At 69.6% G+C, this 57158-nt stretch carries 51 protein-coding genes and 3 tRNA genes (1 of these 54 running past the window's edge); 21 read left to right on the top strand and 33 right to left on the bottom strand.

All coding sequences use genetic code 11. The features are described from left to right. Positions 1-43: 43 nt before the first annotated feature. The gene (locus tag NS283_RS04785) at positions 44-2569 is read right to left on the bottom strand and encodes an ATP-dependent Clp protease ATP-binding subunit (protein WP_058595744.1); all 2526 of its coding nucleotides are present in this window, start codon (positions 2567-2569) and stop codon (positions 44-46) included. A 189-nt stretch (positions 2570-2758) separates the two neighbouring features. Between NS283_RS04785 and NS283_RS04790 the strand changes: the two genes are divergently transcribed. Genes NS283_RS04790 through NS283_RS04800 form a run of 3 tightly spaced genes read left to right on the top strand, consistent with a single transcriptional unit; the run spans position 2759 to position 4226 of the window. Beyond that, positions 2759-3385, top strand: a complete 627-nt coding sequence (locus tag NS283_RS04790; RefSeq protein ID WP_058595745.1) for a hypothetical protein — start codon at positions 2759-2761, stop codon at positions 3383-3385. Continuing rightward, positions 3385-3999 carry a hypothetical protein gene (locus NS283_RS04795; RefSeq protein WP_058595746.1) on the top strand — a complete coding sequence of 205 codons (615 nt, stop codon included), beginning with the start codon at positions 3385-3387 and terminating at the stop codon, positions 3997-3999. The genes NS283_RS04790 and NS283_RS04795 overlap by 1 nt, the downstream gene beginning before the upstream one ends. Next, a complete protein-coding gene (locus NS283_RS04800) occupies positions 3996-4226 on the top strand; it encodes a helix-turn-helix domain-containing protein (protein WP_058595747.1) in 231 nt (76 codons plus the stop codon). Before NS283_RS04795 ends, NS283_RS04800 begins: the two co-directional genes overlap by 4 nt. An 89-nt stretch (positions 4227-4315) precedes the next feature. On the opposite strand, the gene NS283_RS04805 is transcribed toward NS283_RS04800, so the two are convergent. The 3 genes from NS283_RS04805 to NS283_RS04815 form a co-directional block, all read right to left on the bottom strand. Beyond that, entirely contained in the window at positions 4316-5044 is a 729-nt protein-coding gene (locus NS283_RS04805; protein WP_058595748.1) for a hypothetical protein, read from the bottom strand. Positions 5045-5123: 79 nt separating this feature from the next. Continuing rightward, on the bottom strand, positions 5124-6590 hold the full coding sequence (gene cls, locus NS283_RS04810; protein ID WP_193751355.1) for a cardiolipin synthase: 1467 nt from the start codon (positions 6588-6590) through the stop codon (positions 5124-5126). A gap of 81 nt (positions 6591-6671) precedes the next feature. After that, positions 6672-6863, bottom strand: a complete 192-nt coding sequence (locus tag NS283_RS04815) for a hypothetical protein (RefSeq protein ID WP_058595749.1) — start codon at positions 6861-6863, stop codon at positions 6672-6674. Between the two features lie 133 nt (positions 6864-6996). Here NS283_RS04815 and NS283_RS04820 point away from each other — a divergent pair, with 133 nt between their 5' ends. Next, positions 6997-8112, top strand: coding sequence for a DUF4192 family protein (locus NS283_RS04820; RefSeq protein WP_241492189.1), 1116 nt, complete (start codon positions 6997-6999; stop codon positions 8110-8112). A gap of 13 nt (positions 8113-8125) precedes the next feature. Here the strand turns inward: NS283_RS04820 and lysS are convergent, their stop codons facing one another. From lysS to tilS, 13 genes are all read right to left on the bottom strand, one after another. Further along, the gene (gene lysS / locus NS283_RS04825) at positions 8126-9646 is read right to left on the bottom strand and encodes a lysine--tRNA ligase (protein ID WP_058595751.1); all 1521 of its coding nucleotides are present in this window, start codon (positions 9644-9646) and stop codon (positions 8126-8128) included. An 81-nt stretch (positions 9647-9727) separates the two neighbouring features. Beyond that, positions 9728-10582 carry a pantoate--beta-alanine ligase gene (gene panC, locus NS283_RS04830; protein ID WP_058595752.1) on the bottom strand — a complete coding sequence of 285 codons (855 nt, stop codon included), beginning with the start codon at positions 10580-10582 and terminating at the stop codon, positions 9728-9730. After that, positions 10579-11307 (bottom strand): DUF2520 domain-containing protein, encoded by a 729-nt coding sequence (locus tag NS283_RS04835; protein WP_058595753.1) that lies wholly within the window; start codon positions 11305-11307, stop codon positions 10579-10581. Before NS283_RS04835 ends, panC begins: the two co-directional genes overlap by 4 nt. After that, positions 11304-12836 carry a PH domain-containing protein gene (locus NS283_RS04840; protein WP_058595754.1) on the bottom strand — a complete coding sequence of 511 codons (1533 nt, stop codon included), beginning with the start codon at positions 12834-12836 and terminating at the stop codon, positions 11304-11306. The genes NS283_RS04835 and NS283_RS04840 overlap by 4 nt, the downstream gene beginning before the upstream one ends. Before the next feature lie 56 nt (positions 12837-12892). Next, positions 12893-13393 carry a PH domain-containing protein gene (locus NS283_RS04845; protein WP_058595796.1) on the bottom strand — a complete coding sequence of 167 codons (501 nt, stop codon included), beginning with the start codon at positions 13391-13393 and terminating at the stop codon, positions 12893-12895. Positions 13394-13535: 142 nt separating this feature from the next. Beyond that, positions 13536-14021 carry a DUF3180 family protein gene (locus tag NS283_RS04850; protein WP_058595755.1) on the bottom strand — a complete coding sequence of 162 codons (486 nt, stop codon included), beginning with the start codon at positions 14019-14021 and terminating at the stop codon, positions 13536-13538. Continuing rightward, positions 14018-14545, bottom strand: a complete 528-nt coding sequence (gene folK, locus NS283_RS04855; RefSeq protein WP_058595756.1) for a 2-amino-4-hydroxy-6-hydroxymethyldihydropteridine diphosphokinase — start codon at positions 14543-14545, stop codon at positions 14018-14020. Before folK ends, NS283_RS04850 begins: the two co-directional genes overlap by 4 nt. Beyond that, complete coding sequence (gene folB, locus NS283_RS04860; protein WP_058595757.1) at positions 14542-14910, bottom strand: dihydroneopterin aldolase; 369 nt, start codon at positions 14908-14910, stop codon at positions 14542-14544. The genes folK and folB overlap by 4 nt, the downstream gene beginning before the upstream one ends. Next, positions 14910-15701, bottom strand: coding sequence for a dihydropteroate synthase (gene folP / locus NS283_RS04865; RefSeq protein ID WP_058595758.1), 792 nt, complete (start codon positions 15699-15701; stop codon positions 14910-14912). Before folP ends, folB begins: the two co-directional genes overlap by 1 nt. After that, positions 15698-16285 carry a GTP cyclohydrolase I gene (gene folE / locus NS283_RS04870; RefSeq protein WP_058595759.1) on the bottom strand — a complete coding sequence of 196 codons (588 nt, stop codon included), beginning with the start codon at positions 16283-16285 and terminating at the stop codon, positions 15698-15700. The genes folP and folE overlap by 4 nt, the downstream gene beginning before the upstream one ends. A 6-nt stretch (positions 16286-16291) precedes the next feature. Further along, positions 16292-18295, bottom strand: coding sequence for an ATP-dependent zinc metalloprotease FtsH (gene ftsH, locus NS283_RS04875; RefSeq protein ID WP_058595760.1), 2004 nt, complete (start codon positions 18293-18295; stop codon positions 16292-16294). A 111-nt stretch (positions 18296-18406) separates the two neighbouring features. Further along, positions 18407-18958, bottom strand: coding sequence for a hypoxanthine phosphoribosyltransferase (hpt, locus tag NS283_RS04880; RefSeq protein WP_058595761.1), 552 nt, complete (start codon positions 18956-18958; stop codon positions 18407-18409). Between the two features lie 23 nt (positions 18959-18981). After that, on the bottom strand, positions 18982-19980 hold the full coding sequence (gene tilS / locus NS283_RS04885; protein WP_058595762.1) for a tRNA lysidine(34) synthetase TilS: 999 nt from the start codon (positions 19978-19980) through the stop codon (positions 18982-18984). Positions 19981-20069: 89 nt separating this feature from the next. Between tilS and NS283_RS04890 the strand changes: the two genes are divergently transcribed. Next, positions 20070-20603 (top strand): inorganic diphosphatase, encoded by a 534-nt coding sequence (locus tag NS283_RS04890; protein WP_058595763.1) that lies wholly within the window; start codon positions 20070-20072, stop codon positions 20601-20603. Positions 20604-20670: 67 nt separating this feature from the next. Here NS283_RS04890 and NS283_RS04895 read toward each other — a convergent pair whose 3' ends face one another. Then, on the bottom strand, positions 20671-22113 hold the full coding sequence (locus NS283_RS04895; protein WP_058595764.1) for a peptidoglycan DD-metalloendopeptidase family protein: 1443 nt from the start codon (positions 22111-22113) through the stop codon (positions 20671-20673). Positions 22114-22327: 214 nt separating this feature from the next. Between NS283_RS04895 and NS283_RS04900 the strand changes: the two genes are divergently transcribed. The 5 genes from NS283_RS04900 to NS283_RS04920 all read left to right on the top strand — a co-directional run bounded on the left by NS283_RS04900 (position 22328) and on the right by NS283_RS04920 (position 25672). Then, positions 22328-22400, top strand: a tRNA-Glu gene (locus NS283_RS04900). A gap of 26 nt (positions 22401-22426) precedes the next feature. Further along, positions 22427-22500, top strand: a tRNA-Asp gene (locus NS283_RS04905). A gap of 64 nt (positions 22501-22564) precedes the next feature. Beyond that, a tRNA-Phe gene (locus NS283_RS04910) sits at positions 22565-22637 on the top strand. A 245-nt stretch (positions 22638-22882) separates the two neighbouring features. After that, positions 22883-23467 (top strand): hypothetical protein, encoded by a 585-nt coding sequence (locus tag NS283_RS04915; protein ID WP_058595765.1) that lies wholly within the window; start codon positions 22883-22885, stop codon positions 23465-23467. A gap of 144 nt (positions 23468-23611) precedes the next feature. Next, the gene (locus NS283_RS04920; RefSeq protein ID WP_241492190.1) at positions 23612-25672 is read left to right on the top strand and encodes an MDR family MFS transporter; all 2061 of its coding nucleotides are present in this window, start codon (positions 23612-23614) and stop codon (positions 25670-25672) included. Positions 25673-25740: 68 nt separating this feature from the next. Here the strand turns inward: NS283_RS04920 and NS283_RS04925 are convergent, their stop codons facing one another. From NS283_RS04925 to NS283_RS04935, 3 genes are all read right to left on the bottom strand, one after another. Beyond that, positions 25741-27327: an AMP-binding protein gene (locus NS283_RS04925; RefSeq protein WP_058595766.1), complete on the bottom strand. Its 1587-nt coding sequence runs from the start codon at positions 27325-27327 to the stop codon at positions 25741-25743. An 86-nt stretch (positions 27328-27413) separates the two neighbouring features. Continuing rightward, positions 27414-28613: a chromate efflux transporter gene (gene chrA / locus NS283_RS04930; protein ID WP_058595767.1), complete on the bottom strand. Its 1200-nt coding sequence runs from the start codon at positions 28611-28613 to the stop codon at positions 27414-27416. Positions 28614-28668: 55 nt separating this feature from the next. Then, on the bottom strand, positions 28669-29625 hold the full coding sequence (locus NS283_RS04935; RefSeq protein WP_058595768.1) for a Gfo/Idh/MocA family protein: 957 nt from the start codon (positions 29623-29625) through the stop codon (positions 28669-28671). Positions 29626-29740: 115 nt separating this feature from the next. Here NS283_RS04935 and NS283_RS04940 point away from each other — a divergent pair, with 115 nt between their 5' ends. The 4 genes from NS283_RS04940 to NS283_RS04955 all read left to right on the top strand — a co-directional run bounded on the left by NS283_RS04940 (position 29741) and on the right by NS283_RS04955 (position 33735). Continuing rightward, the gene (locus tag NS283_RS04940) at positions 29741-30889 is read left to right on the top strand and encodes a polysaccharide deacetylase family protein (protein WP_058595769.1); all 1149 of its coding nucleotides are present in this window, start codon (positions 29741-29743) and stop codon (positions 30887-30889) included. 145 nt (positions 30890-31034) lie between these two features. Further along, positions 31035-32165, top strand: a complete 1131-nt coding sequence (locus NS283_RS04945; protein WP_058595770.1) for a glycosyltransferase — start codon at positions 31035-31037, stop codon at positions 32163-32165. A 45-nt stretch (positions 32166-32210) separates the two neighbouring features. After that, positions 32211-32468 (top strand): glutaredoxin family protein, encoded by a 258-nt coding sequence (locus NS283_RS04950; RefSeq protein WP_058595771.1) that lies wholly within the window; start codon positions 32211-32213, stop codon positions 32466-32468. 4 nt (positions 32469-32472) lie between these two features. Continuing rightward, a complete protein-coding gene (locus tag NS283_RS04955) occupies positions 32473-33735 on the top strand; it encodes a kynureninase (RefSeq protein WP_058595772.1) in 1263 nt (420 codons plus the stop codon). Between the two features lie 201 nt (positions 33736-33936). On the opposite strand, the gene NS283_RS04960 is transcribed toward NS283_RS04955, so the two are convergent. Beyond that, complete coding sequence (locus tag NS283_RS04960) at positions 33937-35085, bottom strand: ROK family transcriptional regulator (RefSeq protein WP_153003280.1); 1149 nt, start codon at positions 35083-35085, stop codon at positions 33937-33939. Positions 35086-35194: 109 nt separating this feature from the next. Between NS283_RS04960 and NS283_RS04965 the strand changes: the two genes are divergently transcribed. Both NS283_RS04965 and NS283_RS04970 read left to right on the top strand, forming a co-directional pair. Then, positions 35195-37660 (top strand): glycoside hydrolase family 2 protein, encoded by a 2466-nt coding sequence (locus NS283_RS04965; RefSeq protein ID WP_081317262.1) that lies wholly within the window; start codon positions 35195-35197, stop codon positions 37658-37660. Positions 37661-37675: 15 nt separating this feature from the next. Beyond that, on the top strand, positions 37676-38542 hold the full coding sequence (locus NS283_RS04970; protein ID WP_058595775.1) for a LacI family DNA-binding transcriptional regulator: 867 nt from the start codon (positions 37676-37678) through the stop codon (positions 38540-38542). 78 nt (positions 38543-38620) lie between these two features. Here NS283_RS04970 and NS283_RS04975 read toward each other — a convergent pair whose 3' ends face one another. The 3 genes from NS283_RS04975 to NS283_RS04985 are packed head-to-tail and all read right to left on the bottom strand — an operon-like array spanning position 38621 to position 41702. Then, positions 38621-39892 carry an ABC transporter substrate-binding protein gene (locus NS283_RS04975; protein WP_058595776.1) on the bottom strand — a complete coding sequence of 424 codons (1272 nt, stop codon included), beginning with the start codon at positions 39890-39892 and terminating at the stop codon, positions 38621-38623. A gap of 50 nt (positions 39893-39942) precedes the next feature. Then, entirely contained in the window at positions 39943-40764 is an 822-nt protein-coding gene (locus NS283_RS04980) for a carbohydrate ABC transporter permease (protein ID WP_058595777.1), read from the bottom strand. Then, complete coding sequence (locus NS283_RS04985; protein WP_058595778.1) at positions 40761-41702, bottom strand: carbohydrate ABC transporter permease; 942 nt, start codon at positions 41700-41702, stop codon at positions 40761-40763. The genes NS283_RS04980 and NS283_RS04985 overlap by 4 nt, the downstream gene beginning before the upstream one ends. A gap of 116 nt (positions 41703-41818) precedes the next feature. On the opposite strand from NS283_RS04985, the gene NS283_RS04990 reads away from it, so the two are divergent. The 4 genes from NS283_RS04990 (at position 41819) to NS283_RS05005 (ending at position 45932) form a co-directional block, all read left to right on the top strand. Then, positions 41819-42685 (top strand): nucleoside hydrolase, encoded by an 867-nt coding sequence (locus NS283_RS04990; protein WP_058595779.1) that lies wholly within the window; start codon positions 41819-41821, stop codon positions 42683-42685. A gap of 64 nt (positions 42686-42749) precedes the next feature. Next, the gene (locus tag NS283_RS04995) at positions 42750-44501 is read left to right on the top strand and encodes a cation:proton antiporter (protein WP_081317263.1); all 1752 of its coding nucleotides are present in this window, start codon (positions 42750-42752) and stop codon (positions 44499-44501) included. 92 nt (positions 44502-44593) lie between these two features. Then, complete coding sequence (locus NS283_RS05000; RefSeq protein WP_058595780.1) at positions 44594-45346, top strand: SDR family NAD(P)-dependent oxidoreductase; 753 nt, start codon at positions 44594-44596, stop codon at positions 45344-45346. A gap of 109 nt (positions 45347-45455) precedes the next feature. Further along, positions 45456-45932 (top strand): hypothetical protein, encoded by a 477-nt coding sequence (locus NS283_RS05005; protein ID WP_058595781.1) that lies wholly within the window; start codon positions 45456-45458, stop codon positions 45930-45932. A gap of 42 nt (positions 45933-45974) precedes the next feature. On the opposite strand, the gene NS283_RS05010 is transcribed toward NS283_RS05005, so the two are convergent. The 3 genes from NS283_RS05010 to NS283_RS05020 all read right to left on the bottom strand — a co-directional run bounded on the left by NS283_RS05010 (position 45975) and on the right by NS283_RS05020 (position 50857). Then, positions 45975-46382 carry a nuclear transport factor 2 family protein gene (locus NS283_RS05010; RefSeq protein ID WP_058595782.1) on the bottom strand — a complete coding sequence of 136 codons (408 nt, stop codon included), beginning with the start codon at positions 46380-46382 and terminating at the stop codon, positions 45975-45977. A gap of 52 nt (positions 46383-46434) precedes the next feature. Further along, positions 46435-48774: an ATP-binding cassette domain-containing protein gene (locus tag NS283_RS05015; protein WP_058595783.1), complete on the bottom strand. Its 2340-nt coding sequence runs from the start codon at positions 48772-48774 to the stop codon at positions 46435-46437. Between the two features lie 535 nt (positions 48775-49309). Then, a complete protein-coding gene (locus NS283_RS05020; protein ID WP_058595784.1) occupies positions 49310-50857 on the bottom strand; it encodes a DEAD/DEAH box helicase in 1548 nt (515 codons plus the stop codon). A gap of 242 nt (positions 50858-51099) precedes the next feature. Here NS283_RS05020 and NS283_RS19325 point away from each other — a divergent pair, with 242 nt between their 5' ends. Continuing rightward, complete coding sequence (locus NS283_RS19325) at positions 51100-51225, top strand: hypothetical protein (protein WP_275044487.1); 126 nt, start codon at positions 51100-51102, stop codon at positions 51223-51225. A 12-nt stretch (positions 51226-51237) separates the two neighbouring features. Here NS283_RS19325 and NS283_RS05025 read toward each other — a convergent pair whose 3' ends face one another. The 5 genes in view from NS283_RS05025 to NS283_RS05045 are tightly spaced (at most 59 nt apart) and all read right to left on the bottom strand, a layout consistent with a single transcriptional unit that may run on beyond the window. Then, positions 51238-51810: a DNA-3-methyladenine glycosylase I gene (locus tag NS283_RS05025; RefSeq protein ID WP_058595785.1), complete on the bottom strand. Its 573-nt coding sequence runs from the start codon at positions 51808-51810 to the stop codon at positions 51238-51240. Positions 51811-51869: 59 nt separating this feature from the next. After that, positions 51870-52580 (bottom strand): Type 1 glutamine amidotransferase-like domain-containing protein, encoded by a 711-nt coding sequence (locus tag NS283_RS05030; protein WP_058595799.1) that lies wholly within the window; start codon positions 52578-52580, stop codon positions 51870-51872. Next, positions 52577-55342 carry a glycoside hydrolase family 2 protein gene (locus NS283_RS05035; protein ID WP_058595786.1) on the bottom strand — a complete coding sequence of 922 codons (2766 nt, stop codon included), beginning with the start codon at positions 55340-55342 and terminating at the stop codon, positions 52577-52579. Before NS283_RS05035 ends, NS283_RS05030 begins: the two co-directional genes overlap by 4 nt. 4 nt (positions 55343-55346) lie before the next feature. After that, on the bottom strand, positions 55347-56213 hold the full coding sequence (locus NS283_RS05040; RefSeq protein ID WP_058595787.1) for a carbohydrate ABC transporter permease: 867 nt from the start codon (positions 56211-56213) through the stop codon (positions 55347-55349). Then, on the bottom strand, positions 56210-57158 hold the 3' portion of the coding sequence (locus tag NS283_RS05045; protein WP_058595788.1) for a carbohydrate ABC transporter permease. It continues 41 nt past the right edge of the window; only the last 949 of its 990 coding nucleotides appear in the window; the start codon falls outside the window, past its right edge; its stop codon occupies positions 56210-56212. Before NS283_RS05045 ends, NS283_RS05040 begins: the two co-directional genes overlap by 4 nt.

The raw sequence follows: 57158 nt of genomic DNA on the forward strand, positions 1-57158 counted from the left end.
AGGGACCCGGATGCCATGGCATCCGGGTCCCTTCTGTTACGCGTCAGTTGCCCGCGAGCGTGTCGGGGGTGGCGGCGATCTCGCCGGCCGTTCCGACCCCGATCGCGACCTTCTCACCACGAGGGGCGGTGTCGAAGGTGAACTGGCCGTTCTCAACGCCGACCTTCACGTGGTCGCCCGACTCGAGCTCGCCGTGCAGGATCTTCTCGCTGAGACGGTCCTCGACCTCGCGCTGCATGGCGCGGCGGAGGGGACGAGCACCGAGGGTCGGGTCGAAGCCGATCTCGATGAGCTTGTCCTTCGCGTCGTCCGACAGCTCGACGGTCATGTCACGGTCGAGCAGGCGGTCGGCGAGACGCTTCACGAACAGACCGACGATCTGACGGAGCTCTTCCTTGTTCAGCTGCGGGAAGACGATGACGTCGTCGACACGGTTGAGGAACTCGGGCTTGAAGTGGCGCTTGAGCTCTTCGTCGACCTTGCCCTTCATCCGCTCGTAGGACGTCTGCGCGCTGCCTTCGACCTGGAAACCGACCGGACCACCGGCGATCGCCGACGAACCGAGGTTGGTCGTCATGATGATCACGGTGTTCTTGAAGTCGATGACGCGGCCCTGACCGTCGGTCAGGCGACCCTCTTCGAGGATCTGCAGGAGCGAGTTGAAGATGTCGGGGTGGGCCTTCTCGATCTCGTCGAAGAGCACGACCGAGAACGGCTTGCGGCGCACCTTCTCGGTGAGCTGGCCGCCCTCTTCGAAGCCGACGAACCCGGGAGGGGCACCGAACAGACGCGAGACGGTGTGCTTCTCGCCGAACTCCGACATGTCGAGCGAGATCAGCGCGCCCTCGTCGTCGAAGAGGAACTCGGCGAGAGCCTTGGCGAGCTCGGTCTTTCCGACGCCGGTGGGGCCGGCGAAGATGAACGAACCGCTCGGTCGCTTCGGGTCCTTCAGACCCGCACGCTGGCGCCGGATCGTGCGAGACAGGGCCGCGATCGCCTCTTCCTGGCCGATGACCCGCTGGTGCAGGGCCTTCTCCATGAACATGAGGCGGCTGGACTCCTCCTCGGTGAGCTTGAACACCGGGATGCCGGTCGCCTGGGCGAGTACCTCGGCGATCAGGCCCTCGTCGACCACCGCGTGGGAGGCGACGTCGCCCGAGCGCCACTGCTTCTCGAGACGCAGACGCTCGGCCAGGAGCGACTTCTCCTCGTCGCGGAGCGACGCGGCCTTCTCGAAGTCCTGCTCCTCGGAGGCCTGCTCCTTCTGCTCCCGGACCTTCGCGATCTTCTCGTCGAACTCGCGCAGCTCAGGCGGCGACGACAGGATCGACAGACGCAGGCGGGCGCCCGCCTCGTCGATCAGGTCGATGGCCTTGTCGGGCAGGAACCGGTCGCTGATGTAGCGGTCGGCGAGGTTCGCCGCGGCGACGATCGCGCCGTCGGTGATCTGCACCTTGTGGTGCGCCTCGTAGCGGTCGCGCAGCCCCTTCAGGATGTTGATCGCGTGGGGCAGGCTCGGCTCGGCGACCTGGATCGGCTGGAAGCGGCGCTCGAGAGCGGCGTCCTTCTCGAAGTGCTTGCGGTACTCGTCGAGCGTGGTGGCACCGATGGTCTGGAGCTCACCGCGGGCGAGGAGGGGCTTGAGGATGGATGCCGCGTCGATCGCGCCCTCGGCAGCACCCGCACCCACGAGGGTGTGGATCTCGTCGATGAAGACGATGATGTCGCCGCGCGTGCGGATCTCCTTGGTGACCTTCTTCAGGCGCTCTTCGAAGTCACCGCGGTAACGGGAACCGGCGATGAGCGAACCGAGGTCGAGCGAGTAGACCTGCTTGTCCTTGAGCGTCTCGGGAACGTCGCCCTTGACGATCGCCTGGGCCAGGCCCTCGACGACGGCCGTCTTTCCGACACCGGGCTCACCGATGAGGACGGGGTTGTTCTTGGAGCGACGCGAGAGGATCTGCATGACCCGCTCGATCTCTTTCTCGCGACCGATGACGGGGTCGAGCTTGTTGTCGCGCGCCGCCTGCGTGAGGTTGCGACCGAACTGGTCGAGCACGGCCGAGCCGCCCTGCGCACCCGAGGACTGCTGCTCGCCGGCGCCGGTGGCGACACCCGCGGGCTCCTTGCCCTGGTAGCCCGAGAGCAGCTGGATGACCTGCTGGCGGACCTTGTTCAGGTCGGCGCCGAGCTTGACGAGCACCTGGGCCGCGACGCCCTCGCCCTCGCGGATGAGGCCGAGGAGGATGTGCTCGGTGCCGATGTAGTTGTGGCCGAGCTGCAGCGCTTCGCGCAGCGACAGCTCGAGCACCTTCTTCGCGCGCGGCGTGAAGGGGATGTGGCCGGTCGGCTGCTGCTGACCCTGGCCGATGATGTCCTGCACCTGCTCGCGGACGGCGTCGAGCGAGATGCCGAGCGACTCGAGCGCCTTCGCGGCGACACCCTCGCCCTCGTGGATCAGACCGAGCAGGATGTGCTCGGTGCCGATGTAGTTGTGGTTGAGCATCTTCGCCTCTTCTTGGGCGAGGACGACCACACGACGGGCACGGTCGGTGAATCTCTCGAACATCTCAGTCCCTCCAGAAATGGGCTGACAGGCACGCCTCCGCGCGCCGTACATCGAGAGTAACCAGCGGCCGGATGCCAGAGCTCCGTGTTCGCCGTGGGCATACCGGAAGCGGGGCGGGGCTTGCGGAACATATCGATAGTCATTAACTTATCGATAACCGATAACAACGATCATCGATAAGGAGTTGTCATGGCCTCCCCCCGTCCGACCTCCCGGGTCCTCTCTCGCGGCGACACCGTCTCGTTCTGGTTCTTCGTCGTGGCCGGCATCGGCATCGCGATCTGGGCCGTCGTCCGCAGCATCGTGAACATCGCGGCCGCGGCCTCGAATCAGAACGTGCGGGTCGCCGCCCCGTTCCTCGACACGGTCGCGCAAGCCCCGATCGGCCCGAACGGCACTCCGGTCCCGGTGGAGCTCACCGGCGCCGTTATCACCGCCCCCGCTCTGCCACCCGCCTCCCTCGCCGCGCTGTTCATCGCGGAAGGCCTCTTCGCCGCGGTCGTGGTCACCGTGGTGACCCTGTTGCTCCTTCTCACGTCGAGCATCCTGCGCGGTCGCATCTTCAGCCGCCGCAACACGGGCCTCGTCTCAGCGGCCGGGGTCGTGACGCTCGTAGGGGTCGCCGGCGTCCCGTTCTTCCAGAACATGGTCGCGAACGGCGCGATCGCGTGGCTCTCGGAGCGCACCTTCGATCGCGGCGCGATCCAGCTCATCGACGTGCCGTCCCTCTTCGGGATCGCGTTCGTCGCCGGCCTCGCCGGGACGGTCTTCGCCGTGGGCGACCGCCTGCAGCGCGACACGGAAGGACTCGTGTGATGGCCAGCCCGTCCTGGGTGTCGGCACGCATGGAACGCGGCACCGTCATCCTGTTCGTCACTGCGGGGCTCGTGATGGGCTTCGCGCTCGCCCTTCCCGCGATCCGCGCAGCGATCGACATCGCCGGAGGCAGCGGCGCGATCAGCCTCCTGACCGACGCCGCGGTGCCCCGAACCCCGGGCGCGGACGGCGCGACGATCATCTCCGCGACGTATGACTCAGCGCGCGTCGTCGCCGAGGGGTTGAGCGGACAGACACGCACCCTTCTCGTCCTCGGCGCGGCGTTCAGCGCGCTGACGACCCTGCTGACGGTCAGCGCCGTCGTCCTCTTCTTCCTCCTGCTGATGTGGCGCCGACCGTTCCACCGCGCACTCATCACGGCCACGCAGGTCGCCGGCGCCGCGCTGCTGATCGGCGGCATCCTCTCCGCGGGCCTCGGTGGCCTCGGCCGCATGATGGCCGCGGACGAGCTCAACCCGGCGGCGGGCGGGGTCTTCGTGATCGGCTTCTCGTTCGACCCGGCCTGGATGCTGGTCGGATTGGGCGTGCTCGCCCTGTCTGTCGTCTTCACCTACGGCACCCGCCTGCAGCGCGACACGGAGGGCCTCGTATGACCCCCGCAGCCGACGACGAACCGACCGGCGTCCACTGCCGGCTCGACGAACTCCTCGAGGCGCGGGGCATGACCCTCACCCGTCTGAGCGAGATCGTCGGGGTCTCGGTCGTGAATCTCTCGGTGCTCAAGAACGATCGCGCGCGGGCGATCCGCTACTCGACCCTCTCGGCCATCTGCCGCGCGCTGGACTGCGAGGTCGGCGACCTGCTCGTGATCGAGCGCTGAGCCGTCCGGTTGTCCCCCCCCTCGCGGGGGAAGCCGGGGCGAATGACATCGGCCCCCGCGATTCCTCGCGGGGGCCGAACGCGACGGTGTCAGCGCTTCCCGATGATCGGTACGGGGCCGTCGGCCGTCACGCCCCCACCCGACAGGACCAGGCTCGAGGTCTCCGGCCCGCCGATGCCGGTGACGTCGGCCAGGCTGAGTTGCGGAGCGATGTCGAGCGTGCAGACGAGGTCGGCCGGCGGCGTCGCGAAGCCGACCGCGATCGCGTCGCCCTGGGCCGTCACGGTCTCGACGGACGGCGGGCAGCTGGAGCTCCCGTACGTCATGATCGCCACGAGCGAGTCGTCGACCCACCCGGCGTTCGGCGTGAAGTCCTCAGCCTGGACGGGTGCCGCGAGTCCCGCGAGCGTCGTTTCTCCGGTCGCGGCACCGGACACCGCGATCTCGAGATCCTTCGTGGGATCCACCCCTCCCGGCAGGGAGACCAGGGTCGGCCGCGGAACCATGTCGCGGGTGCAGGCTGTGCCATCCGACTCGGTGAGCGACACCGTGAGCACCCCGTCGGCGATCGTGGGTGCCTCGGTGCTCCGGGGGACGCACGACGAGCTCCCCCACGTGACGAGGGCGAGCGAGCGACCCCCGTTGAGCCATGCGGCTCCGATCTCGGACGACTCGGCCGGGGCCGTGGCATCCGGAGTCGAGGTGGATGAACCCGAGGATGACGGCACGGACGCGGCGCCGGTGGCGCATCCGGTCGCGGCACCCACGACGATCAGACCGGCTCCGAAGAGCCCGAGGAGCGAAAGACGACGAGACATGAGACCTCCGGGGGCGAGTTGTCGTCGCTCCATCGTGGCCGAGAATCCTGGATGCCAGCGGCGAAAGCCGCGGCCCGGTCTACTGCAGCGCCGAGGTGAGGCGAGCCAGGTTGTCGAGGATCGTCGACCGCAACGGCTGCAGACGCCACTCTTCGAGCGTCAGCTCGCGGCTGAGACCGCGATAGACATCTTCGACCCCGCGCATGTCACGGACGAACTCCTGCCCGCGAACGAGCATCGAGACCTCGAGGTTCAGACCGAATGAGCGCATGTCCATGTTGCTCGAGCCGATGACCGCGACCTCGTCGTCGATCGTCACGCTCTTGCTGTGCAGGATGAACGGTTTGCGATACATCCAGATGACGACGCCCGCGCGCAGAAGCGCCTCGTAGTAACTGCGCTGCGCGTGGTAGACCATCGCCTGGTCTCCCTCTTCCGAGACGAACAGCTCGACGTGCACACCGCGCTGGCACGCGGTGGTGATCGCGAGGAGAAGGGCCTCGTCGGGAACGAAGTACGGACTGACGATGATGATGCGCTCGCGTGCGGCGAAGAGCAGTCCGAGGAAGAGCTTGAGATTGTTCTGGAAATCGAAGCCCGGGCCGGACGGCACGATCTGGCAATCGAGCTCGCCGGGGCCGGTGGTGACGCTGAACAGGTCGATCTCGTCGCGCAGAGTCTCGTCGGTCTCGCTGTACCAGTCCGAGAGGAACACGGCGTTGATGCTGGCGACGACCGGCCCCTCCACGCGCACCATGAGGTCGACCCAGTGCAGGCCGCGCCGGATGTTCTTGCGGAGGTTGTACGACGAGTCGGTGACGTTTTGCGATCCCATGTAGGCGACGTCGCCGTCGATGACGAGGAGCTTCCGGTGGTTGCGCAGATCGGGTCGCTGCCAGCGTCCGCGGAGCGGCTGCACCGGCAGCATGAGGTGCCAGTGCGCCCCCATGGCATCGAGTCGTCGGAGGGTCTTCTTGTAAAAGGGTTTGCCGCGGTTGGCCCAGTGATCCAGCAGCACACGGACGACCACGCCGCGCTCCGCAGCCTCTTCGAGGGCGCGGAAGAAGTTGTCGGTCGACTCGTCGGACTGCAGGATGTAGAACTCGACGTGCACGTAGCGTCGCGCCTGGCGGATGGCGTCGGCCATCGCGTCGAGGCTCTGCTGGTAGTCGGAGATCAGGGTCGCGGCGTTGTCGCCCGCGATGGGCATGGCACCGAGGTTGCGATTCAACCGCACCAGCGCGCGGAACCAGTCGGGGGCGTTCGGGCGGAGGGTTCCGAACTCGAGCGACGCGCTGGTGTCGTGGATGTACTCGTTGATCGCCGCCTGCTTGCGCCGGCGCTTGCGGGGCAAGCGCGGGTTGCCGATGAGCAGGAAGAGCAACACGCCCACGAACGGAATGAAGTAGATCGCGAGGAGCCAGGCCATCGCCGCGGTGGGCCGACGGTTGCGCGGGACGACGATGATCGCGGCGACACGCACCACGAGGTCGATGACGAAGAAGGCGATGACGAGCCAGCTCGCTTCGAACGTGGCGTCGATCACGTGTCCTCCTGGGCGGGTTGTCCCCTCAGCGTAGTGACTACCCCCGACACCCGACGGGACCGACGTCGGCCTGCGGCGCCGCTAACGGGCCGCGCCGTCGCCAGCGACGGGAGGGAGACCGCGTTTCGCGCGCTCCTGCGCTTCGATGCGCGCGTACGCCTTCCGCTCCGTGCGATCCATGCGGATGGCCCCGCGCAGGATCAGGAAGAACGTCACCGACACGACGATGGTCGGCAGAATCGCCCACAACACCGGCAGCCAGGAATCGTCCATCCCTCAAGGATACCCGTGGCCCCGCCGCCCCCGGCCCGGCACTCCTTCTGCACATTCGACCATGTGCGGAATCCGTCCCCATTTCGCCGCCGGACGCCTTCTCGCGATCCACGGATCCACGACGCTCGTCGTCATGTCCACGGTCATCCGCGTTTCGTCACCCCTGTCCCTGCTCGCCATGGTCCCGCGCCTGCTTCACTGCAACCCACGGCGCAGCCTCGTGCTCATCCCCTTTGCGAAATCCCGATCGCTCGCTGCCCTGCGCGTCGACCTCCCCGCCGACGACAGCCCCGACCTCCCCCGCGTCGCATCCACGGTCATCGGGATGGCGTGCAAGGTTCCCCTCGCGGATGCCGTGACGGTGGTCGTCTACACCGATGACGCCGTGGTCGGCTCGGATCCGCTGCCGCACGGCGCTCTGCTCGACGCCGTTCGGGAGCGTGCGCACATCTGCGGACTGCGCATCGTCGACGCGCTGGTCGTGGGCGCGAACGGGTGGAGCAGCTACCTCGACCCCGCGATCGCCGGTGAGCACGGGCTCGACGAGATCAGCGCCGCGGGGCCCGAGCTTCCCGAGGCGTCGCCCGACCACGACCAGGCCGCCGGCGCAAGCCTGCCCACCGTCGACCTCGCAGAGAAAGAGCGCCTTGGTCGCGCGCTCGACGACGTCGACCGCCTGCTCGACATCCCGCGTCGACGGGACCGTCTGAGCGTGTCGCGCCGCCGAGCCGCAGAGGCGATCCTCGACGAACTGAGCGATCCGCCCGCGCTGTTCGAGAGCGTTCTCGACCCCCTCTCGGCCCCGGACGGCCGCCACCGGCTCGCGAGCCTGGCCTTCGCTCTCGAACGACCGATGCTGCGCGACGTCGCCCTCATGCAGTGGGCGGGCGACATCACCGCCGGCGATGCCGTCTTCCAGGCACAGACGCGCTTTCCCGACGGAGTGGGCTATCCGGAAGACCTCGCGCGCCCGATGTGGGGCGAGGGCGCGCAGCCCGATCTCGATCGACTCCTCCTCGCGCTCGAGCGGTGCCGTCAGGTTGCGGCGACGACGCCGCACTCGCGGCGTCCGGGGCCGCTCGCGGCCTGCGCCTGGCTCGCCTGGGCCACCGGGCGCGGAACGCACGCCGCATTCTACGCGCAGTCGGCGCTCGAGATCGATCCCGAACACGGGCTCGGAGCGATCGTGCTGACGCTCGCCGACAGCGGCCGGCTCCCGGAATGGCTGTTCGAGCGTGTCCCGCGTTGAGCGCGGGTGCGCGTCACTTGACGAGCGGGAAGAGGATCGTCTCGCGGATGCCGAGCCCGGTGATTGCCATGAGGAGGCGGTCGATCCCCATTCCCATGCCGCCCGTCGGGGGCATTCCGTGCTCGAGAGCGCGCAGGAACTCCTCGTCGATCGACATCGCCTCGACGTCGCCGCGCGCGGCGAGCGTCGCCTGCTCGACGAAGCGCTCGCGCTGGATGACGGGGTCGACGAGCTCGGAGTATCCGGTCGCCAGCTCGAAGCCGCGAACGTACAGATCCCACTTCTCGACGACACCGGGGATCGACCGGTGCTCGCGGACGAGGGGGCTGGTGTCGACGGGGAAGTCCATGACGAACGTCGGGCGGGTCAGACCGCTCTTCACGAAGTGCTCCCAGAGCTCTTCGACCCACTTGCCGTGCGTCTCGTGCGCGGGGGCCTCGACACCGGCCTCGGCGCCGAAAGCGCGGAGTTCATCGAGCGGGGTCTGCGGAGTGATCGAGCGGCCGGACGCCTCCGACAGCGAGTCGTACATCGAGATCCGGTCCCACTCGCCGCCGAGGTCGTACTCGGTGCCGTCAGCCCACGTCACCGTCGTCGAACCGGCGACCGCGATCGCGGCGTTCTGGATGAGCGTCTGCGTGAGGTCGGCGATCCCGTTGTAGTCGGTGTAGGCCTGGTAGGCCTCGAGCATCGCGAACTCGGGGCTGTGCGTGGAGTCGGCGCCCTCGTTGCGGAAGTTGCGGTTGATCTCGTACACGCGGTCGATGCCGCCCACCACGGCGCGCTTGAGGAAGAGTTCCGGCGCGATGCGCAGGTACAGCTCGGCGTCGAACGCGTTCGAGTGCGTGACGAAGGGACGCGCGCTCGCCCCACCGTGCTGGATCTGCAGCATCGGGGTCTCGACCTCGACGAAATCACGCTCGGTGAACGTGCGGCGCAGGCTGGCGTTGACCTTGGCTCGGGCGAGGACGGTCTCTCGCGCACGGTCGCGCACGATGAGATCGAGGAAGCGGCTGCGCACGCGGCTCTCTTCGCTGAGCTCGCTGTGCAGGTTCGGCAGCGGCAGGACGGCCTTCGCGGCGATCCGCCACTCGGCGACCATGATCGACAGCTCGCCCCGACGGCTCGAGATGACCTCTCCCGAAACGAAGACGTGGTCGCCGAGGTCGACCAGTTCCTTCCATGCCTGCAGCGATTCCTCGCCGACCGCGGCGAGCGACACCATCGCCTGAATGCGACTGCCGTCCCCGGCCTGCAGGGAGGCGAAACAGAGCTTGCCGGTGTTGCGGCTGAACACCACGCGGCCCGCGACGCCGGCGGTGACGCCGGTCTCCGCCCCCGCCTCGAGGTCACCGTAGCGCTCGCGCAGTGCCGGAATCGTGTCCGTCACGGGAACGACCACCGGGTACGGCCCGCCCGCGGCGTCGGTGCGCTCGGCGAGCAGCCGTTCGCGCTTACCGAGGCGGACGGCCTTCTGCTCGAAGACGTCGTCTTCGGTGGGTTCGGCAGCGTCGTTCGCGGGCGCGTCGGTCATCGTGAAAGCTCCTCGGGGTCTCCCCCAGTGTATTCGCCGGGCGCGGGACCCCCGTGGCCGAGCGACCCCGACGAGCGTCGTTCAGCGCAGCGAGATCTCGGCGTTGTCGATGAAGCGGTGACCGCCCACGGTGGCGGCGATCAACGCCAGCGCCCGGCCACGGTGCCCCTCCTCGACAGGGAGGAACGTCGCCGGGTCGACGACGGTGAGGTACTCCAGGGCGATGCGCTGCTCGCCCATCAGCGACGACTGCGCCGCCGCGATGCACGCGTCCACGCCCAGGTCGGCGTTGGACGCTGCCGCTTCGAGCGCGCGAGGAAGCTTGGCCGCCGCGCGACGATCGGCATCGTCGAGGAGGGCGACACGGCTCGAGATCGGCAGGCCGTCCTCGGCACGGACGGTGGGGACGACGACCGTCTCGATCGAGAAGTCGAGGTCGCGGATCATCCGTCGGACAAGGAACACCCGCTGCAGATCACGCTCCCCGTAGACCGCCACGTCCGGGCGCACGAGGTGGAAGAGCTTCGCCTCGACCGTGAGCACCCCGTCGAAATAGAACGGTCGGGATCGCCCCTCGTACCGGAACCCGAGGTCGCCGGCGGCGACGCGCATGGTGGCCGTTCCCGCGGGCAGGAACTCGGCCGCCGTCGGCGCGAAGACGAGATCGACGCCCAGGTCGGCGAGCAGATCGGCATCCGCCTCCGGCGAGCGCGGATAGGCGGCCGTCTCCTCGGCGGTTCGGAACCGCAGCGGGTTGACGAAGGTCGACACGACCACCACGTCCGCGTGCCGACGAGCCTCTCGGATCAGGTCGACATGCCCCTCGTGCAGAGCGCCGAGCGTCGAGACGAGAGCGACGCGCGCGGCACGTCCCGAGGGGTCGGCGCTGCGCACATCCGACAGGCGGGCGCGCAGATCGTCGAGGGTGCGGATCATCCGTCGATCGTAGCGTCCGGGCCCAGCCCATCCGCGCCGGGTCGAGTGCCCTCGGCGAGCGCCTGGTCGACGCTCGAGCGCACCAGGGCCGAGAGATATCCGCCGGTGTTCTCCACCCCGACGCTCGACAGCAGCGCCGCGGACTGCTGCACGATCGAACGCGAGAACTCGGTCGCCGTTGCGATCGCCTCGGCGTACGTCGGGCGATCCGCTTCGGCGACGACGACAGGCTCACATCCGAGCTCGACGGCGAGGGCCTGCGCGATCGGCAGCACGGGGGCCGGAGCCGTCACGGCCGCGTACGCCTGGGCGAGCTGGTGCAGGTCGTGCGATGAAGCCCCCGTGAAGGTGATCGCGGGATGGATCGCGAGCGGGATGGCCCCGCATTTCACCGCCGGCCCGAGGACTCCGGTGCCGTACGCCGGGTCGGTGTGCAGCACGAGCTGCCCGGGTTGCCACGCACCGAGGTCGGCGAGGCCCGCGACGAGACCCTCGAGCTGGTCGTGGGGCACTGCCAACACGACGAGCTCGCTACGCCGCGCGACCTCCTCCGGTGCCAGCAGAGGCAATCCCGGCAGGATCGCCTCGACGCGGTCGTCATCGGAACCCGACGTGATCCCCGTGAGGGCGTGCCCCGCCCCGGCCAGGGCCGCGCCGATCACCGGACCGACGCGTCCCGCTCCGATGATCCCGACACCCAGTCGCCCATCGCGCATATCGCTCATCCTGCCCACCTGTGAGTCCTGTCCTCCGCCGCGGCGGCCATTGTCGCGCGGGCGGTGTCCTCCATCAACGTCACTGCGGCGTCGCGGTCGAGCACGCCCACCGAGGTCTGCACCGTCCCGGCGATCACGTGCGCCGCCAACCGCGCGGTGCGTGTCGCCCGCGCAAGGGGTCCCTGGTGCAGTCCGATCGACTGCAGTCGGGCCAGCGGGAACACCGACAGCGATCGCCAGATCCACCCGCGCCGAAGGATCAAGGCGTCAGACGTCAACAGCGCGCCATTCCGTCGCCACGACAGCGGGCGGAGGAGGCGGGCACGACGCGGGGTCGTGACGTAGGGGTCGTCCTCGGCGGGACCCAGCATGCCGTCCTGGACGACCCGAGACCAGCCGTCGACGGGAAGGGCGGGCGCAAGGATCCGCAGCACACGCTCGACGTCGTCCCTCGTGCCCACCGGCAGGACGGCGGCGAGCTGGTCCATCGACGAATCGGTGGAGGAACGACCCGACAGGCGGTTGATCGAGACCGACCACCATCCGAACGGCCGCCACAGCAGCGGTTGGCGCACCTCGATCGCGTGCACGCGTCCGGGCGGCACGACCTCGCTGATCGTCGTGAAGAGCCCGAATGTCACCCGCACGCCGTCCGCGGTGGGTGCGATCGAGTACCGCAGCCCACGCGCGATGGACCGCACGTAGTACGCCCCGTAGGCGAGGAAGGTGGGGACGACCGTGAACAGCAGCCACACCGTCGAGATCGAGGCCGCGACGATGATCGCCGCGACGAGGCCGAGCAGCCAGAACATCGACCCGCTCAGCACCCGAGAGGCCACGAGCCGCCCGAGGGGGATCCGCACGATGCTCTCGGGCTCGGCATCCGAGAAGTCCTCCCCCTCGACGAGTCCATGGATGCCGGAACCCACGGCCGCAGCCGTCGCACGCGCAAACGAACCCCCGGCGACGGCGTTCGGCCTGGCATCCGGCCCGACATCCGACCCGGCCTCCGCGAGGCGACGCCCCGAGGCGAGCCGCAGGATGTCGCTGCGCAGGGCATCGGCGTCCTTCGCCGACAGGTACTCGAGCTTGACGTTGGCATCCAGACCGGCACCCACGACTTCGAGCTTGGCCAGCCCGAGGAGCCGCGCGACCATCGGGCGGGTGAGGTTCACCCCCTGTACCCGGTCGAGGGGTGCGCGTCGGTGGGTACGGAAGAGGACGCCCGAGCGCACCTCCACGTCATCGGCGATGCGCAACGTGTGGAACCGCCATGACAGGCGGAAAGCACCCAGGAGGATCAGCAGCACCACCACCGCGACGCCCGCGGCGATGAGGAGGAGGTTGTTCGCGAAGAGGAAGTCCACGGGGTCCGGCGGCATCACCCCGGGCGGAAGGTCGGTGAACATCGGAAGGAAGATCTCGAACAGACGCTCCCGCAGATTGGCGACGAGGACGCCGATCATCACGAGCAGGAAGAGCCCTCCGCGCAGGAGCGGGGTCAGCGGGTGCAGGCGATGCCATTCCCCGTCGCTCATCGGCGACCGGGTCGCGATCCGACCTGCGCGAGGAGCCGGTGGCGGCGCGGGATCCGTCACAGGCCGGTCCGACGGGTCTCGGCGACGGCGATGAGAGTGTCACGCAACTGCTCCGCGGCGGACTGGGTGAGCCCGGGAATCGTGACGCCGGTCGACGCCGCCGCCGTGACGAGCTTGAGCTGCGCGATGCCGAAGCCCCGGTCGAGGGGGCCGTGAGTGATGTCGACGAGCTGCATCCGGCCGTACGGCACCGCCACGACGCGCTGCCAGAGGATGCCCCGGCGGAAGACGAGGTCATCGCGCCGCAGTTGATAGCCGAACGATCGCGCCTGCCGCGGGGTGATGATGAGGCCGACGACCGTGATGACCGACAGAATCCCCGCGGGGATCCACGGCCAGGGCACGTGCAGGAAGAACTGCAGGGCGAACGCGGCAGCGAGGACGACCACCAGGAACGCGCCCTGCGAGATGAGCTGCACCCGCACGTACGCGCGAGCCAACTGATGCCACGTGCCGTCACCGAGCGGCAGACGCCCAGCACCGCGGGGCTCGAGGATGCGTGGAAACGTCCCCTCGTCGAGAACGCGAGACGCGCTCACCCCGTCCGCATCGCGAGCGACGGCAGCCGGTCCGGCCCCGACCCCCTCGGGGCGCGCGACCGCTTCCCGCTCGACCGCTTCCCGCTCAGCCGCTTCCCCCTCAGCGGGGAGCGGCGTCCGCTCCGGGAAGTCCGGGCTGTTCGTCATCGTCGTCCTTCCGGATGGTGCAGAGCTGCTCGGCCACGAGACCCGCGACGACGAGGACGACTCCGCACACGACCGTCGCGATGATCGATCCCATCGAGCCTACCGACGGAGTCACCGGGCGGGTGAGAAGGAAGGACAACAGACCCCCGCCGAAGCCCGTCGCCGCAGCACCCACGAGAGACGAGGCCTTCGCCAGCATGGCGACGCGCAGCGCGCGGAAGGGGTCGATCCGTCGTGTGACGCGACCCCGGGTCGCGCGGGCGATCGGCACCGCGAGGGCGACGATCACCGCCCCCAGCAGGATGAGGATCGTGGGCAGGCTCGCGGCCGGCGAGAACGTGGGACGCCCCATCGCGGCGAGAGCGGTGTCGAGGATGAACCCGCACACCGCGCCGATCACAGCCGCGATGACGAGGATTCCCGCGCCCGTGCGCTTCATCGCTCCCCTCCCCGCAGGCCGTCGAGCAGGTCCTGAACGCGACCGCGCCCCGGGAGATCGGCATCCGGATCCACGTCCACCCACGGCGCGAGAACGAACTCGCGCTCGTGGGCACGCGGGTGCGGCACAGTGAGGTCGTCATCGTCGATGCGTTCGTCGGAGTAGGCGATGAGATCGAGGTCGAGGGTCCGGTCTCCCCAGCGCTCGCGCCGGACGCGTCCGTGCTCGGCCTCGATGCGATGGAGTTCGCGGAGCAGAGGGCGGGGCGCGAGCCGGGTGGTCACGAGGGCGACCGCGTTGAGATACCGGGGCGCGTCCTCGTCCTCGCCGTGCAGCGTGACCGCCACCGTCTCGAGCGGTGCCGACACGCGCACAGCGGTCGTGAGCGGCAGGGCGCGAAGCGCCGCGATGGCCGCGTGCAGGGTCTCGGCGCGGTCACCGAGATTCGCGCCGAGGGCGACGACCGCGTCCACGGGGGCGTCTCTCGGGGCGTCGCCGATGCCGTGCGCCAAGCGCACGCTCATGTCCGACCACGCCGGATCGTCACGGCGACATCACCGAACGGCACGGTGATGGGGGCGGCCGGCTTGTGCACCGTGACCGTCACCTCCTCCACGCGCGGGTCGACGAGGACGTCGTCGGCGATGCGCTGCGCGAGCGTCTCGAGTAGGTCGGCGGGCTCGCCCTCGACGATCTCGACGATGCGTTCCGCGAGCTCCCCGTAGTGCACGGTGTCGCGCACGTCATCGGTCACCGCCGCGATATGCAGGGGCAGACGCAGACGCACGTCGACGACGAACTCCTGCCCGTCGCGTTTCTCGTCGGCATATACCCCGTGATAACCGAAGGCGCGCACCCCCGTGAGGGTGATCTCGTCGACGGCATCCATCAGGCCTCCCAGGTGCGGGCGACGGCGAGCGCGTCGCGAGTGGTCGGAACATCGTGCACGCGCACGGCCCACGCCCCGGAGCGCGCGGCGAGCGCGCTCGTGACAGCCGTGGCGAGGTCGCGGCGGGCGAGGTCGGCGTCGTCGCCGAGGACCTCGGCGAGGAACCGCTTGCGGCTCGTCCCGATCAGCACGCGCGACCCGAGCGCGGCGATCGCGGGGATCGCGCGCAGCACGTCCCAGTTCTGGATGCCACGTTTGCCGAAGCCGATGCCCGGGTCGACGACGATGCGATCCGGCGCGATTCCCGCGGCGCGGGCCGCCGCCACACGTTCGGCCAGCTCGTCGGCGACCTCCCGTCCGACGTCGACGTAGTCGGCCCGGGCGTACATGTCGGTGGAGGGACCACGCCAGTGACCGAGCGCGATCTCGGCGTCGGTCTCGGCGACGGCGTCGAGCATGTCGGGGTCGGCGAGGCCACCCGACACGTCGTTCACGATCCGCGCGCCGGCAGCGACCGCGGCCCGAGCGGTCGACGCGTTCATCGTGTCGATGCTCACGACGGCACCCTCGGATGCCAGTGCCTCGACGACCGGCAGCACGCGCTGCTGCTCGACGCGCGGGGCGACCCGCTCTGCGCCGGGCCGCGTCGACTCGCCGCCGATGTCGAGGAGGTCCGCCCCCTGCGCGCGCAGGGAACGCGCGTGCGCGATCGCCGCGTCGGGATCGAGATAACGGCCGCCGTCGCTGAACGAGTCGGGGGTGACGTTCACGATCGCCATGATGAGGGTCACGCGCGCGCTCCGATCAGGGCGACGAGCTCGGCGCGGGCGACGGGGTCCGTGTACACGCCGCGCGCGGCGATCGTGACGGTCGAGGCATCCAGCTGCCGCCCGCCGCGCATCGTCACGCACTCGTGGACGGCATCCAGCACGACGAGCACTCCTCGCGCATCGAGGGCGGATGCCACGGTGTCGGCCACCTGCTCGCCGAGGCGTTCCTGCACCTGCGGACGCGACGACAGGATGTCGATGACCCGGGGCAGAGCCCCCAGCCCCACGACTTCTTCACCCGGCAGGTAGGCGACGTGCGCGCGCCCGCGGAACGGCAGGAGGTGGTGCTCGCACATCGAGCGAAACGAGATGTCCCGCAGCATCACGGCACCGGACGGGAGGGTGTCCGGCGCCGGCCCGCGGGTCACCGAGATGGTGTGCGCGAGGGGGGCACCGGCATCCTGATCCACTCCGCCGAAGAACTCGCTCCACGACTCGGCGACGCGGGTCGGCGTCTGCCGGAGCCCGGGGCGGTCGGGGTCTTCTCCGATCGCCTCGAGCAGCTCGCGTACGAGCGCGGCGACGCGCTCCCGGTCGACGGCCACGGCGCCTTAGGCCGTGGCCGGTCGCGTCTGTCCGCTCGGGCGGCGCTGCGCCTGCGTCGCGGTCTGCGACTCCGACTCCACCGAGGCGGCGACCCCGGCGGGGGCGGGCCGACGGGGGACGTCGACGGGGGGCAGGGTCGAGACCGGGCGGTCGCCGGACGACAGCCACTGGGGACGCGGCGGGAGGCGCTTGACGTCCTTGAAGATCTCGGCGAGCTCGAGGTGGTCGAGCGTCTCTTTCTCGAGCAGTTCGAGGGCGAGGCGGTCGAGCACGTCGCGGTTGTCGTTGATCACCTGGTAGGCCTCGTTGTGCGCCTGCTCGATCAGCGCGCGCACCTGGGCGTCGACGCGCTCGGCGATGCGCTCCGAGAAGTCGCGGCCGTGACCCATGTCGCGGCCCATGAAGACCTCGCCCGACGACGAGCCGAGCTTGACCGGGCCGACCTCGTTGGTCATGCCGTATTCGGTGACCATCTTGCGGGCGATGCTGGTCGCCTTCTCGATGTCGTTCGAGGCACCGGTGGTGGGGTCGTGGAACACGATCTCTTCCGCGACACGACCGCCCATGGCGTAGGTCAGCTGGTCCTGCAGCTCGTTGCGGGTCACCGAGTACTTGTCGTCGAGCGGCAGCACCATCGTGTACCCGAGCGCCTTGCCGCGCGGCAGGATCGTGACCTTCGTGACGGGGTCGGTGTGGTTCATCGCCGCGGCCGCGAGCGCGTGTCCGCCCTCGTGGTAGGCCGTGATGAGCTTCTCTTTGTCCTTCATCACGCGGGTGCGGCGCTGCGGACCCGCGATGACGCGGTCGATCGCCTCGTCGAGGGCGCGGTTGTCGATGAGCTGCGCGTTCGAGCGGGCCGTCAGAAGAGCCGCCTCGTTGAGGACGTTCGCGAGATCGGCGCCGGTGAAGCCGGGCGTCTTGCGGGCGACGACCTCGAGGTCGACCGAGTCGGACAGGGGCTTGCCGCGTCCGTGCACCTCGAGGATGCGCTGGCGTCCCTTGAGGTCGGGGGCGTCGACGCCGATCTGGCGGTCGAAACGGCCCGGACGCAGCAGGGCCGGGTCGAGGATGTCGGGGCGGTTGGTCGCCGCGATCACGATCACGTTGACCTTGGGGTCGAAGCCGTCCATCTCGACGAGCATCTGGTTCAGCGTCTGCTCGCGCTCGTCGTGGCCGCCGCCCATGCCGGCGCCGCGGTGGCGACCGACGGCGTCGATCTCGTCGATGAAGATGATGGCCGGCGAGCTCTCTTTGGCCTGGTTGAACAGGTCGCGCACGCGGCTCGCGCCGACACCGACGAACATCTCGACGAAGTCGGAACCCGAGATCGAGTAGAACGGCACGCCGGCCTCGCCGGCGACGGCGCGGGCCAGGAGGGTCTTACCGGTTCCGGGAGGGCCGTACAGCAGCACGCCCTTCGGGATGCGGGCGCCGACCTCTTCGAACTTCTTCGGGTCCTTGAGGAATTCCTTGATCTCGTCGAGCTCTTCGATCGCCTCGTCGGAACCCGCGACGTCCTGGAACGTGACGGTCGGCGTCTCCTTCGTCACGAGCTTCGCGCGCGACTTCCCGAACTGCATGACCTTGCTGCCGCCGCCCTGGGCGCTGGAGAGCAGCCACCAGAAGAGCAGGCCGAGCAGCACGAGGGGGATCATCAGGCCGAGGATGCTGTCGAACCAGCTCGGCTTGGGGACGATGTCGTTGAAGCCGTCGGCCGGTGCGGCGCTGTCGATCGCGCTCGCCACCTCGTTCGCGCGGGCCTGGCTGTAGTAGAACTGCACGTCGTTCGCACCCTCGAACGGCTGCGACAGCGTGAGGTCGACGCGCTGGTCGGGGTCGTTGGTCACCACCTGGGTGACCGTCCCGCCCTTGAGCAGGTCGAGACCCTCTTTGGTGGAGATCTGTCGAGCGCCGCTCAGGTTCGAGATGAGCGAGAAACCGATGACCAGAAGCAGGCCGACCAGCAGAACGTAGATGATCGGGTTGCGCGTGATCTTCTTGAAATCCATGGTGGGCGAGCCCAGCCCTTTCGTGATCCGCTCCAGATAAAAGCGGTGGGATCAGGGTAACGCTCAGCGCCTATGCCGAGTCTGTGCGTTCGTCGTGGGCGTATCCGGCCGTCAGGAGTACACGTGCGGCGCGAGCACCGCCACGTCGCGCAGGTTGCGGTACTTCTCGGCGTAGTCGAGCCCGTATCCGATGACGAAGTCGTTGGGGATGTCGAAGCCCACGTACCGGCAGTCGACCTCGACCTTCATGGCATCCGGCTTGCGAAGGAGGGCGAGCACCTCGACCGACTCTGCCCCGCGCGAGGCGAAGTTCTCGAGCAGCCAGCTCAGGGTGAGGCCGGAGTCGATGATGTCCTCGACGATCAGCACGTGCTTGCCGGTGATGTCGGTGTCGAGGTCTTTGCGGATCTGCACGACACCGCTCGAGCGCGTGCTCGCGCCGTACGACGACACCGCCATCCAGTCCATCGTGATGTGCATGGGCAGGTGCCGCGCGAAGTCGGCCATGACCATGACGGCCCCCTTGAGCACGCCTACGAGCACGACGTCTTTGCCGGAATAGTCGGCGACGACCTGCTGCGCCAGTTCGGCGAGCTTCTCGTGGATCTGCTCCTCGGTGAGGAGGACTTCGCTGATGTCGTCGGAGATGTCGGCCGCGCGCATTCGGAAAGTCTACGTCGGTCGATTCAGGATGCCGCCCGCGCGACGACCTCGATCCGCCCGCCGACGCGGCGCGCGACGCATCCCGGCAGATCGATCGGGCCCTGCCCCCGCCAGTCGGTGGCGAGGCGCGCGACCTCGAGGGTCTGGGTGCGGGTGAGCGACACCCCGAACTCGCTCTCGACCACGTACCGCACGATCCGGTTGCGCAGCGCCGCGGGATTCGCCGCCAACGCCGCCACCGACACCGATATCCCGGCCTCGGCGTGCTCGACGATGTCTTCGATCGTCTCGTCGATCATGTCCTGGAAGGCCGCCGCGTCCTCGCGCAGCTGCTCCGCGGTACGGGCGAGGGCCTCGGCGACGCCGGGACCGAGTTCGGCCTCGAGCACCGGTAGCACGCGCTCGCGCACCCGCACCCGCGTGTACGCGGGATCGGTGTTGTGCGGATCGGTCCACGGGTCGAGCCCCTCGGCGGCGCAGGCCGCCACGGTCGTCGCCCGCCGCACGGCGAGCAGGGGACGCAGCCACAGGGGGCCGGTGGCATCCTGTCGCTCGGGAGCCATGCCCGCCAGGCTCGTGGCCCCGGCTCCGCGCGCGAGGCCGAGGAGCACCGACTCGGCCTGGTCGTCGAGGGTGTGGCCGAGGAGCACCGCGCGCGCGCCCGCCTCCGCCGCCGCGCGCGAGAGACCGGCGTAGCGCGCGGTCCGCGCGTCCGCCTCGGGACCGTCGGCCGACCCGACCTCGACCGCGACGACTCGGGCCTCGAGCCCGAGAGCGCGCGCCTTCTGCGCGGCGGCCGCCGCGACGGCATCCGATCCGTCCTGCAGTCCGTGGTCGATGACGACCGCCTGGGCCCGGATGCCGGCGCGCGGCGCCTCGAAGGCGGTCGCGGCCGCGAGAGCCAGTGAGTCCGGTCCGCCCGAGAGAGCGACGACGACGGACCCGTCGATCCGGGCGAGGGCGGCGCGCACGGCGCGGCGCACCTCGGCGACGGAGGGGTCGAGTCCGGGGCGGTGATCCATGCCTCCACGCTAGCGGCGCCCCGACTCCGGCCCGGGGCGGCTCCCGACTAGGCTGGGCGCGGAAATCCACAGATCTAAGGAGCACGAGTATGGGCGCTTACGACGCCGTCATCGAGATTCCCCGCGGCAGCCGCGTGAAGTACGAAGTCGACCACGGCACCGGCCGCGTCTACCTCGACCGCATCCTCTACACGGTGTTCGGCTACCCGGCCAACTACGGCTTCTTCGAGAACACGCTCGGCGAAGACGGCGACCCGCTCGACGTGCTCGTGCTGCTCGACCGCGAGCTGCACCCCGGCATCCTCGCGAAGGTGCGCCCCGTCGGCGTGCTGAAGATGAGCGACGAGGCCGGCGGCGACGACAAGGTCGTGGCCGTGCTCGCGAAGGACCCGCGCTGGGACCACATCCAGGATGTCGCCGACATCGACGAGTGGACGAAGAAGGAGATCACGCACTTCTTCGAGCACTACAAGGACCTGGAGCCCAACAAGTGGGTCAAGGTCGACGAGTGGGCGGATGCCGCCGAGGCCGAGCGCCTGGTGAGCGAGGCGTTCACGCGTTTCGACGAGCACGACGCGCAGACCAAGACGCAGGGTTCGGGCGAGGCCCCCAACACGCTCTGATCCGTCACGGATACGCGAGAACCCCCGGTCGCAGGACCGGGGGTTCTTTCGTATCCGACGAAGAGTGTCAGACGTCGATTCCGCGCCAGCGCAGCCAGGGCGCCGGGTCGGTCGTGCCGCCCCACGGCGGGTAGACCTCGAAGTGGAGGTGGCAGCCGAACGAGTTGCCGGTCTGGCCCGCGGCCGCGATCTGCTGACCCGACGAGACCCACTGGCCGTACGAGACGTAGATACCGCCGTCGACGATGTGGGCGTAGCCCGTGCCGGAACCGTCGGGGTGCTCGATGCGGATGTAGTTGCCGTAACCGCCGTTGTAGCCGGCGTACGTCACGCGACCGTCGAAGGCCGCGTAGATCGGCGACCAGCATCCTGCGCCGAAGTCGAGACCGAGGTGCCACGAGCTCGCGCAGTAGCTGCCGTTGCACTGGCTCGAGCGCGGGCCGTAGCCCGAGGTCGTGCCGGCCCACGACGGGCGAGACCAGCCGCCCGGGCCGCCGCCGCCACCACTGTTGCCGCCGCCTCCGCCACCGCCGCCGCCGCTGTCTCCGCCGCCGCCGCCGTTGTTGTTGTTGGCGTTGTCGCGCGCTTCCTGCTCGCGACGCTCGCGCTCGGCGCGGTCGCGCGCTTCGGCCTCTTCACGGGCCTTGCGCTCACGCTCTTCGCGAGCCTTGCGCTCCGCCTCGACACCGGCCTGGTAGTCGGCGACGGTCTTCGCGGTCGTGTCCTGGAGGGCGGCCAGCTGCGCCTCGAGCGTCGCCTGGTTGGCCTGCTGCGCGGCGAGGGCGTCCTGCGCGGCCGCGGCGGCCTGCTGAGCAGCCACCATCTTCTCTTCGGCGATCTTCTGCAGACGGTCGCGCTCGGCACGCGCGTCGTTCGCCTGGTTGCTCAGGTTCTTCGCGTTGTCGCGAGCCGTGACTGCGGCGGCGTAGACCGCGCGGTTGCGGTCGACGAGCTTGTCCATCGTGCCGAGCTTGGCGAGCAGATCGTCCGCCGTCGCGGCCGAGCCCGAGAAGAACAGGTCGAGGGAGGTGTCGTCGCCGCCGGCGCGGTAGAGCTGCGCGGCGACCTTGCCGGCCTTGGTCGCGGCATCCGTGGCCTTCTGCGCTTCGGCGTCGGCCTGCGACTGGATCTGCTGGGCGCGGTAGTCGGCGTCGAAGTACGCCTGCTGCGCGGTGTAGTACTCGTCGGAACGGGCGACGACCTCGGCCTGCGTGCGCGCGACCTCGGACTGCAGCTGCTGGATGAGGCCCTGGATCCGCGTGATCTCGGCGGCCTTCGCGGCCTCGTTCGCGCGGGCCGCTTCGACGTCGTCCCACGAGGGATAATCGGCGGCGTAGGCGGGCGATCCGAACGACGGCACGGTCGCGCCGAAGGCCCCGACCGCGACGGCTCCGAGGGCACCGAGCTTCAGCGCGCTCCGTCGGTCGAGAGACGGCCACAGGCGGCGCCTCTCATTCGCAGAGGGCGCGCAACCGCAGTCGTCTTGATCTTCGGGGCGCTCGAGCGTCACGGGAATACCTTCTCTCACCGGTTCGCAACTCGGAACACAGTAGCAACACGAGTCACAGGAGCAACAGAGCGAGTTCCCGCCGTTGCGCCTCATCATGCGCCCCGGAACCCCCTCCGGCACGGACGCCACGCCCTCGATTGGCAATCTCGCGAATCATGAAGTAGGCTCGGTCGTCGGCAAGCGAGAGCGAAACCGCAAGGTTTCTCCCTCATCCGGCCCCATCGTTTAGCGGCCTAGGACGCCGCCCTTTCACGGCGGTAGCACGGGTTCGAATCCCGTTGGGGTCACTCACCGGTTACAACTAAAAATGCATGGCCCTGTAGCGCAGTTGGTTAGCGTGCCGCCCTGTCACGGCGGAGGTCGCGGGTTCAAGTCCCGTCAGGGTCGCTCTGAGCGACGGGCCCTTTTCGGAGGGCCTTTCGTTTCGGTCGCGGCATCCATGGTGTCGCGAGGCTCTGTAGCTCAGTTGGTAGAGCGCACGACTGAAAATCGTGAGGTCACGGGATCGACGCCCGTCGGAGCCACTGGGACCCTCGTGTGGCTTCTACGCACGGGGGTTCTTCTGTTTCCGGATGCCGAAAGCCTGGCATCCGTGTCCCGTAAGGCCGCGATAGGCGCTCATCTGGCGCAATGTTGCGGCCGGGTTCGATTCAGGCTGAGCGAGCGTCGCCGGCCTTCCACCCGCTCTCTGCACCGAGAGAGCGTGCCTGTCAGCACAGTTGGCGGGTCAGAGTCCCCGGGGAACGACGCCATCCGCGATGATGAGCCGGTGACACATCCCGCCGCGGTGACGCTCGGACCGATCCCCGAGGTCGGTTCATTCCAACGACGCCGCGTGCGATTGACCGCGGTCGCCATCGCCGCCATGGCCACGGTCAGCTCGGCGCTGGTCGTGTGGTCGGCGGCAACCCATGGCGTCGCCGTCACCTTCGGCGGCGACACTCCCGTACGACTGCCGATCGGCGCCCTTGCGGCCGCCGTGATCCTGAGCCCGATCGTCTGGTCGGCCATCTTTCGCTCCTCCCGCTTCGGGATGACCCTCACGGAGGACGCTCTGGTCGTCGAGTCGTGGTCGCGCCGACTCACCTTCGATCGCTCGGCCATCTCTGCCGCCGAGCCCCTCCCCGGTGTCATGCGGCTGCGAGACGGGTACTTCTCCGGGCGCGGGAGCAATGACCAGGCCTTTGTGGTGTGGCTCTGGCCGAAGAATCCGGAACAGACCGAGATTCCGCTCGGCGTGACGACCGGCTCCTGGCGGGCGACGTCGATCGCGGCGCAGCGCATCAACGCCTGGCTCGGCGTCGAAATCGACTTCGACGAGGCGAGAGCCGACGCACTGCTCGACGAGGAGTGACAGCCGACCCCAGCTGTCAGTCGACGTCGGGTGGGCTTCCCCACGCGTCGAGACGCGCTACACTTTGTTGACTTTTAGCAAACACCTGGCGCCCGACCGAGCCTCCCCGAGCCGTCCGCCAGGCCTTCTCTCGAAGAGGCCCCGATGTCAGACATCACTCGCACCCGGCGTGCGCATACCGCGTCGACCGACACGGTCATGACCCACCGCATGATCATGTTCGTGATCTTCGGCCTCATGGCCGGCATGTTCCTGTCCGCCCTCGACCAGACGGTCGTCGGAACCTCGATCCGCACGATCGGCGACGACCTGCAGGGTCTGAGCCTGCAGGCGTGGGTCACCACGGCCTACCTGATCGTGTCGACCATCTCGACGCCCATCTACGGCAAGCTCTCCGACATCTTCGGGCGCCGGCCGCTGTTCCTCATCGCGATCCTCATCTTCATCATCGGGTCGGTGCTCGCGAGCTTCTCGACCTCGATGATCGAGCTGGCCGCGTTCCGCGCGATCCAGGGCCTCGGCGCCGGTGGCCTCATGTCGATGCCGCTCGCGATCATGGGCGACATCCTCGCTCCGCGCGAGCGCGCGAAGTACCAGGGGTACTTCCTCGCCGTCTTCGGCATCTCGAGCGTCATCGGCCCCCTCGTCGGCGGTGTGTTCGCGGGCGCGAGCGAGATCCTCTTCATCACCGGGTGGCGCTGGGTGTTCCTCATCAACGTGCCGATCGGCATCGTCGCTCTCGCGATCGTGTGGCGCTTCCTCCACATCCCGAAGCAGCCGCGCCACTCCGTGCGCATCGACTGGTGGGGCGCCACGACGGTCATCGTCGCTCTCGTTCCCCTCCTTCTCGTCGCCGAGCAGGGTCGCGAGTGGGGCTGGGGCTCGCCGATCGCCCTCGCCTGCTACATCGTCGGGGCCCTCGGCATCCTGGCCTTCGTCATCGCCGAGACCTACATGAAGGACGACGCACTCATCCCGCTGAAGCTCTTCCGCTCGTCGACGTTCTCGATGGCGACGGTCATCGGCGTGCTCGTCGGCTTCGGCATGTTCGGCGCGATGCTGACCCTGCCGCTGTACCTGCAGCTCGTGCTCGGCTCGACGCCGACGCAGAGCGGTTTCGAGATGCTGCCGATGATCCTCGGCCTCATGATCGCGTCGATCGTCAGCGGCCAGCTCATCGCCCGCACCGGCCGCTACCGCATGTTCCCGATCCTCGGCACCCTGCTGATGTCGGTCGGCTTCTTCCTGCTGACGTTCCTCAAGTACGACACCCCGTACTGGCAGGTCGCGCTGTCGATGCTCGTCATCGGCCTTGGTCTCGGCCAGCTGATGCAGACGCTGACGATCGCGAGCCAGAACTCCGTGGGTCTGCGCGACATGGGCGTGGCGACCAGCGGGTCGACGTTCTTCCGCCAGATCGGCGGCACGCTCGGCACTGCCGTGCTGCTGTCGCTGCTGTTCACGCTCATGCCGTCGAACATCATCGGCTCGTTCAGCGACCGCACGACCCTGACCGACGCGCTCGACGCGGCGTTCGATCCCACGGTCTCGTCGGCCCCGGCCAACGCGCAGATCATGAACGCGATCTACACCCCGATCGTCACGAAGACCTCGGATGCCGTCACGCAGCAGGTCCAGCAGGGCGTGCAGCAGGCGACGGATGCCGCGACCCAGGCGGTCGCGCAGCAGGTCGCCGCGGGGCAGATCCCGGCGGCAGCACAGGCGCAGGCGACCCAGGCCGCCGTGTCGCAAGCCATCGCCGCCGCGACGACGAAGATCCAGGAGCAGGTGCCCGTCGCGCGGGTGGCCGCCGACGGGACGGTGTCGCTCGACTTCTCGGATGCCGGGCAGCGCGCCGCCTTCGTCGACACCGTCGCCACGACCCTTGAGGACCAGTTTTCGGCGGGCGACGAGAACACCTCGATCGGCGACTCCACCCTCGATGACACGTCGTTCCTCGTCGGGGCGGACGCGCGTCTCACCAAGCCGTTCCTGGTCGGGTTCAACTCCTCGGCCGTGACGGTCTACTGGGTGGCGATGTCGGTCGTGCTGCTCGCCTTCGTCCTGTCGCTGTTCTTCCGCACGCCGCCGCTGCGCTCGAAGTCGGCGCTGCAGGAGGCCGCGGACGAGCGTCGCGGCCAGGAGGACGAGGAGAAGCGCGCGGAAGAGTCCGCCGCGCAGACCGGTGCGCTGATCGCGCCGTAAGCGCACCGCACGAGCCGAAGGGCGGGGTCGTCGATACGACGCCCCCGCCCTTCCGTGTTCTTGCGCCATTACGCGCGCTCGCGCGCCCGGAGGTCCTTCCGCAGGATCTTGCCTGACGCCGACTTCGGGATCGCCTCGATGAACTCCACGCGGCGCACCTTCTTGTGCGGGGCGACCTCGGCGGCCACGAACGCCATCACCTCGTCGGCCGTCAGCCCCGAGTCGGGCGCGGCGACGACGAAGGCCTTGGGGATCTCCTGCTTGTCGTCGTCGTCCACGCCGATGACGGCGGCATCCATGATCCTCGGATGCGACAGCAGCAGAGCCTCGAGCTCGGCCGGGGCGATCTGATAGCCCTTGTACTTGATCAGCTCCTTCAGCCGATCGACGATCGAGAAGTACCCGCTGACGTGGTGCACGCCGATGTCGCCGGTGTGGAGGAAGCCGTCGGCATCCAGGGTCTCCGCCGTCGCGTCGGGGCGGTTCAGGTAACCGAGCATGACGTTCGGGCCGCGGACCCAGATCTCACCCGGCGCGGTGAGACCGTCGTCGCCGTGCGCCTCGATCTCGGCACCCGTCTCGGGGTCGATCAGTTTCGCATCGGTGTTCGGGATGAGCACCCCCACCGAGCTCGCGGGCATGTCGACGCGGTCCTCGGGGACGGCGTGCGACACGGGGCTGAGCTCGCTCATGCCGTATCCCTGCAGGATGCGGGCGCTCATGCGGCGGGCGGCGGCCTCGGCGGTCTCGCCGTCGAGAGGGGCAGCCCCCGAGAAGACGGTGCGGACGGACGAGGTGTCGAAGTCGTCGACCACCGGGTGCTTGGCGAGGGCGACCGCGATCGGCGGGGCGATGAAGAGGAACGTGCAGCGATACTCCTGGATGTTCCGGAGGAACTCGACTAGATCGAACCGCGGCATCGTCACGAGGCTCGCCCGCTGACGCAGCGCCAGATTGAGCAGCACCGTCATGCCGTAGATGTGGAAGAACGGCAGGACCGCGAGCACGCGGTCGTCTCGCTGCAGCTCGATGACGACCCGACACTGGTGGACGTTCGCGACGAGGTTGCGGTGCGTCAGCATGACGCCCTTCGGGTTCCCCGTCGTGCCCGACGAGTACGGCAGCACCGCCACGTGCGTCGAGGGGTCGAAGGCGACGTCGGGCGGGGTGCGCCCCTCCGCGAGCATGCTTCGCAGGTCGGGGTGTCCCTCGGCTCCGTCGAGCACGATCACCCGGTCGTCGGGGATACCTGCCGCCCGCGCGGCCTCGGCCGCCGGCCCGAGCAGCGGCGACACCGTCACGAGCCAGGTGGCCGCGGCATCCTGGATCTGGTTCTCGATCTCGTGCGCCGTGTAGAGGGAGTTGATCGTCGTGACGATCGCGCCCAGCCGCAGGATGCCGTGGAACACCGTCGCGAACGCCGGGACGTTCGGGCAGAGCAGGGCCACCACGGTCTCGGTGTCGACACCGCGGGCGGCCAGCGCTCCCGCGAAGGCGTCGACCTGGGCGCGGAGCGAGCGGTACGTGGTCTCGGCTCCCGTCGCCGGGTCGATCAGGGCGACCCGATCGAGATCGGCCTCGACGAGCGAACCGAACAGGTCGTCGTAGATGCTCTCGTCGGGGATGTCGACGGGCGGGTACGGGCTCTGGAACACGGGCTTCTCCTTCGAAACCGGGCGGCGTGCGCCCATCCTGGCACCGACGAGACGCGGTGTCACGGATGCCGATACCGAGAATCGCCCTAGGACGTGAGCAGGCGGATGGCCACCCCGCCCGCGGCGCCGATGATCACCACCGCCCACGCGGGCACGCGGAATCGCGTGAGCAGCACGAATCCGAGCAGTGCCAGCAGGAACGACGCGGGCCCGGTCACCGCGGTCGTGAAAACCGGCGTGTAGAGAGCCGCGCCCAGGATGCCGACGACCGCGGCGTTCGCCCCGCGCATCGCCGAGCGGACGAGCGGCCTCTCACGCACGGCGTCCCAGAACGGCAGCACTCCCACCAGCACGAGGAAGCCGGGAAGGAAGATGGCCGCCAGCGCGATCGCGGCACCCGCGATCCCGCCGGGGCCGACGGTGCTCACCGCACCGAGGAACGCGGCGAAGGTGAAGAGGGGGCCGGGCACGGCCTGCGCAGCCCCGTAACCGGCGAGGAACGTCTCGGGCGAGACCCACCCCGTCTGCACGACCTCCGCCTGCAGCAGCGGGAGCACGACGTGACCGCCGCCGAAGACGAGGGCACCGGAGCGGAAGAAGGCGTCGGCGAGAGCGAGAGCGCCCGAGCCGCTGACGGCGGCGAGCGCGGGGAGGCCGATCAGTCCCACGCCCGCGAGCACGAGGCATCCGATCGCGATCCCCCGGGGCACCCCGAACGGGGGCAGCGGTGCGGATGCGGCCTCGGCCACACCCCGCAGCAGCACCAGACCGGCGGCCACGCCGACGGCGAGTGCCCCCAACTGACCGACCGCTCCCGGGGCGAGCAGGGCGAGCGCCGCCGCCGCGACGGCGATACCCGCGCGGGTCGCATCGGGGGTGAGGGTTCGCGCCATCCCCCACACGGCCTGCGCGACGATCGCGACGGCGATGATCGTGAGCCCCTCGAGCACTCCGGCGCCGACGGTGCCGCCGAAGAGCGCGGCCCCGCCGGCGAACGCGACGAGGAGCACCGCTGAGGGGAGGGTGAACGCGACGAAGGCAGCGAACGCGCCGAGGAACCCCGCGCGCTGCAGCCCCATCGCGAAGCCGACCTGACTCGACGCCGGCCCCGGGAGGAACTGGCACAGCGCGACGAGATCGGCGTAGGCGCGATCGTCCATCCATCTGCGGCGGACGACGAGATCGTCACGGAAGTACCCGAGATGCGCGACGGGGCCGCCGAACGAGGTCAGGCCCAGGCGGAGGAACGCCCGGAAAACCTCCCACGGGCTCCCGGTTCTGTTCATCGGTCCGTCCTATCGACCCCGGGAGAACAGCAGGTGAACCGTCAGCAGGTGAATATCAGCGGAGCGGCTCGGCGAGCAGCGCGTCGACGAGCCGCAGCGTGGCGGTCGTCCGCTCCTGGTCCGCGCGGATGTCGGCGCCGCCGATCGCGTCGCGGAAGCGTTCGACCTCGCCGACCATGACGTTCTCGTGAGCCTCGACGCGGACGACCTCGACGTCTCCCCCGCGCGGCGTCACCTCGAGGACCCGCGGGGCGTCGATCGCGTCGATCCGCAGCGAGGCGCCCTCGCCCTGGATCTCGCTCGACAGGGCGGTGTCGGTGATCTTCGACCACGCGATGTCGGCGACGAATCCGTCGTAGGCGGCCAGGGCGCTCCCGAGCCCGTCGGTCCCCGAGGCGATGCCGATCCGGACGCCCTGCACCGCCCGCGGAACGCCGAAGAGCTGGACGAGCGCGTGCAGGGGGTACACACCGAGGTCGCGCAGTGCGCTGCCACCGAGGGCCGGGTCGAAGATGTTCGTCTGCTCGCCCGCGAGCACATGGTCGTAGCGCGCGGAGCGCTTCTCGTAACGCAGCGAGACCCGGCGCACCGTCCCGAGCCGCGGCAGCAGATCCGCGACCGCGGCAAGACCCGGGTCGTAGGCGCTCCGCATCGCCTCCAACAGCACCACACCGCGAGCGGCGGCACGCCCGACCAGTTCCTCCCACTGCGGCGCGGTGAGCGTCGCCGGCTTCTCGACGAGCACCGGGATGCCGGCATCCAGAACCGTCTGCGCTTGAGCGACGTGCGCGGAGTTCGGGCTCGCGAGGTACACCGCGTCGACGTCGCCGGCGTCGAGGAGACCCTCGAGCCCGAGCGCGATCCCGGGGGCACCGATCTTCTCGGCGAAGGCGCGTGCGCGCTCCTCGTCGCGCGAGGCGACGCGACATACCTCGACCCCGTCGACGACGCCGACGGCCTCGGCGAAGCGTTCGGAGATGCTGCTGGTACCGACGATGCCGATGCGGATCATTCCTCCATCATCGCCGTTCACCCCCGACCGATTCGGCAGGACCGTCCGGGGTGTGCGCAAAACGTCCCGCTAGGATCGCGTTGATCGCCGCCGATCGCACCCGACCCGAGGGATCATGACCACGACACGCGCCCAGCATCGTCGCCGCACCACGCGTCGCACGCGCCTTCGCCGAACCCTCGTCGCCACGACGGCGATCGTGCTGATCGCGGGCGGAGTGACCGCCTTCGCCCTGACCCGCGGAGCATCGACCCCCACCGCGGACGGCACGACCGCACCCGCGGTCGAAGACACCCCGACGCCGACCCCCACGCCGAAGACGGCCTCGGAGCAGCTCCTCGCGACGACCGCCGACCCGAAAGCGTGCGCGGTGTCGTTCGCGGGCGACGGGATCGCGCTCGCCCCGCAGCTCCAGACGCAGGACGCGCTGTACACGGGCCTGCCCCTCCCCCAGGCCGATGGTCGCGTGTTCGCCGGCTGGTACGAGTCCGCCGCGGATGCGGCCGCCATGACGCTTTCCGCCCGGGTCAACGGTTCCGATCTCGTCACGTGCACGGCGCAGGAGAAGACGCTGCACGCCGGCTGGACGACGCCCGACGCGAACGCGGCGGAGGATGCCAGCATCCCGATCCTGATGTACCACCAGTTCACGACGAAGCCCGAGGGCGAAGACAACTGGCTGCGCCTCAACTACGCCTACATCGGTGACTTCGATGCCCAGATGGCCTACATCCAGGAGGGCGGCTTCTACCTGCCCACCTGGGACGAACTCAGCGCCTTCATCGACGGCAAGGTGTTCCTGCCGAAGCACTCCGTGATCATCACCGACGACGACGCCGACAGCACATGGCTCGAACTCGCCGCCCCCGTCGTCGACAAGCGCAACCTGCTCACGACCTCGTTCGTCATCACCTCGGCCCGCACCGAACCCACACCGAACCGCTTCGTGCTCCAGCGTTCGCACACGCACGACATGCACCGCGCGGGCGAGAACGGCAAGGGGCGGATGGTGAACGACGACGCCGACACGATCGCCGCCGACCTCGAGCAGTCCGCGACGATCCTCGGCGCGAAAGAGGTCGTCGCCTACCCGTTCGGGCACTACAACGACACGACCAAAGAGGGAGTGCGCAAAGCCGGCTTCGAGCTGGGGCGCACCATCGAGCACGGCTACGTGCGCATCGGCACCGACAAGCTCGCTCTTCCGGTCATCCGGATGAACTACGGGATGACCGTCGACGACTTGAAGGATGCCATCGGCTGATCGGGCGAGGGGCGCACCCTATCGGGGACGAACAGGGGTGAACACCTGCTACCTCCCAGGTAACTGATCCACAATACCAAGTTGAGCACGCGTCGGCCGGTCTACGCTGTGTACTTCTGGCTTCCCTTCCGAAACGCGAGAGCCCATGATCCTTTCCGTCATCGTTCCGACCTTCAACGAAGGTCCGAACGTCGCCGAACTCGTTCGACGTACGGCGGCAGCGCTCCCGGGTCGCGACATCGAGATCATCTTCGTCGACGACTCCACCGACGACACCCCCGAGATCATCCGCGGTGTCGCGCAGAACGCTCCGGTCCCGGTCCGCCTGATCCATCGCGACGCACCGCAGGGCGGGCTCGGCGGGGCGGTCGTCGAAGGCATCAAGGCTGCGGCATCCGATTTCTGTGTCGTCATGGACGGCGACCTGCAGCACCCGCCGGAGGTCATCGCCGATCTGCTCGCGCGCGCCGAGATGGGCGACGCCGAGGTGGTCGTCGCCTCGCGCTACGTCGACGGGGGTACCTCCGACGGCCTCGCGAACGCCGTGCGCACGATGGTCTCGCGTGCGTCGACGATGCTCACCAAGGCGATGTTCCCGAAGAAGCTGCACAACTGCTCCGACCCGATGACGGGCTTCTTCCTCATCGACCGTCGCTCGCTCGACATCGACGAGCTGCGTCCGCGCGGCTTCAAGATCCTGCTCGAGATCCTCGCGCGCAAGCAGATGCGCGTCGCCGAGGTGCCGTTCGATTTCGCTCCCCGGTTCGCCGGCGAGAGCAAGGCCTCGTTCAGCCAGGGCATGCGCTTCCTGACGCAGCTCACCATGCTCCGCTTCGGTCGCATGTCGGCCTTCGCCGTCGTCGGCGGCCTGGGCGCCGTGGCGAACCTGGCGATCATGTGGGGACTGCAGACCTTCGGCGTGCAGTACCTCGTCGCCGCGGTCATCGCGAGCGTGCTGACCATCATCGCCAACTTCATCGCGCTCGAGTACCTCGTCTTCGCCGACATGCGCGAGGAGTCGGGGCTCATGCGGCACCGCTTCATCAAGTCGTTCACGTTCAACGGCATCGAGGCGATCGTGCGCATCCCGGTCATCTGGCTGCTCGTCAACGAGGCGCACATCCAGAGCGTGCTCGCGGCGGCACTCACGCTCATCGCGGCGTTCATCATCCGCTTCGTGTTCCACGCCCTCGTCGTGTACGCACCGAAGAAGGCTCAGGCGGCGCCCGCCGTGGCCGCGGTGCGCGAACCCCTCGAGGACGAACTCGCGGCCTGACCCGCCGGCCGCCTGCGGACCTGCTCTCCGGCGTACCCTGGAGACATGTCCTCTGACGCTCCCATCCGCATGTTCGGTGCCGACTGGTGCCGCGATTGCATCCGCACGAAGAAGCAGCTCGACGACCTCGGCATCGCGTACGAGTACGTCGACCTGGTCGCCGACCCCGCCGCCGCCGACGTGGCGAAGGAGATCTCGGGCCGCACCAGCATCCCCGTCGTGGTGTACCCCGACTCGAGCCACCACGTCGAGCCCAGCAACGCCGACGTCGAGGCGAAGCTGCGCGAACTGTCGCTGATCTGACCCCTTGTCGTCCGACCCCTTGTCGACCGACCTGACGGCCGCCTTCGCGGCGGAGGCGACGGCTCTCGACGCCGGTGATCCGCTCGCGCATCATCGCGACGCGTTCGTCGGCGCCGAGACGTCGCTGATCTACTTCGACGGCAACTCCCTCGGGCGCCCTCCGCGGGCGACCGGGGAGCGCCTCGCGCGATTCGTCGAAGACGAGTGGGGCGGCCGCCTCATCCGCGGCTGGGACGAGTCCTGGATGCAGCTGCCGTTCGAGATCGGCGACCGCATCGGCGCCGTCGCGCTGGGCGCCGCGGCGGGGCAGACCGTCATCGGCGACTCGACGACGGTGCTCCTCTACAAGCTCCTGCGCGCCGCCCTCGACGAGCGCATGGCTGCGGATCCGGATCGCGTCGAGATCGTCGTCGGGCGCGACGACTTCCCGACCGATCGGTACCTGGTCGAGGGCATCGCCGCCGAACGCGGGGCGCGCGTCGTGTGGGTCGAGGTCGACACGTCGCGCGGCGTCGAGCCGGCACTCCTCCGCGCGGTCGTGGGTCCTCACACGGCGGTGGTGCTCCTCAGCCACGTCTCGTACCGCTCCGGGTTCCTCGCCGACGGGGCCGAGTTGACGCGCATCGCCCAGGACGCCGGAGCCCTCGTGCTCTGGGACCTGTGCCACTCCGCGGGTTCGGTGCCGGTCGAACTCGACACGTGGGGCGCCGATCTCGCGGTCGGGTGCACCTACAAGTACCTCAACGGCGGACCCGGGTCCCCCGCCTTCGCCTACGTCGCCGCGCGCCACCACGACACCCTCACCCAGCCCGTGCAGGGGTGGATGGGCGCGGCCGACGTCTTCTCGATGGGCCCCGACTACCGGCCCGCGACGGGGATGCGCCGCTTCCTCTCGGGGACGCCGCCGATCCTCGGCATGATCGCGATGCAGGACACGCTCGACCTCCTCGAAACGGCCGGGATCGCCGCCGTGCGTGAGAAGTCCGTCGCGCTCACCGAGTTCGCCCTGCGCGTGAGCGACGGCATCCTGTCTCCCCTCGACGTGCGTGTCGCCTCACCTCGGGACGCGGCGGAGCGCGGGGGGCACGTGACGCTCTCCCACCCGGCGATGCGCGCGGTGACCGCCCGTCTGTGGACGCAGGACGTCCTGCCCGACTACCGCGACCCGGGGGGACTTCGCATCGGCCTGTCGCCGCTGTCGACGAGCTTCGCCGAGGTGCTCACGGGCCTCGAGGCGGTCGCCGAGGCGTTACGCGCCAAGGCCTGAGCCCCGCCGCGCTGCGCGCTCCCGCGCCCTCGCGCTCCCGCCCTCGCTCGGCGTTGAGTGTCCAAAACACCCGGACGATTTTCGGAGCCGTCCGGGTGTTTTGGACACTCAACGGGGTGCGGGGCCGCAGGGACGGGCGCGCAGGGAACGAGGCCGCGGAAACGGGCGCGCGGGGACGGGGCCGCAGGGACGGGCGCTCGGTCAGCGCGCGTCGACGTGGTCGCGCAGAACGGAACCGGCGGCCGCGACCGCGCCCGCATCGCGCTGGTTCGCCGAGACCGCGACGACCAGGTTCGTGCGGCCGAGGGCGCGCGCGTGGTCACGCACGCCGTCGAGGTAGCGGTCGAGAAGCCGGCCGTAGCCGCGCCCCGAGAGCACGAGCCGGTCGAGGTCGAGCACGTCGGCGAACGCGACCACTCCCCGACTGAAAGCGGCCACCGCATCGTCGATCGCCCGAGCGGCGCGGGGGTCGGTGCCCGCCCGCGCGGCGATGCGATCGGCAGTCAGTCTGGTGCCGGCTTCGTCGTGGTACCTCTTCACGATCGCGTCGGTCGCGCCCACGACGGCGAGGCAGCCCCGTTGCCCACAGCGGCACAGGGGGCCGGCCGGATCGATGGGAAGATGCCGGATGTCACCCGCTCGACCGCGCGATCCGCGGACGAGACGCCCGTCGACGACGATCCCCGCACCCAGCTCCCCGTCGAGGTGGATCACCGCCAGGGCGCGAGATTCGGCCGCCGCACCCGTCCACACTTCACCGGCGGCGGACAGGAGTGCGGCGCTCTCGAGCCGGACGTCCAGGCCCGTCGCCGCCTCCAGCGCGGAGCGGAGGGGGAACCCCTCCAACGTAGCGAGGCCGGGCGTATCGACGATCGCTCCCGCGTCGTCGTGTGGCCCGGGCACGGCGACGCACAGACCCTCGACGAGTCCGTCGCCCAGCGATGTCGCCGTGAGCAGCTCGGTGACGGCCGACGTCACGGAGGTGACGATGTCGTTCGGGTCGGCGTCCGCCGCGCCGGCCACGCCGATGCGGCCGACGACGGCACCCCAGAGGTTGGCCACGACGACCTGCACCGATTCAGGGCCGAGCTGCACCCCGAGGCCGTAGCGCGTCGTCGGGTTGACGTCGAGCAGCTCGCGTCGCTTCCCCCCGGTGGACTCGCTGTGACCCACCGACATGACGAGCCTCTGGTCGATCAGGTGGCGCACGGCGTTCGTCATCGTCGCGGGGGTGAGGCCCGTCGCGGCGGCGAGCTCGATGCGGCTGATCGGCCCGCGCGTGCGGATGACGTCGAGCACCAGCGATGGCGTGGAGACGCCGGTCGTCTCTCCCGGCATACTTTCTCTCACCCGCTTAATTTAGTAGGTTGAATAACACCCGTGACCGTTCTGATACTACCGCCCACCCGGATCCGAGTGGGCGGACGGCGGGCCTCTCCCGGAAGGAACACCGACGCTGATGTACCACCCCCTCGACGAAGGCTGGACCCTGACCCTCCTGCGCGGAGACCGCCCGGATGCCTACGCGGCCCTCGACGACGGCATCCCGGCGACCGTTCCCGGGGTCGTGCACACCGACCTCCTCGCCGCCGGCCTGATGGCCGATCCCTTCCCGGGTGCGCAGGAGGCCGAGCTCGCGTGGATCGGAGAATCGGACTGGCGTTACCGATCGACGTTCTCGTGGCACCCCACCCTCGATGACGCGCACGTCGACCTCGTCGCCGAGGGACTCGACACCGTCGCGACCGTCCGCATCAACGACGTGGTCGTGCTCGAGACGGTGAATCAGCACCGCAGCTACCGCACCGACCTCGCCGCGGTGCTGCGCGAGGGGGAGAACAGCGTCGAGATCGACTTCCGCTCCCCCGTCCGGTACGCCCGTGAGCGCGAGGAGGTGCTCGGGGAACGCCCCCACTCGTACGCGCACCCGTTCAACACCATCCGCAAGAGCGCCTGCAACTTCGGCTGGGACTGGGGTCCCGACTTCGCCACCGCCGGCATCTGGCGACCCCTCGGCCTGCAGGAGTGGGCGCACGTGCGCATCGCGGCGGTGCGCCCGGTGGTCGACATCGTCAACGGCATCCCGCACCTCACCGCGCATGTCGACCTCGAGTGGCAGGGCGACGACGAGGAGCCGGTCACGGTCGAGATCGAGGTCGCGGGAGCCTCCGCGCGAGTCGAGGCACGGCCGGGTCAGCCCGTCGTGATCGACCTCGATGTCCCGGATGCCGAGCCCTGGTGGCCGCGCGGCTACGGCGAGGCGAGGCTCTACGACCTCGCCGTGCGGGTGGGCGACGGTGTCGACGAGGCGACCCGCTGGTCGCGGGCGATCGGATTCCGCCGTGTCGAAGTCGACATCGCGCCCGACGAGCAGGGCAGCCCCTTCTCGGTGCGCATCAACGGCCGGGACGTCTATGTGCACGGGGCCAACTGGATTCCCGACGACGTCTTCGTCACCCGCATCACGCCCGAGAGCCTCGCGGCCTCGATCACGGATGCCACGGACGCGGGCCTCAACCTGCTGCGCGTGTGGGGCGGCGGCCTCTACGAGAGCGACGACTTCTACGACATCTGCGACCGCGAGGGCGTCCTCGTCTGGCAGGACTTCCTGCTGGCGTGCGCCGCCTACTCCGAGGATGCCGAGCTGTGGGACGAGTTCGAGGCGGAGGCGCGCGAGGCCGTCACGCGTCTGACGAGCCACCCGAGCCTCGTCATCTGGAACGGCGGCAACGAGAACATCTGGGGCTACGTCGATTGGAAATGGCGCTCTCGCTTGAACGGGCGCACGTGGGGTGAGGGCTACTACCGCGACCTCTTCCCCCGCATCGTCTCCGAGCTCGCACCGACGACCTTCTACTCGGACGGGAGCCCCTTCTCGTTCAGCTCGTACGTCCACCCCAACGACGACTCCCACGGAACGATGCACATCTGGGACGTCTGGAACACGCGCGACTACGACGGCTACCGCGCCTACCACCCCCGGTTCGTCTCGGAGTTCGGCTTCCAGGGCCCACCCGCGTTCTCGACGCTCGAGAGCGTCGTTCGCGACGAGCCCCGCAGTCCCTTCGGCCGTGAGATGCTCGCGCACCAGAAGGCGAACGAGGGCAATGACAAGCTCGAGCGGGGCCTGGGCACGCACCTGCCGGCGCCCGGCGACTACGCCGACTGGCACTGGACGATGCAGCTGAACCAGGCCCGGGCGGTCTCCTTCGGCATCGAGTGGTTCCGCTCGCTGTTCCCCCTGAACCGCGGGTGGATCGTGTGGCAGCTCAACGACTGCTGGCCGGTCGTGTCGTGGGCCGCGGTCGACAGCCACCGTCACCGCAAGCCCCTCTGGTACGAGCTGCGACGCGTCTCTGCCCCGCGACTCCTGACGATCCAGCCCGTGCTCGACGGCGACGGCCTGCGCGTGACCCTCCACAACGACAGCGACGAGGCGATCACCGGCCGTGTCGAGCTGCGCCGCGAGGGCCTCGATGGCACCGTCCTGGCATCCCTCGCTCTCGACCTCGAGGTGGCGGCGCGCTCGGCCTGGACGGCTCCGATCGACGCGTCGCTGGCCGTGGCCGGCGACCCGTCGCGCGAAGTCCTCGTCGCCGAGTCGTCCTCGGGAGAGCGCGGTCTGCACTACTTCGCGGAGGACACCGCCCTCGCCCTCGTCGACGCGACGGCGGTGGACGCGCGCGCCGTGGCGGACGGCTACGAGGTCACGCTGACCGCGCAGACGCTGGTGAAGGATGCAACGCTCCTCGTGGACCTCGTGGATCCCGCCGCGCGCGTGGATTCGGGCATGGTGACCCTGACCGCCGGGGAACGACATGTCTTCCGGGTGAGCGGTCCCGCGGGGATCGACCCCGCGGCCTTCGCGCGCGCCGGCGTCCTGCGCAGCGCGAACGACCTGGTCGCCCGCGCGCTCGTGAGATAGGCGATACTGGCGACGATGATGGTCGAGCCCGCACCCCCCTCCGCTCTGCGGCGCTCCGTCGGCCTGGTGCTCCGGCGCCCCGTGCGTCAGCTCGGCGTCGAGGCCTTCTACAGCGACTTCATGAGCGGGCTCGAGGAGGTGCTCACCGAGCACCGTCGCCCCTTCGTCCTGCAGGTGGTGCCCGACCTCGACGAGGAGCTCGACGCGTATCAGCGCTGGGCGCAGTCGGGTCGGGTCGCGGGGGTCGTGCTGGTCGACATCCTCGAGCAGCACGACCCCCGGCTCGAGCTCGCCGACCGTCTCGGGTTCGCGAGCGTCGCCCTCGCTCACCCCAACGACGCTCCCGACCACGCGGTCGTGTGGGTCGACGAGGAGGCGCCGATGCAGACCGCGGTCGACTATCTGCGAGAGCTCGGGCACACGCGAATCGGGCGCGTCTCGGGCCCCGACTCGCTCGCGCACACGCGGCGGCGCACGGACGCGTTCGAGTCCGCCGCGGCTCGACTGGGGCTCGACGCGCGTATCGAGGTGGCCGACTTCAGCGGCGCCGGGGGCGTCGCGGCGGTGGACCGCTTGCTCGCGGCGCCCGCCGCACCGACCGCCATCGTCTTCGACAACGACGTGATGGCCGCGGCTGCGGCGTCCGAGCTCGCCGCACGCGGAGTGGACGTGCCCGGCGACCTGTCACTCCTGGCCTGGGACGACTCGGTGCTGTGCCGATCGACCGTGCCGCCGCTCAGCGCGATGGCCCGCGACGTCGCCGCTCTCGGCGAGCGGGCGGGAACGGCGATTCTGCAGGCACTCGGCCACGACGCCCACCCGGTGATGACCGCCCCTTCGCCCGAGCTGATCGTGCGGGCTTCGACGGCTCCCGCGCGCTGAAGCCGGAACGACGGACGGGCGGCACGGCATCCACTGCCGCACCGCCCGTCCGTCGTCGACGTCTTTATCGTCGTCCGGTCAGGACGCCTTGTAGGCCTCGTCCATGTTCTCCAGCACCGTCGCACCGGTGATCTCGCCGTTGTAGAACCGCTGCATGTCGACGAGCAGGCCGTCCTGGACGGCCGTGGAGGGCCACACCTGGTCGGGGTAGTACTGCGTGGTCAGGCCCGCAGAACGAGCGGTCTCGACGGCCTCGAGGACCGGGCTGAGCTCGCGCTCGTCGGACGGGAGGGCGGGCATGCTCCCGGACACCTCGGCCCAGAGCTTCTGACCGGCCGGCGACGCCACGTAGGCGAGGAACTTCTGAGCGAGCTCGGGGTTCTTCGCCTTCGCGTTGATCGCGAAGGAGACGCCCACGCCCGTCGGGTAGTACTGGGCGCCGACCTCGTCGGTGGCCGGCAGCGGGGCCATCGAGAAGGTCGCACCGTCTGCCGCGTACTGCTCGGCGGCCGAGATCGCTTGGCTGACCTGGACAGCGCCCAGGGCGTCGCCCTGGCCGAGCAGGGTCATCTGCGCGTCGTAGCTGGTGCCGTTGGGACCGGGGTTGAAGCACCCGGCATCCATCATCTGCTTCGTCTTGTCGAGCGCGTCGCTCCACTTGGAATCGGAGAAGGTGGCCGAGCCGTCGGCCTGCTCCTCGGAGAAGCCAGGGTTGGGGCCGTAGACCAGTGTCGCCGTCAGCGCGTAGGGGATGAGCTGCGTCGTCCATGCGTCCTTGTTGCCGAGGGCGTAGGCGACCTTGCCGTTGGCCGCGGCTGTCTTGCACAGGTCGAGCACCTGCGTCCACGTCTGCGGAATCGAGGCGCCGACGGCCGCGAGCGCCTGATCGTTGTAGAGCGCACCGATCGCACCCAGGTTCGACGGGAGCGCGTAGAGCTTGTCGTCCAGGCTGCTGACGTACCGGACGTTGTCGGGGACATCGGCGGCCCAGGGCTGGTCATCCAGTTCTGCGACGAGGCCGTCGGTGGCGACCTTCCAGGTCGCCATGGTGCCCCCACCTCCGGCCCAGACCTTGAACACGTCGGGTGCCGTTCCTCCGGACAGGCGCGTGCGCAGCTGCTGGATGTAGGAGGCGTCCGACTCGATGAACTCCGCCTTGACCGAGACGCCGGGGTTGGCGGCTTCGAACCCGTCGATGAGTTTCTGCGTCGTCTCCTCGCTGCCGGATGCGAAGGTGAGGACGTTCGCGTCCTCGGCGCCTCCACCCACGGCGGTCGAGCATCCGCTCAACACGAGAGCGGTGGCGCCCGCGAGGGCGGCGACGGCGAGAGCACTGCGGTGTGTTTTCATGTCATCTCCTTGATGCGCCGGGGCTGGAAGCCCCGGATCTGCGCGTCGGCTCAGCCTTTGAGCCCGCCCGCGAAGCCTTTGATGATGTATTTCTGGAGCGCGAAGTAGAGCACCAGCACGGGGATCGTGGTGATGACCAGCCCCGCGAACACCAGGGGCCACTGCGCGACGTACTGCCCGACGAAGTTGTAGATCGCCACGGGAGCGGTGGTGTTGCCGCTGCCGGAGAGGTATAGCAGCGGGTTGAAGAACTCGTTCCAGACCGACACCGAGTTCAGGATCACGACCGTGCCGGTGACCGCTCGCAGCATCGGGAAGACCACACTTACGAAGGCACGCACGGGTCCGCAGCCGTCCAGCAGCGCGGCCTCTTCGTAGTCGCGCGGCATCTCCCGCAGGAACGTCGTGTACAGGAAGATCGAGAACGGCAGCTGGCCGCCGATGTTGATGAGGATGAGCGCGGGCAGACCGCCCAGCAGACCGAGGTCGCGCATCGTGGTGTACAGGGGCAGCAGCGCGAGCTGACCGGGCAGGAGCAGGCCCCCGAGGAAGCCGTAGAACGCGAACCGCGACCACCGTCGCCCCACCCGCGCGAGCGGGTAGGCGGCGAACGCCGAGATCACGGTGACGCCGAGCACGCTCGCCACCGACACGATCACGCTGTTGACGAGCGCCGGCCCCAGGGCGCCCTGCGTCCAGGCCTGGGCGAAGTTGTCGAACGTCGGCGGCCACGACGGCGCGAGGGCGCCGGCGCGCGACTCCGCGGGGCGGAACGCGACGTTCAGCAGGGCGGCGATGGGGATGAGGTAGACCAGCGCCACCGCGATCAGGACGGTCTCGCGCACTCCCGTGCGCCAGGTGTAACGATTCACGCGTCCGCCTTCCGAAGGGTGAGGCGGTACTGCACGCCCGCGAGCACCGCGATGAGCAGTGTCATGAGAACGGCGAGCGCGATCGATCCCGGGTAGTCGCCGGTGGTGAAGGCGCTCTTGTAGATGGTCGTGGAGAGGGTCTCGGTCGCGATGCCCGGTCCCCCGCCGGTCATGGCGACGACCTGGTCGAACTGTTTGAGGCCGCCGATGAGCGACAGCATCACGTTGATGACGACCGCACCGTTGAGCAGGGGAAGGATGACGCTGACGAACCGGCGCCACGGCCCCGCGCCGTCGATCGTCGCCGCCTCGAGGACCTCCTCCGGAATCGCCTGCAACCCGGCGAGGAAGATGACCATCGAGTATCCCGAGAACTGCCAGACGATCTCGGCGCTGACGGCCAGCAGAGCGGTCTGCGGGTCACCGAGCCAGTCGCGCTGCAGCGCCGAGAGACCGACCGCTCCGAGGAACTCGTTCAGCGCGCCCGACGGCGCGAGGAGGTAGCTCCAGATGTAGCCGGCCACGAGCGGGGTCAACACGACCGGCGCGAAGAAGACGACTTTCAGGATGCCGCGGGTCTTGACGAGCGAGTTCAGTCCGAGGGCGAGCGCGAGACCGACGAGGTTCTGCACCACGGTGACGACGAACGCCAGGATGAGGGTGTTGGTCAGGGCGGTGAGACCGCGCCGACCTTCGAGGACGGCGACGAAGTTCTCGAGACCGACGAACGACCAGTCCGGCGAGACGCCGTTCCAGTCGGTGACCGAGAAGAACGCACCGGTGAGACTCGGCCAGACCACGATCAGCGCGTAGACGGCGAGCGCCGGGAGCAGGAACCACCAGGGTGCGCGGACCCCGATGCCACGTCCTCGAGTTCTCGGCGCGGAGGGCGTCGAGGCGGTCTGCCGCGTGGCAGGCGGTGCCGTCGTCACGGTCATCGGGATCGTCCCGTCATTGCGTCCTCCTCGAGCTCCCTTGCTGGGCCGGACCGACGTTAGCAACTGTGCGACACTAATTACAAGCCGTTAATAAAGGACATGAAAAAAGGACTGCCATGACGACGACGCGACGACGCGTGGTGATCAGCACCGACGCGGCGAACGAGGCCGACGATCAGTTCGCGATCGTCCACGCCCTCCTCTCCCCTGTTCTCGACATCGTCGGGATCGCCCCCGCCCATTTCGGCGCCCCGGGCTCGATGCAGAAGAGCCGAGCCGAGGTCGACCGCCTGTTGGCCCTGCTGAACGACCCGGATGTGGTCGTCCGCGACGGTGCCGACCGCGCGCTCGACGACGAGACCACGGCCCGACCGTCGGCGGCATCCGATCTCCTGCTCAGCGCGAGCCTCGAGGGTCCGCTGACCGTCTGCGTCCTCGGGCCGCTCACCGACGTCGCCTCAGCCCTGCTGATCGATCCCGAGTTCGCACGACGCGACGTCACGGTCATCTGGATCGGCGGACCCCCGTACGACGGCATCGAGGCGGTGTACGGACCGGAATACAACCTCAACAACGACATCGCGTCGGCCAATGTCGTCTTCGACTCCGAGATCGACCTCTGGCAGATCCCGATGCCGGTGTACACGCACGTCGGCGTCGGCCAGGCCGAGCTCGACCGTCGGGTGCGGCCGTGCGGCGAGATCGGTGCCTACCTCGCACAGACGGTGCAGGACTACAACGAGAGCAAGCCGGGGTACGCGGCCGACTTCCGCTCGCTCGGCGACTCCCCCGCGATCGCCGTGGCCCTCAACCCGTTCGGAGCGGTCTGGCGTCGGCGCCCGCGCCCGCGATTCACGGCCGATGCGCTCATGACCGACGGGCCGGGCACGGGCCCCGACGTCCGGGTCTGCGAACAGGTCGACACGCGATACCTGCTCGAGGACTTCTTCGCGAAACTCTCTGCGCACGCCGGATCGGCGTGACGCTCACGGCCGATCCCGACGCCTCTCGTCGGAGGGTCTCGACACCCGGGGCTAGCCTCGACAGGTGATCGATCCCCTCATCCTCGTCGTGGCCGGGGTCGTGGTCGTGGCCCTCGTGACGGTGATCGCCCCCAAGTTCAACGTGGCGGGGCCGCTCGTCCTCATGGCCCTAGGCCTCGGCGTGAGCCTGCTTCCGTTCTTCCCGCCGTTCTCGCTCGATCCCGAGGTCATCCTCGTCGGGGTCCTCCCACCGCTGCTGTACTCCGCGGCCGTGCAGCTTCCCGCCATCGAGTTCCGCCGCGACTTCGTCCCCATCGCGGGACTGTCCGTGCTGCTGGTCGTGCTCAGTTCCGTCGTGCTCGGTCTGTTCTTCTGGGCCGTGATCCCCGGCCTGGGGCTCGCTCTCGGCATCGCGCTCGGGGCGATCCTGAGCCCCACGGATGCCGTGGCGACCTCGATCGCGAAACGGCTGGGCATCGCGCCACGCGTCGTGACGATGCTCGAGGGCGAGAGCCTGCTCAACGACGCCACCGCGCTGGTGCTGCTGCGAACCGCGGTGGCGGCCGTGGCATCCGGTTTCGCGTTCGGTGACGCGATCGCCAACTTCGCGTGGGGGGTGGTGCTGGCCCTCGTCATCGGCGCGGCGATCGGCTGGGTCAACCTGCGGGTGCGGGAGCGCGTCACCAATTCGGCGGCGAACACCGCCCTGAGCTTCACGATTCCCTTCATCGCCTACCTGCCCACCGAGCACCTCGGCGGCTCGGGCCTGGTGGCGGCGGTCGTGGCGGGGATCGTGACCGGCCAGGGCGCGACCCGCCGTTTCACGCCGGAGCAGCGAATGAGCGATCGGCTCAACTGGCGCACCATCGAGCTGATCCTCGAGGGTGGCGTCTTCCTCGTCTTCGGCCTCGAGCTGAAAGACATCGTGCAGAGCAACCTGAGCGAGCACGAGGGCCTCTGGCACGGAACCTGGCTCGCCCTGTCGGCACTGGGGATCGCCCTGGTCGTGCGCGCCCTGTACGTGTCGGGGCTCATCTGGATCCAGGGTCGGCGCGGCCGGAACCTCGCGCGCCACCAGGGGCGCATCGACGAGGCGCGGGACCGCCTCGATCGGTTCGAGGAGTCGGTCCGCAACGACTCCGGCAGTCTGAGCCGGCGCGTCGACGATCCCGCCCGGACAGACCGTCGCATCGGGTGGATGCGGCTTCGCATCTCACGCACGATGGCCGACCTCGACTATTACCGCGACAGCCCCCTCGGGTGGCGACACGGCTCCATCATCGTGTGGGCGGGCATGCGCGGTGTCGTCACCCTCGCCGCCGCCCAGACACTGCCGCGCGAGGGGGTCGAAGACCGCCCCCTCCTGATCTTCGTGGCGTTCCTCGTCGCGCTCTTCAGTCTCGTCGTGCAGGGCCTGACCCTGCCGGCCGTCGTCCGCGCCGTAGGCCTCTCCGGCGACGGCGGCGAGGGGCCGACACGGGAAGAACAGCGCGCGCTCGACGCCGAACTGCGCGAGGCGTCGGCCGCAGCCCTGCAGGCGGGCAAGCTCCGACGACGCGACGGCGAAGCCTTCCCCGACGAGATCATCGAACGCGTCGGGGCACGCATCACGGAGCCGCCCGACGAGGATGTCTCGGGCCGTATGCGCGATCTGCTCGAGCTGCGCCTCGCTTCGATCGAAGCCATGCGACGGCGGCTCGCTCGCGTCGGGCGCGACGGCCGATACAGCACCGCGGCCCTGCGGCACGCTCTGGCCGAGCTCGACGCCGACCAGCTCAGCCTCGAGTTGCGATTGGACGACGGCGAGGAGGAGTGACGGAATATTCGCCAGGGCGCGGGGGCTTGTATTCATGCGCATGAAATCCGGGTGAGATCCGCGCGGACAGAATGCGGAAAGGAAATCCGATCATGAGCAGGTTCACCCACAAGGTCGCACTCATCACGGGCGCGGGGAGCGGTATCGGCGCCGAGATCGCGCGCGAGCTGGCAGCGGAGGGCGCGTCGGTGGTCGTCACCGATATCAACAAGGATGCCGCGGACGCTGTCGTCTCACAGATCCGCGACGCAGGAGGCACCGCCGAAGCATTCGCACAGAACACCGCCAAGTGGCAGGACTCCGAAGCCGCCGTGGAGTTCGCCAAGACGACCTACGGCGCGCTGCACCTGGCCGTGAACAATGCCGGTATCGGTGCCGCTGCGCAGAACATCGGAGAGTACGACATCGAAGCCTGGGACCGCGTGCGGTCCGTCGACCTGGACGGCGTCTTCTACGGTCTGCGATTCCAGCTCCCGGCGATCGTCGCGTCCGGTGGCGGAGCCGTGGTCAACATGTCCTCCGTTCTCGGATCGGTCGGCATCGCACAGAACGCGGCCTACGTCGCGAGCAAGCACGCGTTGGTCGGGCTGACGAAAGTCGCCGCTCTGGAGTACACCGCGCAGGGCGTGCGCACCAACGCGGTCGGGCCCGGCTTCATCGACACCCCCCTGGTGCGTTCGAGCCTGAGCGCCGAAGCCCTCAGCCACCTCGAGCAGGAACACGCGGCGGGGCGCCTCGGAACGGACGCCGAGGTCGCGGCGCTGACCCTGTTCCTCCTGAGCGATGCCGCGTCGTTCATCTCGGGCAGCTACCACCTGGTGGACGGCGGGTACTCCGCGCACTGACCGCGGCAGCCTCGATCCGTCCGCCGGGAAGCGCAACGGCGACATCCGGTGCGCCGCGTCGGCGAACGGATCGAGGCCGCGGTGCGGCACAATGGGAGCGGAGGTTTCCATGAGCGATCCGAGCACGACGACGACGTCACCCGCGGATGCCGCCGGGACCAGCCCCGTCCCCCTCGCACACGCGGCGGCCGAGTGCCCGAAGTGCTTCACGGAGCTGCAGAGCGACCGCGATTGGTGGCGTGCCCGTCCGGCTGGATCGCGCCTCGTGGGCTTGGTGGTGTCGCGACCGGGGATGCCGAGCGTCGTCCAGCAGCGCGACGACCTCACACGCTTCGGCGTTCCCATCGAGGGCTTCCGCCACCCGGCTCCCGAGACCCTCGAGGGATGGGCGGCGCGCCTGGACCGGTTCTTCAGCACGCTGACGCGCGGTGACGTGCTCGTCGTGACGAGCGCTCGCTCTCTCGGGGTGACGCGCGACGACGAGACGCGCGCGGTCGCCGAACTCCGTCAACGGGGCGTGATGGTGAAGGTCCTCTCGCACGGGGAGCGTCACCTGCACGATGCGACGCTGAGCACGCACGCCTGACGTCGTCGGCGTGTCTACGCCGTCGGTGTACGCCGTCAGCGTCTACGCCGGCGTGAGGGGAGGCCTTCTCGCATCGAACGCCTCACGCACGGAGGCGGTGTCGTACACGATGTGGAGGGTCTCGATGCGTCCGTCGGGCGCGAGCTCGGCGATGTCGACGACGGTGAACGGCGCTGGCGACCCGTCGGCGAGAACCCAGTCGAAACGGAACCAGAAGCTGATGACGGGCGCACCGTCGACGGCGCTCATGACGCGACGGAGCGTCAGCCGCGAGGACGCCGTGTCGGTGAACAGGTCCGGGTAGAACTCAGCGGCGGGACGCTCGCCGTAGAGCGGTGAGTGCACCCGCCCAGACGGAGTGAAAAGCGCCAACACCGCGTCGAGGTCGGATCGCTCGAGAGCAGCGAGGTATCGCTCGACGAGCGTCGACGGTGTCAGGGGCTGTGTCATGCCGGTGTCTCCTTCGTCGACGCCCGTGGGTGACGGTGGTCGGATCTCGTGATCACCTTCCCACGTAGCGGGCGAGGTGTTCGCCCGTGAGGGTGGAGCGTGCGGCGACGAGATCGGCGGGGGTGCCTTCGAAGACCACCCGTCCGCCGTCGTGGCCGGCCCCGGGTCCGAGATCGATGATCCAGTCGGCGTGCGCCATGACCGCTTGGTGGTGCTCGATCACGACGACGGTGTTGCCGGCATCCACGAGTCGATCGAGCAGACCCAGCAGGTTGTCGACGTCGGCGAGGTGCAGGCCCGTCGTCGGCTCATCGAGGACGTAGACCGCCCCGGACTTCGCCATCGAGATGGCGAGCTTGAGTCGCTGCCGCTCGCCTCCGGAGAGCGTGTTCAGCGCCTGGCCGAGCGTGAGGTAACCGAGCCCCACGTCGACGAGTCGACCGAGGACCGCGACCGCGGGCCCGGTGGTGAGGAACTCGGATGCCTCGGACACCGACATCGCCAGTACCTCGGCGATGTTCTTGCCGTGGAGCGTGTACTCGAGCACCTCGTCGGAGAAGCCGCTCCCGCCGCACAGCTCGCAGTCGGTCTCGACGGTCGATTGAAAGCCGAGCTGGGTGACGATCACGCCGAGACCCTTGCAGGCGGCGCAGGCCCCCTCAGAGTTCGCGCTGAACAGGGCGGGCTTCACACCGTTCGCCTTCGCGAAGGCGGCGCGGACCGCGTCGAGGATGCCCGTGTAGGTGGCCGGGCTGCTGCGACGCGAGCCCTTGATGGGTGTCTGGTCGACGACCACCACGTCGTCGAAAGCGGGGAGAGCGCCGTGGATGAGCGACGACTTGCCGGATCCGGCGACGCCCGTGACGACGGTGAGCACCCCGAGGGGGACGTCGACGTCGACATCGCGGAGGTTGTGCCGGGTCGCCCCGCGGATGGGGAGCGCGCTGGTGGCGGGGCGCACCGCGCTCTTGAGCTCGGCCCGATGATCGAGGAACCGGCCCGTGAGGGTGCCGGATGCGCGGAGACCGTCGACATCGCCCTCGTACTGCACGGACCCGCCCTCTCGTCCGGCGCGGGGCCCGAGGTCGACGACGTGATCGGCGATGTCGATCACCTCGGGTTTGTGCTCCACGACGAGCACCGTGTTGCCCTTGTCACGCAGCTGCAGGAGGGTCTCGTTCATGCGTTGGATGTCGTGCGGGTGAAGACCCGCCGTGGGCTCGTCGAAGACGTAGGTGATGTCGGTGAGGCTCGAGCCGAGATGGCGGATCATCTTGGTGCGCTGCGCCTCACCGCCCGACAGCGTGCCACTCGCGCGGTCGAGCGAGAGGTATCCGAGCCCGATATGGACGAACGCGTCGAGGGTGTCGCGGAGCCCCTGCACGAGCGGAGCCACCGAGGGGTCGTCGATCGTACGTACCCAGGCGGCGAGGTCGGTGATCTGCATCGCGGCGGCATCCGCGATGTTCACCCCGCCGATGCGCGAGGACCGAGCGCCCTCGTTGAGTCGGGTTCCCCCGCACGCCGGGCAGGCGATGAAGGTGACGGCGCGATCGACGAACGCGCGGATGTGCGGCTGCAGGGCGTCGCGGTCTTTCTGCAGCATGCTCTTCGTGACCTTGGGAACGAGCCCCTCGTAGGTCATGTTGGTGTTCGCGATGCGCACCTTCGTCTGCTCTTTGTAGAGCAGGTCGTGGCGTTCTTCGGCGGTGAACTCGGAGACGGGTTTGTCGCCGTCGAAGAACCCCGACTCGCTGAAGACCCGGACCATCCACCCGTCGGCCGTGTATCCGGGGACGGTGATCGCTCCCTCGTTCAATGATTTCGTCTCGTCGAGGAGCTGCGAGAGGTCGATATCGCTCACCTGACCGAGACCCTCGCAGTCGGGGCACATCCCGCCCGTGATCTCGAACGAGCGCCGCTCCTTCTGCCCCTTTCGCGCCCCGGTGGCGATCGTGACGGCACCGGCGCCCGAGATCGAGGGGACGTTGAAGGAGAAGGCCTGAGAGGAACCGACGTGAGGCTGACCGAGCCGGCTGAACAGCACGCGCAGCATGGCGTGCACGTCGGTGGCCGTGCCGACCGTCGACCGGGCGTTCGCGGCCATGCGCTCCTGGTCGACGCGGATCGTCGCGCTGAGGTTCTCGAGCGCGTCGACGTCGGGGCGGGAGAGCTGCCCCATGAACTGCTGGACGAAGGTGGGGTACGTCTCGTTGATGAGCCGCTGCGACTCGGCGGCGATCGTGCCGAAGACGAGCGACGACTTGCCCGAGCCGCTGACGCCGGTGAAGACCGTGAGCCGGCGCTTGGGAACGTCGAGGTCGACGTTCTGCAGGTTGTTCTCGCGGGCACCGCGCACGCGGATGACGTCGTGGGCGTCGGGCTCGGTCATGGGCGCCTCCTCGGGGTCGTCCCAGTGTGGCGGAGACCTCCGACATTCGCGACGGCGCCGCTCGCGCGGGCGGCTCGGCGTGGCGTCGCGCGGAGCCCCGGGGCCGCGGGGCGTACCGTCGCGCGGAGTCCGGGGCTCGCGACGCGTACCGTCACGCGGAGTCCCGGGCGAAACGCCGAGACCGCGGCATCCGGAACCGGCGTGTCGCGGCTCAAGTCCGCAGGACGGCACACCACACGCACGCCGGCACCCACGGCGACCCGGCCGTACCGGCACACGGAATCACGGCGCCGCGACGCGTACCGTCGCGCGGAGTCGCGGCGCGCGACGCGTACCGTCACGCGGAGTCCCGGGCGAAACGCCGAGACCGCGGCATCCGGAACCGGCGTGTCGCGGCTCAACTCCGCAGGACGGCACGGCACACGCACGCCGGGTCGGCGCGGCCGGGCCGATCGACGCCGCGCGGGTGCCGCGACTCGCGGCGGAGACGACGGTGCCCCCGCGGACGGATCCGCGGGGGCACCGGAAAACAGACTCAGCCCTGGGCGCGACGGTTCGTGCGCGGGTTGCGGGCGCCGACGACCATGCCGGTCGTGGGAGTGCCGGATGCCGAACGACCGGCGCCCTGCGGACGACCGGCGGAGGCACCGGTGCGCTGCGCACCAGCGCCGCCCTGACCGCGACCCGCGCCGGACCGCTGGCCGCCACGACCGCCCTGGGGAGCGCGACCCGCGGCCGGAGCGTCGGATGCCGCGGCACCCGCGCCACGACGACGACCGCCGCCGCCCTGACCACCGGAGCGACCGGCGGGCTGCTGGCCCTCGCCGCGCGCCGCGCGCTTGCGCTGCGCGTTGGCGCCCTGCGAACGTCCGCCGCCCTGGGGCTGCGCGACGACCGGCTCGGGCTTGACGTACGGGGCGACCTCGCCGACGAGGGCGACGACCTCGGGCGAGGTCGAGGTGACCTGCTGCGGGGTGGCCGAGATCTTGGCCTTGCGGAGGATGTCGAGGGTGTCGCGACGCTGCTCGGGCAGCATGATCGTGACGACGTCGCCGGCCGAACCCGCGCGGGCGGTGCGACCCGAGCGGTGCAGGTACGCCTTGTGCTCGACGGGCGGGTCGACGTGCACGACCAGCTCGACGCCGTCGACGTGCACGCCGCGGGCGGCGACGTCGGTGGCGACAAGGACCTTCGCGCGGCCGTCGCCGAAGGCGGCGAGGTTGCGGTCGCGAGCGGGCTGCGAGAGGTTGCCGTGCAGGTCGACGGCGGGGATGCCCGAGGCGGTGAGCTGCTTCGCGAGCTTCTTCGCCTGGTGCTTCGTGCGCATGAAGAGGATGCGGCGTGCCGTGCCCGAGGCGAGGGTCTGCACGAGATCCTTCTTGGCATCCGCGTCGACCGGGGCGAAGACGTGGTGGGTCATCGCGGCGACGTGCGAGTGGGCCTCGTCGACCGAGTGCAGCACCTCGTTGCGGAGGAACCGCTTGACCAGCTTGTCCACGCCGTTGTCGAGCGTCGCCGAGAAGAGCAGACGCTGGCCATCGGCGGGCGTGCGAGCCAGCAGGCGCGTGACGCCGGGGAGGAAGCCGAGGTCGGCCATGTGGTCGGCCTCGTCGAGCACCGTGATCTCGATGTCGCCGAGGTTCGCGAAGCCCTGGCCGATGAGGTCCTCGAGGCGGCCGGGGCACGCAACCAGGATGTCGACGCCCGCGTTGAGCGCGTCGACCTGGCGCTTCTGGTTGACGCCGCCGTAGACGGTGGTCGTCACGAGTTGGTACGCCGCGGCGAGGGGCTTGATGACCTCGTCGATCTGGTTGGCGAGCTCACGCGTCGGGGCGAGCACGAGCGCGCGGGGCTTGCGGCCACGGCGGCGGTCGGTGTTCGTGGCGAGGCGCGCGACGAGCGGCAGCGAGAAGGCGAGGGTCTTGCCCGAGCCGGTCTTGCCACGGCCGAGCACGTCGCGCCCGGCGAGGGTGTCGGGCAGGGTGTCGGCCTGGATCGGGAAGGGCTCGTTCTTACCCTGGGCGGCGAGAACGTCGATGAGGGGGGCGGGCACGCCGAGGTCGGCGAAAGTCTGGGACGTCATGAATACTCCTGCCGCGGCGCACGCGCACACGGCGATTCGGGATGCCGCGATGCTGCGGCTGCAAGGGGCGAAGGCGCCGGGTGGCGCATCCGTTCGCCGTGAAGGTCAAAGGCCCGAGAGAAAGGGGCCGGTGCGTTCGACGACGCTGGGAGCGAAAGCTCCGTCAACCAGTCTAGCGGGTGAGCGCACATCTCCGTCGCCCGACGGATCCGCGGGACCGGCCCCTTCCCTAGCGTCGAGGCATGGACATCTCATCGATGATCATGGGCGCGTCGATCGCCTCCGTCGCCTGGATCGCCTTCGTGCCCTGGTCGAAGCTGCGCCGCCTCAAAGAGCTCGACGCGGAGCGGGAAGACGGGTCCGCCTGAGCGACCGCGGCGTCAGGCTGCCGCGCGCCAGCACCCCGCGACGTGGTCGTCGACCATGCCGGAGGACTGCATGAGGGCGTACATCGTGGTCGGACCGACGAAGCGGAAGCCGCGCCGACGCAGCTCTTTGCTCATCGCCGTCGACTCGGGCGTCACCGGCGGCACCTCGACGAACGTCGCCGGTGGGGCGTGCTCCGCGGGGGCGAACGACCACAGCAGGGCGTCGAGCTCCCCCTCCGCCATCCCGGCCACGATCGTCGCGTTGCCGATCACGGCCTCGATCTTTCCGCGGTGGCGGATGATGCCGGCATCCTGAAGCAGCCGTTCGACGTCGTCGGGGCCGAACGCGGCGACGACCGCCGGCTCGAAGCCGTGGAACACCTCGCGGAAACGCGGGCGCTTGCGCAGGATCGTGATCCAGGACAGACCCGCCTGGAAGCCTTCGAGGCTCATCTTCTCGAACAGCGGACGGTCGCCGCGCAGCTCGGTGCCCCACTCTTCGTCGTGATACCGGCGGTACTCGGGGTCGTCGCCGACCCAGCCGCATCGCGTGACGCCGTCGGGGCCGGTGAGGAGGTCGATCATGCCCACAGGCTACGGCGGGCCTCCGACACCGCGCCGCGCACGACGGAACGACGGACGCCTCACAGCACCCGCGTCGGGAGAGCCTCCTCGACCACCCCGTCGCCGAAGCGATCGACGCGATGCACCGCACCCCCGGGCAGCTCGGTGACGACGTCCACCGCGCGCGTCCCCTCGTACAGCACGCCGGTGCCCTCGTCGAGGCCGAACCCGCCCGGCAGCGCACCCGACGCGACGGCCGCGTGCAGCGCGGGGCGCCGCTCGGCTTGCGAGTCGTAGTGCACACCGAGCGAGCCGGGGATGAATCCCAGGCCGTTCGTCACCGTGCGGATCTCGCCGAAGCCCGAGGTCGGCCCGCCCTCGTGCCAGCACAGTGCGCCCGCCGAGGTCCCGGCGAGCAGGGTTCCGCGCTCCCACGCACGGCGCAGCGCGATGTCGAGACCGTGCGTCCGCCACACCGGCAGCAGGTTCGCGACGCTGCCGCCGCCCGCCCAGACGAGGTCGGCCGTGCCGACGACCTCGTCCAGATCGAGGGCCGTGCGTCCGAAGAGGCGGAGGTGCACGGCATCCACCCCCGCCGCCATCGCCGCGGCGAGCTCGCGCCCGTCGTCGACGCGCTGGTCTCCCCCGGCGGTGTTGACGAACACGACCCGCGGGCGCCCCTCGACCCCGGTGAGGTCGAGGGCGAAGCGCAGGAGGGGGCCGAAGCGCACGTCGCCCCACGACGCGTCGGCCCAGCCGCCGCAGGTCGCGAGGATGCGGGGCACGGTCACGACGTCACCGCCACGGCATCCGCGTTCCAGGCCCGCACGCGCGGGGCTTCCCACGACGCCCCTGCGGAGTCGAAGGCGATCACACGCTCCTCCCCCGCCTCGAGGCCGAAGGCATTGTCGTCGAGCCACGCACCGGGCGCGGTGGGGAAGCCGTCGATGAGCACGATCGGCGCGGGAACCGCGCCGACATTGCGCACGCGCAGCACCCCGTCAGAGAACCGCGCTTCCAGACGCGTGCGGGGCTGCTCCTTCAGCGGCGCGGGGCCCGTGGCGTAGGGGGCGAGCAGATCCTCGACCGGCCGGTCGGTCAGGCTGTCGAGCGGCTCGGCCTCGAGGGCCGCGACCTCCGCGCTCTTCGGCTGCGCGTTCAGCGCGTACCAGGCCGACGAGACGCGCTCGCCACGCGCGTCGCGAAGGTACACCGCCAGCACGAGCACCTCGTCGGCAGGGACCTCGGCCTCGAGCGTGAACGCGAGGGCGTGGGAGTCGGCATCCAGATCCACGGATGCCGCCCGCTCGGCGATCACGCCGAACCGGGCGTCGTACAGCCGGGCCGTCACCGCACCGACGAGCGCCTCGGGAGTGTCATTCGCGACGTGCACCTCGGCCGAGAACGTCTCGCCCGCGGCGAGCGCCGTCCGGTCGTACACCGCGAAGGCCGTCCGGGCGGCGCCGAACTGGCGCGCGCGGTAGTACGACAGCTTCGCGCGGCCGTAATAGTCGACGATCGCCCAGGAGGCGCCCGGGAAAACCTCGCCCACCTTGTAGAACCAGTAGGCCGCGGTGCGCTCCCCCGCGTGGGCGCGCAGGCGCTCCGAGGCGAAGCGCAGCGCATCGCCCTGCGCGAGCTGCGAGTACTCGACGAACGTCGCCCAGTCGGTGAGGGGACCGTAGTGCGCGTAGCGCGCCTGCTTGAACAGGTCGAAGAGCGAGAACTGCGCCTGGTGCTGCAGGATCGCGCCGTGCGCGGGAGGCGGCCACTGCTCCAGCAGGGCCGGATCGAGGAAGCGCGCCATGCTGTCGAGATCGCACTGGCTCGACAGCCCGTACTCCCCGAACACCGGCGGGACGTGCTCGGCGTACGCCTCGACGGGCTGACCCTCGTGGTACACGCCGTAGAAGTGCTCGCTTCCGCCCCACGGGTCGGTGCGGTGGAAGGGGCGCGTGGGGTCGTACTGCCGCACGCGCGTGCCGATGACGGTGAGCAGGTCGTCACCCGACACGGTGTCGGGGTTCTCGTTGCCCCCGCCCCACATCACGAGTGACGGGTGGGTGCGCAGACGCCGGACGATGCGCGACGCCTGCTCATCGGCGACGGCGAGGGTGGCCCCCGTGGCGTCGAGTCCGAACGAGAGCGGGAACTCCTGGAGGACGAGGATGCCGCGACGATCGCACTCGTCGTAGAAGGCGTCGCTCTCGATCATCCCGCCGCCCCAGGCGCGGAGCATCTGGAGGTTCGCGCGCACGCACAGGTCGAGGATGTGCCGGTCGACGTCGAACCCGCGTCGAGCCATCGGGTCGGTGAAGCACCAGTTCGCGCCCTTGAGGAAGAGCGGACGCCCGTTGACCACGAACTGCCAGTCGTAGACGTCGTCGCCCGATACCTCGGGCAGCGCACGCATCTCCACGGTGCGGATGCCGACACTCGTCGAGCGCGAAGACCCGTCGACGCTCGCCTCGACGCGGTACAGCGGCTGCGCGCCGTAGCCGAGAGGCCACCACAGCCGGGCGTCCGGCACGTCGATCTCGACCGCGTGCCGGGACGTGCCCCGGGATGCCTCGACCTCGGCCGTGATGTCGGCGACGACCGCGCCCTCGGGGTCGGTCACCCGCACGCGCGCGGGGACCGTGTCGGGGTCGCCGTGCGCGACGAGGTCCCACTGGACGCGCAGGCGCGCGGCACCCTCCGCGGCCCGGACCGTCGAGACGAACAGGTCGTCGAGCTCGAGGTCGGGCACGCGTTCGAGGCGGACTCCGCGCCAGATCCCGATCGAGATGAGGTGACCGTAGTGCCACCCCCACCCCGGCGAGGGCTTGAGCACGCCGTGCCAGTCGCGCGGGGGCGCGTCGATGCGGACGACGATCTCGTCGGTGCCGTCGCCGCGCAGCAGGGCCGTCACGTCGATGTCGGGGCCGCCGTACATTCCGGCGTGCCGGGCGATCGGCTCGCCGTTGAGCCAGAAGGAGGCTGCGTCGTCCACCCCGTCGAACGCGAGGCGCACCCGCTCCCCGCGCCACGCGGCCGGCACGTCGAAGCGCCGGGCGTACCACCACTGCTGCTCCTCGACGCGGGTGCGGCGGAAGTACCACGGCCACTCGCGCGGGACGCCGTGCTCGGTGAGTTCGGCGTGCGTGTGGTCGTGCAGGAGCGGGTCGGGGATTTCTCCCGCCGCGGTGAGGGCGGCCTGGACCGTCCCCGGAACGGTCGCGCGGATCCACGACGAGCGGTCGGTGTCGGGGCGGTGCCAGCCCACGGGCGCGGGAGGGGCCTGTCCGCCGAACCACCGCTCGATCGCGAACTCGCGGCCGGCGGGAGCACCCGCGAGCAGCCATTCTCCGTCGAGCGAGATCGTCTCGCGCGTGGGCGGTGAGTCTTCTTTCGGCGCCGGTATCTCGGCATCCGGGGCTCTTCCGACTCCGTCGCGAACGGATGCCGGGACGACCTCGTGCACGGGGAGCGCCGCGTGCTCCTGCACCCACCGGTCGCCGAACAGCGGAGAGGCGAGCGACCGCGCCCGCTCGCGATCGTCGAGCGAGGTCATGCCGTCACTTCACCGCCCCGGCGTACAGACCGCTGACGAAGAAGCGCTGCGCGAAGACGAACAGCAGCAGGATCGGCAGGCTCATGATGAGCACCGCGGCCATGATGTTGCCCCAGTCGGCCAGGTACTGCGCCTTGAAGTAGAGCACGCCGGTGGTCAGAGTCCGCTTCGAGGGGTCGGTGAGCAGCAGCTGCGGAACAAGGTAGTCGTTCCACACACCGACGCCCTGCAGCACCCAGAACGTCGCGATCGCGGGGCGCGCGAGCGGGAGGAAGATCCGACGGAAGAGGGTGAAGTACCCGGCGCCGTCGATGACCGCCGCCTCGACGATCTCTTTCGGCACCTGACGCATGAAGGCCGCCATGAGGAACACGCCGAACGGCAGGGCACCGGCGATGTAGATCAGGATGACGCCGGCGTAGTTGTTGATCAGGCCGAGATCGCGCACCACACGGAACTGCGGCACGAGCGCGAGCTGCATGGGCAGGAAGATCCCGGCCGCGAGCAGCAGATACACGCCCGAGCCGATGCGCGTGGCCTGGCGCACGATCGCGTACGACGCGAGGGCCGCGACGAAGGTGGCGATCGTCATGCTCGAGACCGTGAGCAGCACCGAGTTGAAGAAGAGGTTGGTGAAGCCGGCATCCTGCCACGAGGTGACGAAGTTGTCGAAGGTCGGGGACTGCGGCAGCCCGGTGGGGTTCGTCAGGACCTCGAGGTTCGGCTTGAACGCCGTGATGACGATGATGACGATCGGGTAGATCATCGCGATGCTGAGCACGATCAGCAGCAGGTTGATCGGGAGGCGGCGGGCCAAGCGGAGCATCGACCGGGAATCGAAGCGTGAGCGCGCGGGCGCGTGCGTGGTCATCGGTTGCCCTCCTCGGCGGCGACGCGGTTGTTGAGTCTGTTCTGCACGGCCGCGATCGCGATGAGCACGATCAGGACCAGCACGGCCATCGCCGAGGCGTAGCCGAAGTTGTTGTTGACCAGGCCCTCTTGGAACACCTGGGTCATGAACAACTGGGTCGAGTTGCCCGGCCCGCCTCTCGTCATCAGGTAGACGGTGTCGAAGGCTCGCAGCGCGCCGTTGATCGACAGCACGAGCACGAGTCCGATCGAGGGGATCATGAGTGGGATCGTGATGAAGCGCATCGCCTTCCATCCCCGCGCGCCGTCGACCTTGGCCGCCTCGAGGATCTCGCCGGGGATGGTCGAGAGTCCCGCGAGGAAGATGACGACGTTGAAGCCGAGCCCGCTCCACAGGTCGACGAGGATGACGCTGTACAGGGCGAGGTCGTAGTTGCCGAGCCAGTCCTGCGCGAGACCTCCGAGCCCGATGCTGCGCAGCAGCGTGTTGAACGTGCCCGTGGTGGGGTCGTACATGAAGCTCCACGTGAACACGATCGCCACGGGGGAGATGACCATCGGCGCGAAGAAGATCGCGCGGTAGATGTTGCCGAGCCGGAGCTGGCGGTGCAGGAGCACGGCGATGAGGAACGCGAGGATCGTCTGCACGATGATCTTGAAGAACCCGTAGATCGCGGTGTTCCCGATCGCCTCCATGAGCACCGGGTCGCCCGAGAAGATCCGCACGAAGTTGTCGGCACCGACGAAGTCCCACGCGCGATTGAACCCGCGGGCGTCGGTGAAGCTCGCGACGATCACCTGCCCCATCGGGTACACCGTGAACACGGTGTAGAGGATCAGCGCGGGAGCGACGGCGATCCAGAACTTGCCCGCCGTCGACCGACCGGTCCACAGGCGCGCCTTCAGCGAGCGCGTCGTCACCGCCTGGGTGGCGGTGGGGTCGTCC

This window comes from Microbacterium testaceum, assembly GCF_001476285.1.
GTDB classification, from domain to species: Bacteria; Actinomycetota; Actinomycetes; order Actinomycetales; family Microbacteriaceae; genus Microbacterium; species Microbacterium testaceum_B.

Bases quoted from the DNA above. Each gene is read 5' to 3' on its own strand.
- NS283_RS04785 (WP_058595744.1), bottom strand. From the start codon at position 2,569: ATGTTCGAGAGATTCACCGACCGTGCCCGTCGTGTGGTCGTCCTCGCC.
- NS283_RS04800 (WP_058595747.1), top strand. From the start codon at position 3,996: ATGACCCCCGCAGCCGACGACGAACCGACCGGCGTCCACTGCCGGCTC.
- NS283_RS04790 (WP_058595745.1), top strand. From the start codon at position 2,759: ATGGCCTCCCCCCGTCCGACCTCCCGGGTCCTCTCTCGCGGCGACACC.
- NS283_RS05005 (WP_058595781.1), top strand. From the start codon at position 45,456: ATGAGCGATCCGAGCACGACGACGACGTCACCCGCGGATGCCGCCGGG.
- tilS (WP_058595762.1), bottom strand. From the start codon at position 19,980: ATGGATCACCGCCCCGGACTCGACCCCTCCGTCGCCGAGGTGCGCCGC.
- NS283_RS04815 (WP_058595749.1), bottom strand. From the start codon at position 6,863: ATGGACGATTCCTGGCTGCCGGTGTTGTGGGCGATTCTGCCGACCATC.
- hpt (WP_058595761.1), bottom strand. From the start codon at position 18,958: ATGCGCGCGGCCGACATCTCCGACGACATCAGCGAAGTCCTCCTCACC.
- chrA (WP_058595767.1), bottom strand. From the start codon at position 28,613: ATGAACAGAACCGGGAGCCCGTGGGAGGTTTTCCGGGCGTTCCTCCGC.
- NS283_RS04965 (WP_081317262.1), top strand. From the start codon at position 35,195: ATGTACCACCCCCTCGACGAAGGCTGGACCCTGACCCTCCTGCGCGGA.
- NS283_RS04920 (WP_241492190.1), top strand. From the start codon at position 23,612: ATGTCAGACATCACTCGCACCCGGCGTGCGCATACCGCGTCGACCGAC.
- NS283_RS04970 (WP_058595775.1), top strand. From the start codon at position 37,676: ATGATGGTCGAGCCCGCACCCCCCTCCGCTCTGCGGCGCTCCGTCGGC.
- folK (WP_058595756.1), bottom strand. From the start codon at position 14,545: ATGAGCGTGCGCTTGGCGCACGGCATCGGCGACGCCCCGAGAGACGCC.
- NS283_RS04820 (WP_241492189.1), top strand. From the start codon at position 6,997: ATGTCCACGGTCATCCGCGTTTCGTCACCCCTGTCCCTGCTCGCCATG.
- NS283_RS04990 (WP_058595779.1), top strand. From the start codon at position 41,819: ATGACGACGACGCGACGACGCGTGGTGATCAGCACCGACGCGGCGAAC.
- NS283_RS05015 (WP_058595783.1), bottom strand. From the start codon at position 48,774: ATGACCGAGCCCGACGCCCACGACGTCATCCGCGTGCGCGGTGCCCGC.
- NS283_RS04835 (WP_058595753.1), bottom strand. From the start codon at position 11,307: ATGAGCGATATGCGCGATGGGCGACTGGGTGTCGGGATCATCGGAGCG.
- ftsH (WP_058595760.1), bottom strand. From the start codon at position 18,295: ATGGATTTCAAGAAGATCACGCGCAACCCGATCATCTACGTTCTGCTG.
- NS283_RS05040 (WP_058595787.1), bottom strand. From the start codon at position 56,213: ATGACCACGCACGCGCCCGCGCGCTCACGCTTCGATTCCCGGTCGATG.
- NS283_RS05035 (WP_058595786.1), bottom strand. From the start codon at position 55,342: ATGACCTCGCTCGACGATCGCGAGCGGGCGCGGTCGCTCGCCTCTCCG.
- NS283_RS04890 (WP_058595763.1), top strand. From the start codon at position 20,070: ATGGGCGCTTACGACGCCGTCATCGAGATTCCCCGCGGCAGCCGCGTG.
- NS283_RS04950 (WP_058595771.1), top strand. From the start codon at position 32,211: ATGTCCTCTGACGCTCCCATCCGCATGTTCGGTGCCGACTGGTGCCGC.
- NS283_RS04805 (WP_058595748.1), bottom strand. From the start codon at position 5,044: ATGTCTCGTCGTCTTTCGCTCCTCGGGCTCTTCGGAGCCGGTCTGATC.
- NS283_RS04945 (WP_058595770.1), top strand. From the start codon at position 31,035: ATGATCCTTTCCGTCATCGTTCCGACCTTCAACGAAGGTCCGAACGTC.
- NS283_RS04940 (WP_058595769.1), top strand. From the start codon at position 29,741: ATGACCACGACACGCGCCCAGCATCGTCGCCGCACCACGCGTCGCACG.
- NS283_RS05020 (WP_058595784.1), bottom strand. From the start codon at position 50,857: ATGACGTCCCAGACTTTCGCCGACCTCGGCGTGCCCGCCCCCCTCATC.
- NS283_RS04935 (WP_058595768.1), bottom strand. From the start codon at position 29,625: ATGATCCGCATCGGCATCGTCGGTACCAGCAGCATCTCCGAACGCTTC.
- NS283_RS04985 (WP_058595778.1), bottom strand. From the start codon at position 41,702: ATGACCGTGACGACGGCACCGCCTGCCACGCGGCAGACCGCCTCGACG.
- folB (WP_058595757.1), bottom strand. From the start codon at position 14,910: ATGGATGCCGTCGACGAGATCACCCTCACGGGGGTGCGCGCCTTCGGT.
- NS283_RS05010 (WP_058595782.1), bottom strand. From the start codon at position 46,382: ATGACACAGCCCCTGACACCGTCGACGCTCGTCGAGCGATACCTCGCT.
- lysS (WP_058595751.1), bottom strand. From the start codon at position 9,646: ATGACCGACGCGCCCGCGAACGACGCTGCCGAACCCACCGAAGACGAC.
- NS283_RS05000 (WP_058595780.1), top strand. From the start codon at position 44,594: ATGAGCAGGTTCACCCACAAGGTCGCACTCATCACGGGCGCGGGGAGC.
- NS283_RS04975 (WP_058595776.1), bottom strand. From the start codon at position 39,892: ATGAAAACACACCGCAGTGCTCTCGCCGTCGCCGCCCTCGCGGGCGCC.
- NS283_RS04850 (WP_058595755.1), bottom strand. From the start codon at position 14,021: ATGAAGCGCACGGGCGCGGGAATCCTCGTCATCGCGGCTGTGATCGGC.
- NS283_RS04795 (WP_058595746.1), top strand. From the start codon at position 3,385: ATGGCCAGCCCGTCCTGGGTGTCGGCACGCATGGAACGCGGCACCGTC.
- NS283_RS19325 (WP_275044487.1), top strand. From the start codon at position 51,100: ATGGACATCTCATCGATGATCATGGGCGCGTCGATCGCCTCCGTCGCC.
- NS283_RS05025 (WP_058595785.1), bottom strand. From the start codon at position 51,810: ATGATCGACCTCCTCACCGGCCCCGACGGCGTCACGCGATGCGGCTGG.
- panC (WP_058595752.1), bottom strand. From the start codon at position 10,582: ATGATCCGCACCCTCGACGATCTGCGCGCCCGCCTGTCGGATGTGCGC.
- NS283_RS04840 (WP_058595754.1), bottom strand. From the start codon at position 12,836: ATGAGCGACGGGGAATGGCATCGCCTGCACCCGCTGACCCCGCTCCTG.